This is a genomic window from Ideonella sp. BN130291, from assembly GCF_036231905.1.
Taxonomy (GTDB): Bacteria; Pseudomonadota; Gammaproteobacteria; order Burkholderiales; family Burkholderiaceae_C; genus CAMLIZ01.
The window spans coordinates 1-54,070 of sequence record NZ_JAZARE010000002.1 but is presented as its reverse complement, the minus strand read 5'-3'; the positions used below and the strand labels follow the sequence as shown (position 1 = coordinate 54,070).

Below are 54,070 nucleotides of genomic sequence, written 5' to 3'. Positions count from 1 at the left end.
ACTACTTCGATTCCGCCGCGCTGCTGCACGGCCTGGCCAACGTGCAAGGCTGGCGCGTGGCAGTGCTGGTGGACGAGGCGCACAACCTGGTGGAGCGGGCCCGCGCCATGTACAGCGCACAGCTCGACCCCGGCGGGTTTGCGCTGGCGCGGCGCGGCGCGCCGGCGGCGCTGAAGCGGCCGCTGGGCCGGGTGCAGCGCCAGTGGCGCGAGCTGTCCGCCGGGCTGGAGGGCGACTACGCCGTGCAGCCGCTGCCCACCACGCTGATCGAGGCGCTGCAGCAGGCGCTGGCCGCCATCACCGACCACCTGGCCGAGCACCCGACCGCGGTGGACGCTGCGCTGCAGGCCTTCTACTTCGATGCGCTGCAGTTCACCCGGCTGGCCGAGTCCTTCGACGAGCATTCGCTGTTCGACCTGACCCGCACGCCGCGCGGCGGCTGCGTGCCGTGCCTGCGCAACGTGATCCCCGCGCCGTTCCTGAAGCCGCGCTTCCAGGCGGCCCACACGGTGACGCTGTTCTCCGCCACCTTGCACCCGGCCGGCTACTACCGCGAACTGCTGGGCCTGCCCGAGGACACGGCGGTGGTGGACGTGGCCTCGCCCTTCGCGGCGCACCAGCTGTCGGTGCAGATCGCCGGCGACATCTCCACCCGCTTCCAGCACCGCGGCACGTCTCTGGCGCCGGTCGTGCAGCGCATGGCGGCGCAGTACGCGGTGCAGCCGGGCAACTACCTCGCGTTCTTCAGCAGCTTCGATTACCTGGAGCAGGTGGCCGAGCTGTTCACGGCGTCTCACGCCGACGTGCCGGTGTGGCGCCAGTCGCGCGGCATGACCGAGGAGCAGCAGGCCGCCTTCCTGGCGCGCTTTGCGCCCGGTGGCCGCGGCATCGGCTTCGCGGTGCTGGGCGGCTCGTTCGCCGAGGGCATCGACCTGCCGGGTGACCGGCTGATCGGCGCCTTCATCGCCACCCTGGGCCTGCCGCAGGTGAACCCGGTGAACGAGCAGATCCGGCGCCGCATCGACCAGCTCTGCGGCACCGGCTTCGACTACACCTACCTCTACCCCGGCCTGCAGAAGGTGGTGCAGGCCGCAGGCCGGGTGATCCGCACCCCGCAGGATCGCGGCGTGGTGCACCTGCTGGACGACCGCTTCCTGCGCCCGGCAGTGCAGCGCCTGCTGCCGCGCTGGTGGCAGGCACCGGGCTGCACACAGCGCGGCTAACCAGCCTTCGCGCCGCATCAGAGGCTGCGCGGCCGCCCGCCGACGCTGGGGTCAGCCCTGCTGCACCGCGCGTGATGCCATCGCGGCGCTGGCCGAGGACAGCACCGCATCCAGGCGCGCCCCGTCCGCCGGCTTGGTGAGGTGGTGGTCGAAGCCGGCCTGGATCGCGCGCTGCTTGTCCTCGCGCTGGCCCCAGCCCGTCAAGGCGGCCAGCACCATGCGCTGGCCGTGAGGCTGGGCGCGCAGCCGGCGCGCCACCTCGTAACCGTTCATGCCGGGCATGCCGATGTCCAGCAGCACCAGGTCAGGCAGGAAACGCAGCGCAAGGTCCAGCGCGGTGGGGCCGTCGTGGGCCAGCGCGACCTCGTGGCCGGTGAGCTCCAGGATCATGGCCAGGCTCTCGGCGGCATCCCGGTTGTCGTCGACCACCAGCACCCGCAGCACGGGCGCCTGCCCGCCCGGCCCCGGTGCGATGCTTGCGCCGGGCTCGGCGGCGCCGGCCGGCAGCGGCAGGCGCACCACGAATTCGCTGCCCTGGCCCGCGCCGGCGCTGTGCGCCTCGATGCTCCCGCGGTGCAGCTCCACCAGGCCCCGGGCCAATGCCAGGCCGATGCCCAGCCCACCCTGGGACCGCTCCAGCGCGGGCGCCACCTGCGAGAACATCTCGAACACCGTGGGCAGGTGCTCGGGCGCCAGGCCGATGCCGGTGTCGCGCACGCGCAGCACCGCCTGCGCGTCTTCGCACCCGGCGCTGACACGGATGTGGCCGCCGCGCGGGGTGTACTTCGCGGCGTTGTTCAGCAGGTTCAGCAGCACCTGGGTCAGGCGCGTCGGGTCGGCGTCCAGCCACAGCGTGTCGTGCGGCAGCTGCACCTCCAGCGTGTGGCCGGAGGCATCGATGAAGGGGCGCGCGGCTTCCACTGCACCTTGCACGATGGCCGCCGCGTCCACCCGCTCGATGCGCAGCTCGATGCGCCCGCGCGTGATGCGGGCCACGTCGAGCAGGTCGTCCACCAGCCGGGTCATCTGGCGCACCTGGCGGTCGATCACGTCGCGGGTCCAGCGCACGGCCGGGTCCACCGGGTTCTTCAGGCGCAGCACCTCCAGCGCATTGGTGATGGGCGCCAGCGGATTGCGCAGCTCGTGCGCCAGGGTGGCAAGAAATTCGTCCTTGCGCCGGTCGGCTTCGGCCAGCTCGGCGTTCAGGCGCCGCAGCTCCTCCTCGGTGCCTTTGCGGGCGGTGATGTCGATGCCCAGGCCGTACAGCATGGTGGGCCGGCCATCGGGGCCGTACACCGCGCGGCCGCGGCCTTCCATCCAGCGCCACTGGCCGTCGGCGTGGCGGAAACGGAACTCGACCGCATAGTCCTCGCGGTTTTGCAGCGCTGCGCCGATGGCGGCCTCCATCGCCGGCCGGTCGTCCGGGTGCACCATGCTGCGGAAGGTGCTGGTGGTGCCATGGAAGCCGCCCGGCGGCAGGCCGAAGATCTCCTCCAGCTCCCGGCTCCACCACACCCGCTCGGTCAGCAGGTCGCGCGACCAGGCTCCCATGCGGCCGCCGCGCATGGCCAGCGACAGCACATTGCGGCTCTCGAGCAGCTGGGCCTCGGCGCGTGCCGCCTCCACCGCGAACCAGGTGCGTTCCGCCACCTGCTCCACCAGCGCGATGTCGGCCGGCTCCCAGGGCCGCACGGCTTGGTGCAGCAGCATCAGCGCGGCCACCAGCCGGCCCTCCTTGACCAGCGGCACACAGAGCATGGCCCGGGCCTGCAGGGCTTCGAAGGCCTGGCGCTGCACCGGGCCGCTGGTGCGCGGGTCCTGTGCCAGGTCAGCGATGGCCACGGTGCGGCCGGCCTTCATGTCGGCCAGCAGGCCGGCCGCCAGGTCTGCCAGGCGATGGCTGGCGGGCAGCGGCGCCACACCGTCGCTGTGATCGCGCGCGATGTGCAGCGTCTCCTCGCTGGGATCCACCTCGCCGTAGGTGCAGCGGCTCACTGCGAAATGCCGGCCCACCAGCGACACGATGTCCGATTGCAGCTGCAGCGGGTCGCGCTGGCCGCGGCCGGCGTCCTGCAAGGCGAGCAGCAGGCGTTGCGCCTCTTCGTCACGGCGCAGCGCTTCATGCGCGGCGCGCCGGGCGGACACGTCGTGCACCAGGATTGCAACGCCCTCCACCGCGCCGGTGGGCGCACGGTGCGGGATGTAGCTGATCTCCACCCAACGCGGGCCCACGCCGGGGTAGTGCAGCTGCACCTCGAACAGCTGCGCCTTGCCGGCCAGCGCGGCCTGCATGCGCGGCTGCAGCTGCTCCCAGTTGGCGGGGCCGCACACGTCCTGCACCAGGCGGCCGGTGATCTGCTCGCGCGGCTGGCCGAACCAGGTTTCATAGGCGCGGTTGTTGAGGCGGTAGCGCATCTCCCGGTCGACGTACGAGATCAGCACGGGCAGGTTGTCGGCGATCAGCTGCAGCAGCTCCTCCGCGAGCACGCGCTGCAGTTCCTCGCTGCGGGCCTGCGCCTGCCGGGCCTGCGCCAGGGCGGCCGCCACCCGCCGCTCCAGCATGTCGTTGATCTGCGCGGCCTGCACGCCGGCGCGATGCAGGGCGGCCCCCACGGCGTCGGCTTCCACCAGGCCGGTGGGTTCGAGCGCCGGGGTGCGGTCGCGCGCCAGCTCCTGCGCGGCGCGCTCCAGCGCCTCGATCGGGCGGCGGATGCGGCCTGCGCTCCAGATCGCCAGCCCGGACGCAAAGGCGGCCAGCGCGGCGGCAGCGATGCCGGCCGTCCAGGCCGCCCGCCTGGCGGCCGCCGTCAGGCGCGCCTGCGGCACGCCGATGATCACGGTCCAGCCATGGGCAGGCGAGCGGCTGAAGAAGGCGCGCACCGGAATGCCGTCCAGCGCCATCGACTCGATGAAGCCTTCGGGACGCTCCTGCACCGCGGCCACCAGGTCGGGCTGGGACGGTTTGCCCACCCAGGCCTGCGGGTCGGGTGTGCGGCCCACGACGGTGTATTCGCGGTCCACGATCGCGGCCACCCACCCGGCGGGCAGGCGCTGCTCGGTGAGGATGGCCTGCAGTGCGGCGGGCGTGAATACCACGCCGACCTGGAAGTGCGCCGGCACCACCCGCGGCACCGGCGCGAACACGGTGATCACGCGGGTGCGTGTGGCCGGGTCCAGGCGCAGGCTGGACACGCCGGTGGCCCCTTCGGTCCGGGGGCTGCCCGAGCCGTCCGCACGCGCCGGCAGCCCGCTGCCGAAGGGCACCGAGGTGTCCACCAGCTGGTTCTGGTCGTCCACCAGCACCACCCAGTCGCCGGTGCCCTGGGTGGCCGCCTGCGCCTCGTCGTAGAAACGCCGGTGGTCGCCCTCCTGGATGCCGGAGGTGATGGCCAGGGTGCGGGCCACGGCGCTGCGCTTGTCCAGCTCCCGGTCCACCACCAGGGCCAGCGCATGCACGGTTTCACGCAGGTGCTGGCGTTCGCTGTCGAGCTCGCGCTGGTAGGTGGCGACGACGATCCATGCAAACAGCGCTGCCGTGGGCAGCAGCACGGCGAGCATCAGCAGCAGCAGGCGTCGACTCAGGGTCATGAGCCGCCGATTCTTTCATGCCGGTCGCCCCCGTGGCAGGCGCGCTGTTTGCATCTGCTCATGCATTTGGGAACCCGGTTACAGGCTTGGGCACAGGGGTTGCCGATTCGGTTACGCCGAGACTTTGGCGCGTCTTCCATTTCCGGGGAGCGACTCTGTAGCGAGCATCGAACCCATCCTTCCATCCTTCCGCAACAGGAGTCTTCAAGATGAACCCAATTTCCAAGAAGCTGGCCGTCGCCGCAGCCGCCGCATCACTGGCTGCTGCCGTTGGCGTGGCCTTTGCGCAGTCCGGCAGCACCGGGGGCACCTCGGGCTCCGGCACCTCCGGCTCCACCAGCACCGGCACGTCCACCTCCAGCCCCGGCCCGGGCACCGACACCGCCACCAACCCCAGTGCGACCAGCGCCACGCCGGGCACCGCGAACCCCGCCAACAGCAGCACGTCGGGCAGCGTGGGCACCTCGGGCACCAGCTCCTCGGGCACCAGCACCGACACGTCCAGCACGGCCACCGGCACCTCGGGCACCTCGTCCACCACCAGCGGCACGACGGGGACCACCGGAACTGCCGGCACGACGAGCTCCACGCCCAGCAGCACCAGCTCCACGATGGGCAGCACCACCACCTCCGGCAGCAGCACGGACACGTCCAGCTCGGCCACCGGCTCCAGCACCGACACCTCGTCCACCGCGTCGGGCTCGCGCAGCTCGCGCCGCAGCGCTCGCGCCGACCGCGGCTGATCGCAAAGGGCCCTGGCCCAAAAGAAAACCGGGCCTCGGCCCGGTTTTTTCATTGTTTGCGCGAAGAGGGTGGTGCGGCGCTGGCCAGCCCGGCGCGCGTGCCGGCCACCCGGGTGGCGGCCAGGCCGGGGAAGGTGGCGGTCAGCGAGCGGGTCTCGGGCAGCACGTAGATCAACGGGCGTTCGGTGCTTAGCGTCTTGAGCACCACGTTGGAGAAAAAGGCCTTCGGCACGTTGACGCAACCATAGGAGATGCGGTTGTCGGCCACGCCCGGCGTGGCCAGCCGGTGCAGGCGCCGCTCCTTCGCATTGGTGGTGAGCACGGGGTGCATCGACACGGCGGCGTCGTAGTCGATCCAGAGGATGTCTTCCTTGCGCAGGTTGGTGCCGTGCTCGGCCACGAAGCGGCCGGCGGGCGTGGTGCGCTCGGACGGCTTCACCTGCGACAGCGGTTTCTCGCCGATGCCGGGCACGGTGTCGTCGCCGCGCGCCAGCCCCAGCAGCACCGGTGCGCTGCCGCGCAGGCGGCCGCCGGCGTCGTACACCATCAGGCGGGCGTTGCGCTTGTCGATGATGGCGAAGGGCTGGGCCTGGTTGTCGCGCGAGCTGGTGATCCACTGCACCAGGCGGGCGGCGTCCGGGGTCTGGCGCGGCGCACTGGCCGCGCTCGTTCCAGCACGCGCTGTGGGCGCCGGCAGCGCGGCAGCGGGCAGTGCCAGGGCAGCCATCAGCGCAGCGCCGGCGACTCGGCCCAGGAGCGGGAAAACGGTGTGATCAGGTGACATGGCAAGCCGGGGAGGAAAGGGGCCCAACGCGGTGACTTCGGGTGTGGCCGACCGGCCGCAACAAAAAGTCTCACCTTGGCTCAGGGAGCAATCGGCGCTCCCGTAGTCTCGGCCCGCAGCGGCTTGGTGCTTCGTGCAGAACGCTTTACCGAGGCGTCGGCGGGCGCGGTGGTCCGGATGCCGGCGAGATAGGTGGCCAGCACCTGCTTGCCCACCCGCACGAGGTCGAAGGCCTCGGGGTCCAGCATCCAGTTCTGGATCAGCCCGTCCACCAGCGCGTGCAGCCCCAGGCCGATGGAGCGTGCAGGCACCTTGGTGCCGATGAGCCCGCGCCGCATCGCCGACTTGAGCTCGCGTTCCACCTCGGCCAGGCATTCGTTGCGGCCGGCGAGGTGGCGGTCCCGCACCGCCAGCAGCTCGTCCACGTACTCCACCTTGTGGGTGGCGATCTCGAACACCCGCCGTGTCTGCGGATGGGTGGCGGTCAGGCGCAGCGCCTCCACCAGGCGGCGCTCGATGAAGGCCAGCGGATCGTCGCCGACCGGGCATGCGCCGCACTTGCCGAGCGACTCCTCCATTGGCATGCTGGCGCGTTCCATCATCGCGTTGAAGAGGTCGGCCTTGTCCTTGAAGTGCCAGTAGATGGCACCGCGGGTCACTTCGGCGGCCTGGGCGATGTCGTGCAGCGAGGTCCGGGACACGCCGCAGCGCTGGAACAGCAACTCCGCCGCATCCAGGATGCGGTGGCGGGTGGCGAGGGCGTCTTCCTTGGTGCGGCGAACCATGACTGCTCGGGTGGTGGAGTAATGAATTGTCCGCGTTCGACCCGGAACGCGGCTGGCGGTTCACCCTACTGTCATTCATACATTCACGCATGTATGTAAACTCCGCCGCACAGAACCCATCAAGGAAGAGGATTGCGCATGCACGCGTATCGCCTGGCCGTTGTGGCCGCTCCGCTCGTACTGACCGCCGTGCTGGCCGCCTGCGGCCGGGCCGAAGGATCCAACCCGCCGGGCGCCGGCGGCCCGCCCCCCGCGGCCGTGGCGGTGGAGAAGGTCACCGCGAGCAACCTGCCCGCCGTGTTCGAGTATGTCGGGCAGACGGCCGGCTCGCGTGACGTGGAGGTGCGCGCGCGGGTGTCGGGCATCCTGCTCAAGCGCAATTTCGGCGAAGGCGGCGTGGTGAAGAAGGGCCAGTCCCTCTACAGCCTGGATGCGGCACCGTTCCAGGCCGCGCTCAACCGCGCCGATGCCGATGTGGCCGCCGCCGAGGCTCGCCTGGGCCAGGCCAGCCGGTCGCTGGCGCGCCTGAAGCCGCTGTGGGAAGCCAAGGCCACCAGCCAGCGCGACTATGACGAGGCGGTGTCGGCCGAAGCGGTGGCACGGGCGGAGCTCAAGCGCGCGCAGGCCCAGCGCGCCGAGGCCGCGCTCAACCTCGGCTACACCAAGGTGGAGTCGCCGATCTCAGGCCAGGCCGGGCGCTCCCAGGTGTCCGAAGGCACGCTGGTGTCCGGCCCGCAGGTGCTGCTGACCACCGTGACGCAGACCGACCCGATCAAGGTGCGCTTCGGCATTGCCGACACCGACCAGATGCGCTGGCGCTCCGAGTCCGCGGCCGGGCAGCTGCAGCTGCCGCAGCACGAGGCCTTCGACATCGAGGTGAAGCTGGCCGACGGCAGCACCTATCCGCGCAAGGGCAAGCTGCTGTTCTCCGACACGCGGGTGTCCGGCACCACCGGCACCGTGGAAGCCGAAGCGGAGATCCCCAACCCCGATGGCGCCTTGAAGCCGGGCCAGTTCGTGCGTGTGCGCCTGCTGGGCGCGCAGCGGCCGAATGCGGTGCGTGTGCCCACGCGCGCCGTGCTCGAAGGCCCGCAGGGCAAGTTCGTCTACGTGGTGGCCGACGGCAAGGCGCTGCCCAAGCCCGTGACGGTGGGTGACCAGCTCGCCGACGGCTGGATCATCAGCAAGGGCCTGGCTGCTGGAGACCCGGTGATCGTGGACGGCATGGCGCGCATCTTCTTCCCCGGCGCGCCGGTGCAGGTGGGCGCGGCTGCGGCCTCGGCCCCGGCTGCCCCCGCGTCCAAGTAAGGAGCGCCGCATGTTCTCCCGCTTCTTCATCGACCGGCCGATCTTTGCGGCCGTGTTGTCCATCTTCATCGTGATCGCCGGCCTGGCCGCGTCGCGCGCCCTGCCGATCGCGCAATACCCCGAGATCGCGCCGCCGGTGGTGAGCGTGACCGCGGTGTACCCGGGTGCCAGCGCAGAGGTCATCGAGCAGACCGTGGCCGCGCCGCTGGAAAACGCGATCAACGGCGTGGAGCACATGATCTACATGGGCTCCACCTCCACGTCCAATGGCGTGGTCACCATCCAGGTGACCTTCGACATCGGCACCAACGTCGACCAGGCGGCGCAGATCGTCAACAACCGCGTCAAGCAGGCCGAAGCCAAGCTGCCGCAGGAAGTGCGGCGCCAGGGCGTGACGGTGGAGAAGGGCAGCTCCGCATTCCTGCAGGTGCTGGCCTTCTTTTCCGACGACGGCAGCCGCGACGACCTGGCGATCAGCAACTACGTGACGCTGAACGTGCTGGACGCGCTCAAGCGCGTGCCCGGCACCACCAACGTGCAGATCTTCGGCGCCAAGGACTACGCCATGCGCATCTGGCTGCGGCCGGACCGGCTGGCGCAGCTCAAGCTCACCACCGCCGACGTGGCACGCGCCATCAACGAGCAGAACGCGCAGTTCGCGGCCGGCAAGGTGGGCCAGTCGCCCACCGGCGGCCCGCAGGAGATGGTCTACACCATCACCACGCAGGGCCGGCTGTCCGACCCCAAGCAGTTCGAAGAGATCATCGTGCGCGCCGATGGCGACGGCAGCTCGGTGCGCCTGAAGGACGTGGCCCGGGTGGAGCTGGGCTCCAAGGACTACGACTTCATCGGCCGCATCAACGGCAAGCCGGCCACCCTGGTGGGCGTGTTCCTGCAGCCGGGCGCCAATGCGCTGGACGTGGCCAAGGAAGTCGAGGGCACCGTGGCCACGCTGGCCAAGCGCTTCCCCAAGGGCATCACCTACTCGGTGCCCTACGACACCACGCGCTTCGTGAAGGTGTCCATCGAGGAGGTGGTGAAGACGCTGCTCGAGGCCATGGTGCTGGTGATCGCGGTGGTGTTCCTGTTTCTGCAGAACTGGCGTGCCACCCTCATCCCGGTGGTGGCGGTGCCGGTGTCGCTGATCGGCACCTTTGCTGGTCTGCTGATGCTGGGCTACTCGATCAACACGCTCACGCTGTTCGGCATGGTGCTGGCCATCGGCATCGTGGTGGACGACGCGATCGTGGTGCTGGAGAACGTCGAACGCATCATGCATGAGGAGCACCTGGGCGCGCGCGAGGCGGCGATCAAGGCGATGCGCGAGGTGTCCGGCCCGGTGATCGCGATCGTGCTGGTGCTGTGCGCGGTGTTCGTGCCGATCGCCTTCCTGGGCGGCCTCACCGGCGAGCTGTATCGCCAGTTCGCCGTGACCATCGCGATCGCGGTGGTGATCTCGGGCATCGTGGCGCTGACGCTCACCCCCAGCCTGTGCGTGATGATCCTCAAGAAGGAGCACCGGTCGCCCGGCCGCTTCTTCACGGCCTTCAACAACTTCTTCCACAAGATCACCGGCCGCTACGTGGCGGGCGTGGGCTTCCTGGTGCGGCGCGCGGGCATCGGCCTGCTGCTGTTCGCCGGCATGGTGGCGCTGGCCGTGGGCCTGTGGCGCATCACGCCGGGATCGCTGGTGCCGGAAGAAGACCAGGGCTTCTACATCTCGGCGGTGATCCTGCCGGACGGCGCTTCGCTGGAGCGCACCGACAAGGTGGTCAACGAGGTGATCGGCATCATGAAGTCCAACCCGTTCAACCAGGACGTGGTGGCCTTCACCGGCTTCGACTTCCTGGGTGGCGGCTACCGCAACAACGCGGCCACCATCTTCGTGACGCAGAAGCCCTGGGACGAACGGCCGGTGCCCGTGCAGGCGCTGGTGGGTGAGCTGTTCATGAAGACCGGCCACATCAAGGAGGCGCTGGTGCTGGCCTTCAACCCGCCGCCGATCTTCGGCCTGGGCACGGCCGGTGGCTTCGAGTTCTACATCCAGAACCGCGGGGAGGGCGGGGCCAAGCGCCTGGCCGAGGTGATGCAGCAGTTCCAGGGCGCGGTGTCGCAGAGCAAGCTGCTGGCCGGCGTGCAGAGCCTGTGGCGCGCCACCTCGCCGCAGCTGTACGTGGACGTGGACCGCGAGCGTGCCAAGTCGCTGGGCGTGCCGGTGGACGAGGTGTTCAACACCTTGTCATCCACGCTCGGCAGCTACTACGTCAACGACTTCAACAAGTACGGCCGCACCTGGCAGGTGTTGATGTCGGCCGAGCCCTCGTTCCGCAAGCGGCCGGATGACATCGGCCGCATGTGGGTGCGCTCGAATACCGGGCAGATGGTGCCGGTGTCCGCGTTGGCGACGGTGAAGTTCTCGTCCGGCCCGGAGACGCTGGACCGCTTCAACAACCTGCCGGCCGTCAAGCTCTTCGGCCAGGGGGCACCGGGCGTGAGCTCGGGCCAGGCGATCGCCGAAGTGGAGCGCATCGCACGCGAGACCTTGCCGCCCGATTTCAGCTTCGACTGGGGTGGTGCGTCCTACCAGGAGAAGCGTTCGTCGGGCACCTCCGGCATCGCCCTGCTGCTGGGCGCGCTGATGGTGTTCCTCATCCTGTCGGCGCAGTACGAACGCTGGTCGCTGCCGCTGTCGGTGCTGTTCGCGCTGCCCTTCGGCACCTTCGGTGCGCTGGCGGCGGTGTGGCTGCGCGGCATGACCAACGACGTGTATTTCCAGATCGGCCTGGTCACGCTACTCGGCCTGGCGGCCAAGAACGCAATCCTGATCGTGGAGTACGCCTCGCTGAAGCACCACGAGGGCATGAGCGCATCGGCCGCCGCGCTGGAGGCGGCGCGGCTGCGCTTCCGGCCCATCATCATGACCTCGCTGGCCTTCATCCTCGGCGTGCTGCCGCTGGCCTTGTCGTCCGGCGCCGGCGCGGCAGCGCGCCGCTCCGTGGGCACTGGCGTGATGGGCGGCATGCTGGCCGCCACCTTCCTGGCCATCTTCTTTGTTCCCATGTTCTTCAAGATCATCACCGCCCGCAAACTGCGCGAGGCGCGCAGCACGGCCGAGATCCAGGCCGAAGCCGAACGCGCGCGCCGCACCGGCCATGGCACGGCGCTGCAGCATCCCAGCCATCACGGCACAGGCCCGGTGGCCGGCGCACAAGGAGAGCCGGCATGAGGGCGCTGCTGTTGACCGCGGTCGCCGCGGCGGTGCTGAGTGCCTGCGCCGTGCCCGGTGGCACTGTGCATGAAACGCCCGCGCTGGAGCTGCCCCAGGCCACCGCCACCGTGCCCCCGGTGGCGCCCGACTGGTGGAAGCAGTTCGGCGATGCGCAGCTGGATGTGCTGGTGGACGAGGCGCTGAAGAACAACCGCGACCTGGCGCGCGCGATGGCGCGCATCGACGAATCGCGTGCCGCGCTGCGCTCCGCGCGTGCGGGGCAGTTGCCGAGCGTGAATGCCAACCTGACCGGCGCCCGCGCACGCGCCAGCCAGAACGGCGCTGTGCCGCTGGGTGACGCTTCCCCGGTGGGCAACAGCTACCAGGCCACGCTGGGCATCGCCTATGAGCTGGACCTGTGGGCCAAGGCGGCCAATGCGACATCCGCCGCGCGCGAAGAGCTGCTGGCCAGTGAGTACGGGCGCGAGACCCTGCGCACCGCACTGGTGGCGCAGGTGGTGCAGTCGTATGCGGCGCTGCAGTCGCTGGACGCGCAACGTTCGCTGTTCGGCCAGGCAGTGGACGCGCAGCGCGACAGCCTGCGGCTGCAGCAGCTGCGCTTCAAGGGTGGCGACATCGGCGAGCTGGACATCCGCCAGCTCGAAGCCGAACTGCTGGCCAACGAAGCGCTGCTGCCCAAGCTGGACCGCGCCCGCGGCGAGGCGGAGCGTGCCCTGTCGCTGGTGCTGGGCCGTTCACCGCGCGCGCTCATCGAAGGGGCCGTGGCACGCAGCACCACCCGGCCGGTGGTCATCGCCAGCCCCTTGCCCGCGGGCCTGCCGTCCGATCTGCTGTTGCGGCGCCCCGATGTGCAGGCGGCCGAAGCGCGGCTGCGTGCCGCCGGTGCACGGGTGGACGCGGCGCGTGCGGCCTACTTCCCCAGCATCGCGCTCACGGCCGACGTGGGGCGCGAAAGCGTGGCCTTGTCGCGCCTGACCGATGGCCCGTCGCTGATCTGGAGCGTGGTGGCCTCGCTCACCCAGCCGATCTGGAACGGCGGGCGCATCGATGCCCTGAACGAGGCCGCCCGCGCGCGGCGCATGCAGGCGGAGCTGGACTACCGCGACAGCGTGGCCAATGCCTTCAAGGAGGCGCGCGATGCGCTCGCTGCGCACGAGGAGGCCCGCGCCAGCCTGCAGACCGGGCAGCAACGGGCCCAGGCGCTGGTGCGTGCGGCCGACCTCACGCGGCTGCGCTACCAGGGTGGCGAGGCGAGCCGGCTGAATGTGATCGAAGCCGAACGCGCGGCCCTCACCGCACAGGCGCAGAACGCCGACACGCAGCGTGCGCTGGCCGCGGCGCAAGCGGATGTGTTCCGTGCGCTGGGCGGGGGCTGGGCAACGACGGAACAGCGCGGTGCCGCGGGGCAGTGAGGCGTCAGCGGCCGCAGCGGGGCGGCCACGCCTCGCGGGCCGCAGGCACCAGGTCGACCAGGAACATCTCGCCCGAGCGTTCGCCATCCTGTTGTGCAAACAGCAGGCGCTCGCCATCAGGCGACAACAACGGGCCGACCTGGAACACGTCTGCGCGGGCCGGGATACGGCCTTGCTCGCGCCAGCGGCCGTCCGTGTCGCGGGCATAGCGATAGAGGTGCGAGCGGTCACCCCGGTCGGCCACCACCACCATGGTGCGGCCGTCACGCGACAGCTCGGCTTCGTACTCGTTGTCAGAGGTGCTGATGGGCGGGCCCGCGTTGTCCACCCGCCAGCTGCCGTCGGCCTGGGGCGTGGCGATGTAGATGTCGCCCTGACCGAAACCGCCCGGCCGGCTGGAGCCGAAGAGGATGCGGCCGGCGGAGTCCACGCGCGGCAGCAGCTCGGACGCGCTGGAGTTCACCGGCTCGGGCAGGCGGCGCGGCGCGCCCCAGCGGCCATCGGCGCCGCGGTCCACCACCCAAATGTCCAGGTCGTCGCCTCCGTTGATGGCATGCGCGTGGCGCGACGATACGTAGTAGAGCTGCCGGCCGTCCGGAGTGACGAAGGGGTCGGCCTCGAGCACCGGTGCCGGGGCCGCAAATGGCGGCGCCTGCGGCGCACTCCAGCGCCCGTTCTCACAGCGCGACCACAGCAGGCGATAGCTTTGGAACTTCCGGTCAGCCCGCATGAAGAACAGCTCCCGACCGTCTGGCGTGAAGCTGGGCGAGGATTCGTACTGATCGGTGGACAAGGGCGCCGGCGTCCAGCGCTGCGGTGTCCCAGTCTCTGCGGCCGAGGCGCCATCGGCGGCCAGGCAGGCAAGCGCCACCGCGGCCAGGCGCAGGCGCAGAGGCTTCATGCGGCGGCCACAGCCTCGATCTCGAGCAACCAGGCTTCGTCGTAGATCCCCGTGATCACGATGGTGAGCGCTGGCGAGCGCGGCCCCAGCACTTCGGTGCGCACTTGGTAGTTCTCTTGCCGATGGCGCCGGTCGGACAGGAACACGGTCACCTTCACCAGATCGTCCAGCGCCATGCCGGCCGCCTCCAGCTGCGCCTGCACATTGCGCCATGCCAGGCGGCACTGGCTGCGGAAGTCGGGCGGCACGCGGTCGTCGGCGTCGGCGGGCACCTGGCCGCTCACGAACAGCAGGCGCGAGAAGCCGCTCACCTCGTGGGCCTGGCAGTACGACACGCCGGTCGGGTTGATCGCGCGGTGCCGGGCGCTGCGTTGGGATGGCGCCTCGCTGTGAGAAGGGGTGGATGCGGCAACAATCAGTCCCATGGTGGCGGCCCTGCGGTACATGGCCCCACTCTCTCATGCCAGGTGGTGCCGACGCACCGCCGCTTTGACGGATCGGCCGTCGTTTTGACGGCCGGCGCACCACAGTGACGCCCAGCCATGGACGACAAGGACCTTCAGATCCTCCGCTTGCTGCAGCAGGACGCTCGGCTGCCATTGAAGACCATCGCAGGGAAGGTAGGGCTGGCGCGCAGCTCCGTGCGCGAGCGCATCGCCAAGCTGGAGCAGGCGCGGGTGATTCGCGGCTACCGTGCGGAGCTGGCGCAGGACGTGGCCGGTGCCGGCGTGCGGGCCTTCGTGCTGCTACGCCTGCGCCGCACGCCGCTGCCGGACACCATCCGCAGCATCAATGCGATGCCGGGCGCACGGCGCTGCTATTCGGTGAGCGGTGACATCGACCTGGTGGTCGAGCTGGCGGTGGGCTCGATGCAGGAGCTCAACGACCACCGCGACCACATCGCCCGCCTGGAGGGCGTGGCCGACGTGACCACCATGCCCATCCTGCGGGTGGAGCAGGAGTGATCAGCCTGCGGCAGCCAGCTGCCGCAGCGCGCGCTCGAACACGTCCACCGGCTGGCCGCCCTGGATGAGGTGACGGTCGTTGATGATCACGGCCGGCACGGCGTGGATGCCGTGCTCCTGGAAGAAGCGCTCACGCTCGCGCACCTCGTCGGCATAGGCGCCGCAGGCCAGCACCTCGCGGGCCTTCTCCGCATCCAGCCCGACCGCCGCCGCGCGCCGCACCAGCACCTCATGGTCGCTCGGGTTCTCCCCGTCGGTGAAGTAGGCCTCGAAGAGGGCGTGCTTGAGCTCGCGCTGGCGCCCTTCGAGTTGCGCCCAGTGCAGCAGCCGGTGCGCGTCGAAGGTGTTGTAGATGCGCTGGCGCTTGTCCATGTTGAAGGTGAAGCCCACCGACTCGCCGCGCTGGCGGATCGCCTCGCGGTTGGCCACCGCCTGCTGCGGCGTGGTGCCGTACTTGCGGCTCAGGTGCTCGGTGACGTCCTCACCCTCCCTGGGCATCTGCGGGTTGAGCTCGAACGGCTGGAAGTGCAACTCCGCCTGCACCTTGTTGCCTACGCGGGCCAGTGCGCTTTCCAGCGCATTCAGGCCGATGGCGCACCAGGGGCACGACACATCGGAGACGAAATCGATCTTCATGAGACTCCCTTTTTGGTGGCGATGCCACTTCTCGCGTCAAGTGCATCGGTTCACGGTGTACTATGCGCGCCGTAGGTATGCACAAGACCCCGTCTCTTTGAAGGTCTCCTCTGTTTTCCGTCAGCGCTCGCTGGCGGGTCCGGTCGAATCTCGTATTGATGATTTTCTTGGCGTCTCTGCACTGCGTCGGCATGTGCCGGCGCATCACTTGAAAGGAATCGATATGACGACTCAAACCGGCACCGTGAAATGGTTCGACGAAGGCAAGGGCTTCGGCTTCATCACCCCTGATGGTGGTGGCAAGGACCTCTTCGCCCATTTCAGCCAGATCCAAGGCGGCGGCTTCAAGAGCCTGTCCGAAAGCCAGCGCGTGGAATTCGAAGTGACGCAGGGCCAGAAGGGCCCCCAGGCTTCGAACATCCGTCCGGCAGCCTGATTGGCCACCGCGGCCCGTTCACGCGGGCCACATGAAAACCGCGGCCTTCAGCCGCGGTTTTTTCTTTTTGGGGACAGCGATGAAGAACCTGCAAGACGCAACCGAACGGATCTGCGAACTGAAGGGCAGCCTCGTTGCCCTCGATGCCCTGGTCACCGCCTTGCTCAGCCAGCTGCCGCCTGAGATGCGTGCAGGCCTGCTGGGGACCTTCGAACACAACGCCGAGGTGGCCCGGACGGTGCTGCTGCACACGCCGATCTCGGAGCACACCATCGCCGCCTTCGAGCGCGACGTGCGGCGCACGGCCGCACTGATCGCCGAGTGAGCGGCTCAGCCCAGGCGGGAGGTCAGCTGCTTGCAGACGTTGTCGCCGGTGGTGGTCAGCCGCAGGCCGCCACCGTTCCATTCCAGCCAGTTCAGCGCCACGTAGGCGTCGATGTCGTCCTCGGCGATGTCGCTGGCGCGGCGGCGTTTCAGCAGGTCGACCGTGGCGAGCAGCGTGTTACGCAGGGCTTCTTTGCGGGCAGCGGCCGGCGCGTCGGTCGTAGTGGTCATGCATGTCCTTGTAAAGCACCGACCATAGCATTGGCAGACCCGGTGTACCTCTGTCGATGCAAGGGAGAAACCCCATGCCCGTGATCGAACCCCTGTTGCTCACTGCCGCGCGCATCGGCACCTTCGACGGCCCGCGTGCGCTCACCAATGCCAGCGGCTTCTTCTTCCAGCGCGACAGCCGGCTCTTCCTGGTGACCAGCCGCCATGTGCTGATCGACGAGCCGAGCAAGCATTTCCCCGACCGGGTGGAGATCGAGGTCCATACCGACGCCCGCAACCTCACGCGGTCCACCGGCTTCTCGGTGCTGCTGTACCGCGACGGCAAGAGCATCTGGCGCCAGGGCACCGACGCGGCCGGCGAGATCGACGTGGCGGTGATCGAGCTGGATCGGGCGGCCTTTCCCCGGCCCAGCGCCGTCCAGGTGTTCACACCGGCCCACCTGCAACGCTCGTTCGACGAGATCGAGGTGGGCTCGCCGCTGCTGATCGTCGGCTTCCCGCTCGGCTTCCACGACACGCTGCATCACCTGCCGGTGGTGCGGCAGGCGGTGATCGCGTCCTCCTTCGGCCTGCGCTTCCAGGGCCAGGGCTACTTCCTCACTGACGCCCGCACCCACCGGGGCACCAGCGGAGCGCCGGTGGTCATGCGCCAGCAGGGCGCCGTCACGGCGGCCAATCCGCTGCCCTGGAAGCTGCTGGGCGTGCACTCGGCACGGCTGGACATGGGCAACCGCGAGGCGCAGGACGAGTCGCTCGGACTCAACTGCGCCTGGTACGCGGACATCCTGCTCACACTGACCGAACCGGCAGGTGGTAAAATCCGCCATTCGCCATGATGGCGTGCTGCCTGTACCTCCGGGAACGCGGCATTCCGAACGCCATCGGCGTCTTCAGTACCAGCGCCTTCTTTCCCGATCAGGGCCGCCGATTGCTTCGGTAGTGTCAACAGGCCCGATCGGCCATGTCCTCGCAGCGAACAGCCCTGCAAGGCAGCACCCAAGAAGGCCTGGTGTCCTCGGCCTGCCATTGGGCAAGCCTGTTTTTCGCAAGATCCCCGCAGTGGCCGACGAGCCGCGCCGCGGGCCGCTGAAAGTACCGCATCAAGACATCGATCGAAGTAGGCAAGTACCTTGTCTCACCGCTGACCAAACGACTGGACGACGGCCGCTACGCCGCCTCTGTGTCCATCCGAACCGGCCGCGGCAGCGCCACGCATGACCGTGTGCTGCGCCTCGTGCCCTTGTTCGACACCCCCCAAGCCGCGATCCGCTACGCCACCGACCAGGGCCTCACCTGGGTCGGCGGCCCCGCCGTCGCCGCCAACGAACCCGCATCCCTGCAACCTTAGGAGAACCGCCCCATGGCCAAGGAAGAACTGATTGAAATGAACGGCGTGGTCAATGAGATCCTGCCGGACTCGCGCTACCGCGTCACGCTGGAAAACGGCCACAAGCTGGTGGCCTACACCTCCGGCAAGATGCGCAAGCACCACATCCGCATCCTCGCGGGCGACAACGTGTCGCTGGAGCTGTCGCCCTATGACCTGAGCAAGGGCCGCATCACCTTCCGCCACCTCGAGCGCCGCGGACCGCCGCCGGTGCAGCAGCGCCGTCCCAACTAAGGCACGCATCGTGGGCGCTCTCGGCGCGGCGTTTGCGCCCGCCCCGGCAGTCCGCCCACCGCGCTGCATCCCGCGCCGGCACCTGCCGGGCGCGACTTGGCCGCACCGCTGTGGCGTGCGACGCCCGTAAAGCCTATTCCTTGGCGAGTTGCATGCCGTTGGTCTCCCATTCGGGCATGCCGCCACGGAACCAGTAGACCTGCTTGAAGCCCTTGGCCAGGGCCGCGCGGCTGGCCTTGTAGGACTTCCAGCACTCGGGCCCGTTGCAGTGGAAGATGGTCGGCTTGGATGGGTCCAGCTTGTCCAGCCCGGAGAAGTCGTCCAGCGCGGGGTCGTAGGCCACGTCCTTGAGGCTCTTCTCGTGGTAGGGCACGAAGAGCGCGTTCGGAATGTGCTTGGCCTTGTATTCCTTGTCGTTGCGGGTGTCCACCACCACGGCGCCCTGGGCCATCATCTGCATCACCTCGCCGGCGCTCACCACGGTGGCCCCTGGCAAGGATTTGGGCGTGAAGGTGCCGAGCTGGGCCACCGCCTTGTATTCGGTGAGTTCCGCGCGCGAGGCCACCGGCTTCATGCCGCAGGCCGGCGCCGACGTGGCGAACCACTTGGCGATCTTGGTGCGCACGTCGGGCGGCAGATCCTTCTTGACCGCCACCGAGAACCCGCCGGGCACCGCTCCCGAGGTGGCCAGCACCTTGCCGGCGCCTGGGTTCTCCTTCACCCAGGCGTCATAGTCGCCACGGCGGATCACGGTGGCGTCCGACAGCCCCAGCATCAGCGCCGTCAGGCCCGCCTGCGGGTAGCGCGCGAACTCCACGGTGCGCAGGTCCTTGAACGACAGGCCGCTCTGGTTGAGCATGCCGCGCGCCATGTAGGTGTAGATCGAATCCTGCTGCGGCAGGTAGATGCGGCCCTTGCGCATGTCGCCGGTGGAGGCGATCTGCGGCTTGCCGACCATGACGTACTGCTCGGACGGCTCGGTGGAGCCGATCAGCTCGTAGCCGTGGGCCAGGGCTGACGCCGCCACCTGGGCCGGCGCGATGAACAGGTCATAACCGCCGCTGCGCGTGGCGCGCATCGCGTCGGTGAGGTCTTCCGTCGTGGTGACGTTCACCGTCTGGCCGGTGAGCTTGCCGAGCTGCGCTTCCAGGGCGGGGCGCGACAGCATCAGGCCGTCCTTGCGCGAGGTGGGCTCGATGGCCACCACGGCCGAGAGGTCGGCCCATGCGGGGCTGGCAGCCAACCCGGCCAACGCCCACAGCAGCAACTGCCGGGGCTTGAATGTGCGTGTCATGGCGGAACTCCTTGCTTGATTCGAGTTGTAGAAGGACGACGCACGACGCTGCACTCGAGGTGCAGCGCCGGTGTCCGTTTCTTGTTGTGAGGGATCCCGCTCGGCGCGGCAGACGATAGCGTCAGCCGATCGATGCGCCAATGACACAAAGGTGATCAAGCGTGACTTACGGCCCTGCTGAAACAATCAGTGACGTAAGCGGAGTTAACAGGCCTGCGGCGGCTCGCGGTTGAAGGCCGGCTGTGGGACTGAGCCCTGCTCAGAGCTTGGGGATGTGCAGCGTCTTGCTAATCATCGCGGTGCCCGACAGCGCATACAGCAGCGCCAGCGGATGCAACTGCCACGGGCCCAGCTGCCACCAGCCGCCGTAGAGCTGCTCGCCCACATGGCCCTGCCAGGCCGCAAAAGCGAGCACGGCCGTGATCAGCACGCTGGTGGGGATGGGTGTGCCTTCGAAGTAGGCCACCTTGTCGGCACCGGCCGAGAGGCTTTCGGCGGTCACGTTGTAGCGCGCCAGCCGGCTGACGCCGCAGCACACGAAGTACACCAGCGCCACAACGTCCCAGCCGCCTTGCAGCCCCACCGCGAAGCCCAGCGCGGCGGGCGCCACGCCGAAGGAGATCACGTCGGCCAGCGAATCGAGCTCCCGGCCCAGCGCGGAATGCTGCTGGCGCCAGCGCGCCACCCGCCCGTCCAGCACGTCGAAGGCCAGCGCCGCGGGTGCCATCGCCGCTGCCCACAACAGGTGCGCCAGGCTGGGGCGTGCCATGTAGAGCATCGCCAGGAAGACCGCCCCCGCGCCACACGCGGCATTGCCCAGGGTGAGGAAGTCGGCGAGGTGGAACCCCCGGATCATCGAGAAATGCCGGGGGCGCTGCGGGCTGTCGGTCATCGTGGATTCGGCCATGAAACAAACCAGCAGTTTGCATGCCGAAAGGCCCCTGGTCAGGGGGTGACCGCTCATCCAGGGCATACGGCTTGCCCAGCTGTAACAGTTAAGCTGCCCATGACTTGAGCCACAGGTGCCCCATGAAGCCGTCGGTTGTTGAACTGTTCGCCCATGCTGCGGACAGAGCCAGGGATGTTGCCACCATGATGGAGGCGGCACGCGCACTCACCGTGCTGGGGCGCGCGCGCCTGGCTGGCGACGCCGAGGCGGACACCAGCCCCGGCAGCGCGCTGCAGGTGATGGCGCTGTACCAGACGGCCGAACGCCTGGGCCAGCATGTGCGCCAGATGTCCAGCGAAGCGCGCAGCCTGCTGATCACCGCCAAGCAGATGCTGGACGCCGACCCGCAGGTGCAGTGCCAGGTGCCGCCGGACTTCGACGAGGTCTGCAAGATGATGGACGAGGCGATGGACCGTGCGGTGGAGGCCATCGAACGGCTGGACGCGATGCGCTTGGCCGCGGCGCCCGCGTCGGGTGGCCGCAACGAGCCGCTGGACGCACCGCCCGAGGTCCTCATCGCAGCGGACGACCTGTTCCAGCGGCTGCGCCAGGCGGGCTCGCGCTCCTAGCGCTGGCGACGCCTGCCGCAGCGGGGCAAGCACATCCTCTGCATCGGCATGTCCATGCTCGGTGGTTGAGCAAGGGGCGGTGGCAACATCGCCTCTTTCCTCCACTCATGAACACACCGATGAAGACCTCCCTGTCGTCGTTTCTTCGTGCTGCCGGCGTGGCGCTTGCGCTCTGCGCCGGGGTGGCAGCCCATGCCGCCGACCTGCTGGACGAGGTGAAGCAGCGGGGCAGCCTGCGCATCGCGCTCGAAGGCACCTATCCGCCCTTCAACTACCGTGACGAACAAGGCAAGCTGACCGGCTTCGACGTGGAAATCGCCCAGGCGATCGCCGGCAAGCTGGGTGTGAAGCCCGAGTTCACCACCACGGAGTGGAGCGGCATCCTGGCCGGCCTGCAGGCGGGCAAGTACGACGTCATCGTCAACCAGGTGGCCGCCACCGACAAGCGACGCGAGACCTTCGACTTCAGCGCACCCTACGTGGTGTCTGCCGCGCAGCTGATCGTTCGGGCCAACGAGACGCGCCCCATGGCCACCAAGGCCGACCTCAAGGGCAAGAAGATCGGCGTGGGGCAGGGCAGCAACTATGCCGAGCTGGCCCGCGGCATCGAAGGCGCCGAGGTGAAGGTGTACCCCGGCGCGCCGGAGTACCTGCAGGACCTGGCCACCGGCCGGATCGACGCTGCCATCAACGACAGCCTGCTCATCCCCTACCTCGCGCAGAAGACCAAGCTGCCGGTCAAGGCCGGTGCGCCGTTGGGCGCGGTGGAGAGCAACGCGATCCCCTTCCGCAAGGGCAGCCCCAAGTTCAAGCAGGCGATCGACAAGGCGCTGGATGAGCTGAAGGCCGATGGCAGCTTCGCGAAGATTTCCATCAAGTGGTTCGCGCGCGACGTGAGCAAGCCGCCCGTGGCGCCCTGAACCGATGGAACTCTCGGCGCTGTTCCAGCTGGCTGCGCCGGTGATGCTGCGCGCCACCGGCTACACCTTGCTGTTCGCGGTATCCGCCATGGTGCTGGGCATGTCGCTGGCGCTGGTGATCGCGCTGGTGCGGGTGCTGGCGGTGCCGGTGCTGGACGTGCTGGCGCGGCTGTACGTGAGCGCTTTTCGCGGCACGCCGCTGCTGGTGCAGGTGTTCATCGTGTACTACGGCCTGCCCAGCATCGGCATCGAGTTCTCGCCACTGACCGCCGGCATCCTTGCGCTCACGCTCAACGTGGCGGCCTACCTGTCGGAGAGCCTGCGCGGCGCGGTGGCCGCGGTGGGGCGCGGGCAGTGGCAGGCCGGCACCAGCCTGGGGCTCACGCACCTGCAGACCCTGCGCCACATCGTGGCGCCGCAGGCCTTGCGGGTGGCTGCGCCCAGCCTGTCCAACAGCCTGATCAGCCTGATCAAGGACACCTCGCTGGTGTCGGTGATCGCAGTAACCGAGCTGATGCTGGCCACCAAGGAGCTGATCTCCACCACCTTCCAGCCGTTTCCGCTCTACATCGCGGCGGCGGGTGTGTACTGGGTGCTCAGCCTGGCCTTCGAACAACTGCAGCGCTTGCTGGAAAAGCGCCTCGCGTTCCCCCACTGAACCGCCAGGTCAGCGCGGCGCCGGCCCTGGCCCCGGCCGCGCGCCCGCGCGGCCGAACAGGTAAGCGCCCGCGGCCATCGCACCCGAGGCCATCACGATCGCGCTTTCGGGGAAGGAGCGCAGGGTGTTGGATGCGATCTCCCCGGCGTGCGAGCCCAGCAGTTGCAGGCGCCGGCGCGTCATCTCCGCGCCCAGGTCGCCTAGCCGCTCGCACAGCAGGCGTTCGGCCGCCGGCAGCAAGGTGGTTTCCTCGTCGGCCACGTGGTGCATCACGTCGCGCATCAGCTCCATGAAGGCGTTGTCGTATTCGGGGTCGGTGGGCACCATGCCGCGCAGCCGGGTGATCAGGCGCCGCATCTCGCTGTGCTCAGGAAAGCTCTTTTCGACGATGGTGGTGTCCGAGGCAAGCTCTCGCAGCGCGGGGTAGAAGATCTCCTCTTCGAGCTGCGCATGGATCTCCAGCGCCAGGCAGGCGCTTTCCACCAGCGCCTGCTTCTTGCGCACGCCGGTGCCGGCATGGAACTGCTGGAACGTGGCCAGCACATGCGCATGGTCCATGCGGATCAGGTTGGTGACACTGGGCGACAACTTGCCGATCAGGGTGCTCATGGGGACATCCTCCGTGCTGGGCACTGCGCAGATCGCCTCGGCAGGGCAGGGTGGCCCCCGCGGGCTCCGGGACGTGCATCAGGGCAAGCGGCAAACCGTATTCCCTCAGTCCTCCGACTCTGCGAGCGTCACCGCCACCTTGCGGGACTTGCCGGCGCGTGACACCGTCAGCGTGGCCTTGTCGCCGGGCTGCAGGCGCTCCAGTGCGTTGAGCATGTCATCGAGGGTGTCGATGGTCTCCTCGTTCACGGCGGTGATCACGTCGCCCTGCACGATGCCCTGGTTGCCGCGGGTGAAGGGCTGCAGCCCCGCCCGCTGCGCCGGCCCGCCGGGCTGCACGCGCACCAGCGCCACGCCCGCGGGCAGGCCGAGCGCGCGGTTCAGGCTGGGCGGCGCGGCGGTCACGCCGAGGGTGGGACGCACCATGCGGCCGTCGCGGATCAGCCGCGGCACGATGCGGTTGACCTCGTCCACCGGGATGGCGAAGCCGATGCCGGCGCTGGCGCCTGACGGGCTGTAGATCGCGGTGTTCACGCCGATCAGCCGGCCGGCCGAATCGAGCAGCGGGCCACCGGAGTTGCCGGGGTTGATGGCCGCGTCGGTCTGGATCGCGCCACGGATGGTGCGCCGGGTCACCGATTCGATCTCGCGGTTGAGCGCGCTCACGATGCCGGTGGTCAGCGTCTGGTCCAGCCCGAACGGGTTGCCGATCGCGTAGACCTTCTGACCGACCTGCAGGTCCCGGCTCACCCCCACCGGAATTGGCGGCAACTTGGCCATGGGCGCATCGATCTTCAGCACTGCCAGGTCGCGGTCGGGGAACACGCCGACCAGCTGCGCGCGATAACTGGTCTGGTCGGCGAGGGTCACGCGCGCGGCATTCGCTTCCTGGATCACATGGAAGTTGGTGACGATGTGGCCCTTGTCGTCCCAGACAAAGCCGGTGCCCGTGCCGCGCGGCACCTGCTGCACGTTGGTGGAGAAGAAGTCGCGTTCGTAGCCCAGCGCGGTGATGTTCACCACCGAGTGCGAGGCGGCCTTGAAGACGGCGATGTTGTTGAGCTCGTCCGCCGCGAGTGGCCCGCGCGGGGCGACTGCGCGGGGTGCGGCCGGTGGGGCCGCAGCTTCAGCGGGCAGGGAGGTGCTGAGGGCGGCGCTGAACAGCAGCAGCCAGCGTGCGGTGCGAAGCGTCAGTTGCATCGGCAGACGGTGTAGCAGCGGACGGATCGGGATCATAGGGGCAGGGCCGGGGTGCCTGCATGCCACGACCGAGCGAGCCAAGCCATCGGACGGGCAGCCGCCGGCGCTTCATCTGCCGGCGCTCGCTGCGCGAGGGTGCCCTCCGATCAGCCAGGAGCCGCGGGGTGCAGCACCCGCTGCAGCAACGGCCCAAGCTCTTCGGCGATGTCCTGCTTTTGCAGTAGCGCCGGCACGCCGGCCAGGGCGGCTTCTCGCTCGAGCTGCGCGGTGATGTGGCCCGAGGTGATGACGACCGGCAGGCCGGGGCGGATGCGGCCCAGCGCGCGCGCCACCTCGAGCCCCGAGCTGCCGGGCATGTTGAAGTCGGTCACCACCGCGTCGATCGCGGCGGGATCGCTGCCCACCAGCTCCAGCGCCTGCTGCGCGTCGTTGCAGGTGCACACGCGGTAGCCGAGCCGGCGCAGCATCGCCTCGACCATCATCACGATCACGTCGTCGTCGTCCACGTACAAGATGCGTTCGCCTTGCCCGCGTGCGGCTTTGCGCGACGCGGTCGGTTCGCCGGCGGCGGGCCTCTCGCACGCGGGAAGATACACATGGAACGTGCTGCCCGCGCCGGGGCTGCTGTCGACGAGGATGCAGCCCCCGTGCTCGGCGACGATGCCACGCGTCACCGACAGGCCCAGCCCGGTACCGCCCCCAGTGACCTTGGTGGTGAAGAAGGGCTCGAAGATGCGCGCGCGGGTCGCTTCGTCCATCCCCATGCCGTCGTCGCGCACCCAGAGATGAGCGTGTCGTTCCGACGCATGGCACCCCAGCCGCTGCGCATCCGCCGCGTTGAGCAGCATCGGTTCGATCCCGACCTCGATGCGCCCGGTGCGATCGGGCAAGGCCTGCCAGGCGTTGGTGACGAGGTTCATCACCACCTGGGCCACCTGCGTGGGGTCGACGACGGCGTGCACCGGCTGCGGGTGCAGCACCAGGGCGAGCTGCACGCTGGAGGGCAGGGTCGTGCGCAACATGTCCACCGCATCGCGCGCCAGCGGTCCCAGGGCAGTTTGCACCAGCCGCTTGGGCTGACGCCGCGCGAACGCCAGGATCTGCTGCACCAGCTTGCGACCGCGCAGTCCCGACTTCTCAATCTGTTGCAGGCGGGCAGATGCCGGGTGCGCGGGGTCCAGGTCTTCCAGGGCCAGCGACACATTGCCCAGGATCCCGGCGAGCACGTTGTTGAAGTCGTGCGCGATACCACCGGCCAGCGTGCCGATGGCCTCCATCTTCTGTGATTCGCGCAGCAGATCCTCGGCCTGCTTGCGGCGCGTGATGTCGCGGCTCACGCTGAGCACGCAGGGCCGCCCGCCGTAGTGCACCAGCGTGCCCCAGGCCTCGAGCCAATGCCACCGGCCATCGAGGTGCTGGTAGCGGAAGGTGGTGTAGCGTGGCGTGCCGCGCACCACTTCCTCCCAGGCACGCCGGCCCATCGCCTGGTCCTCCGGGTGGAAGCGCTCAAGCAGCATCTCCATCGACTCCGCGGGCGGGCGGCCCATCAGCCGTGCGAACGACGGGCTGCCGTAGATCGGCGTGCCGTCGATCTCGCGCAGCGTGATCAGGTCATTGGAGTTCTCGGCCAGTAGCCGGTGCAGCTCTTCGCTCGTGCGCAGTGCCTCGACCGTGCATCGCGCCTCGGTAACGTCCTGCACCACTCCCAGCAGCGCCAGCAGCCGGCCCCCGGCGTCGCGCATCGGCGCAGCGTGCAGCTCCAGCCAGCGTCCGGGGCCGCCGGGCGCGCCGAGTTCGAACTGCAGCGCGCCTGTGTCGCCGTTGAACACGCGGTGGATCAGATCCCGCAGCGCATCTCGATGCGGCTGCGCCAGGCCGGGAAGCAGGTTGTGGCCCACGCCGGTGGGGGCCTGCAATGCACACGCCAGCACCGCCAGCGCTGCGCGGTTGAGCGTGAGCACCGCCCCCTCGCGATCGAGCAGCACCACCCCGTGCGGCAGGTTGTCGTAGATGAACCGGTAAGCCTGGTTCGGGTCCATGGTGCACGACCGATCGCGGCGTCCAGTCCACCTCGCGCAGGCTGGCGCCGCTGTAGGGGTTCGAGAAGGCGTGCAACCGGCATGCCCATTCCGGGCCTGGCCAGGAGGCGACTTCCGCCTGCGCACCGCCCGGGCGCGCGCATGCGCCGGTGATCAAGCGGCCTCGATCGCCTCCTTGACGAAGTCGGCGTACCTGCGCAGCGGGTGCCCCAGGATCTCCTCCAGCCGGTCCACCGTTGCTTCGGCTCCGTGCATGCCGATCGTCTGGATGCCCGACATCATCAGGCGCATGTCATAGGCAAACCACGACGGGCTGAACTGCGCCATCTGGCCTTCGAAGGCCACGACGTCGTTGCCGCCGTAGCCGATCTCACGCTCCAGCGCCGCACTCCAGGCCTTGGCCGCGGAGTGACCGGTCAGCACTTCCGGACCGGTGAGGTCGAGCGTCATGCGTGGCAGTGCGTCGGCGGCCTTGTCGCGTCGCAGCAGTTCGGAGACGGCGATGTCGGCGATGTCTCGCGCGTCGACCATCGCGACACCTGCCGACCCGATCGGCATCGGATAGACGCCATAGCTCCGGATCACTTGCTGGACTGTCAGGTCGTTCTGCATGAAGTACGCCGGACGCAGGATGGTCGCGGGAATGTCCATGCTCTCGATCATTCGCTCCACGGTGTGCTTGCCGGTGAAGTGCGGCACGTTGGTGTACGGCTCGGCGTGGATCACTGACAGGTAGACGATGCGCTCGATGCCCGCCTCGCGTGCCAGGTTGAGTGCAACGAGCGCCTGCGTGACTTCGTCGGCCGTCACCGCATTGAGCAGGAACAAGGTGCGCACCGACGCGAACGCTGCTCGCAGCGAGGGCACATCGGTCAGGTCACCGACCACTTCGGTGACACCTTCAGGAAAGCGCTTCCTGCCTGCTGTGCGGACGAGGGCCCGGACGTCGGCGCCTGCAGCGGCCAAGCCTTGAACGACGAGGGAACCAATGGTGCCGGTGGCACCGATGACGAGGACGCTCATTCGAATCTCCTGGGAAGGGTTGGTGTGTGAGATCAAACGATATGTCGTTCCGGGATCGGAACGAAGACGGCAGAATCGAGACACCTCGTTTCACTATTGGAACATCATGGATCTCAATGCGCTGGCCGACTTCGCTCTGGTGGCTTCGAGCGGCGGTCTCGGCAAGGCCAGCCGCGCCAGCGGCCGGTCCAAGGCCACCTTGTCGCGCCGCATCGCCGGCCTCGAGGAGGCACTGGGGGTGCGGCTCGTGGAGCGCAGCGCTCGCGGCATCCAGCTGACCGAGGCCGGCGAGCTGCTGGCGGCGCGCACCGAAGGGCCGATGCACGAGATGGTGGACGCGGTGACGGCCGCACGAGAGGGGCAGGCCACGCCGCGCGGCCGCCTGCGTGTCGCGGCGCCGGTGCTGTTCTCCCAGCTCGCGATGGGATGCATCTGCGCCGAGTTCTGCGCGGCCTACCCCGAGGTCACTTTCGAGGTGGTGTCGGACGACCGCATCGTCGACCTGGTGGAAGAGCAGTTCGACGTCTCGGTCCGGGTCAACCCCTCGCCGGACAGCAGCCTGGTGGGTCGCTGCTTCGCCAAGGACCGGCTGGTGGTCGTGGCGGCGCCTTCGGTGCCGATGCCCGAACCCGGCGCCGTCCTGCCGGTACCGGCTGTCGTGTCTGCTAACTTCCAGCCGACGCACTGGCGCTTGGACGGAGGGCGCCTGGTGATCGAGCCGCTGCCGAAGCTGCGGCTTTCATCGTTTCTCATGATCCGCGACGCAGCGGTGGCCGGCGCGGGCGCGGCGCTGATGCCGCAGTCGATCGCGTGGGACCAGCTCAGCCGCGGAGAACTGGTTCAGTGGGGCGCCGTCTCGGACGTGGAGGTCGCGCTGTGGGTCTTGCACACGTCTCGTCGCCTGCCCTCGCCGAAGGTGCGCGCGTTCGTGGAATTCATGTGCGCGCGATACCCGGAAGGGTCGCTGGTTCTGAAAGGCTAGCAACTGCGCCGCGAGGGCCAGCGGATGAGGCGCACGCGGCCGCCCGTCCGGGGCTTTGCTTCGAACGTTCGTGGCAGGAGACCATCGACCACCCGCTCAAGCAGCGAACAGCCGCGCATCCTAGGGGGAAGGCGAGCATGCACCGCCCGCACGGCTGCCACGACAATCGCGCCCGCCCTTCAACCCCAGCACCCCCGATGACCCGCCCGCAACGCCGCCCGCGCTTCCTGCGCACCGCCGTGCTCACCGCCTGCCTGGCCGCCGCGGGCGCCTTCACCTTGGCCCGCGCGGCCGACAGTCCAGCCGAGCAGCCCATCCAGGCCGTGCGCCTGCAGCCCGACGAGCACATCGTGCTGGACGGCACGCTGGCGCATCCGGCCTGGCAGCGCGCTCCGGTGTTCGAGCGCACCTATGTGATCCAGCCGGTGCGCGGCGTGGCGCCCACTCACAACACCCAGGTGCAGGTGCTGTACGACGACAAGGCGCTATACGTGGGCGTGACGGCGCTAGACCCGGAACCCCAGCGCATCCGCGCGCCGCTGGTGCGCCATGACCAGGTGAACCGCACGCAGGATTTCGTGGTGCTCTACGTCGACCCGATCGGCGCACGCAAGGCGGCCCAGTTCTTCCGCGTCAGCGCCTCGGGCTCCACCGGCGACGGCCTGCACACGGCTGCCAACGACAGCGAGGACTTCTCACCCGACTTCGACTTCGACAGCGCGGTGTCGCGGCACGACAAGGGCTACACCGTGGTGTTCCGTGTGCCGTACTCGTCCTTGCGCTACACGGCGCGCAGCGGCAGCTGGCGCCTGATGGTGGGCCGGCGCATCCCGCGCGAGAACGTCACGCTGACGCTCACGGTGCCCTTGCCGCAGGAGGCGTTGTCCTTCATCGACATGCTGCAGCCGCTGCAGGGCTTCGAGCCGCCGGTGGACAGCAACTTCCTGCAGGTGCGTCCCACGCTCACGCTGCGCCGCACCGACGACCGGCCCCACGATGCGCCTCGCGACACTGCCAGCGAAGCCAAGGCCTCGCTCGACCTGAAGTGGCGTCCCCGCCCGGAGCTGGTGCTGGACGCGACCATCAACCCCGATTTTTCCCAGGTGGCGCTGGACGAGCCGCAGCTGTCGCGCAACACCCGCTTCGCGCTCTTCCTCACCGAGAAGCGGCCGTTCTTCCTGGAGTCCAGCGACCTGCTGGTGTCGCCCACCGACGCGCTGTACATGCGCAGCATCAACGACCCGCGCTGGGGCGTGCGCGGCACCTGGCGCGGCGAAGGGCTCACCGCGGCCGCGCTCGCCCTGCGCGACAAGGGCGGCGGCCTCACGCCGATCCCCGGCGCCTATGGCACCGGCTTCGCCCTGCAACCCGCCAATGACGCGGTGATGTCGCGCGGGCTGTGGCACCTGGGCAGCGTGTCGCTGGGCGGCATCGTCGCCGGGCGGCGCTATGACGATGCCGCGGGTGGCAGCGCGGGCGACAACATGGTGGCGGGGGCCGACGGCCAGTGGCTGATCACCGACAGCTGGCGCCTGAAGGCGCAGGCGATGGGCTCGCGCACCACCGCCTTCGCCGACCCGGAGGGCGTGCTGCGCCAGGGTGCGGCGCGCAGGGGCGGGCTGGCCTACCTCGACCTCTACGGCCGCACCGACAACAGCGAAACAGATGTGAGCTACCAGGAGATCAGCGAGGGCTTCCGCAACGACGCCGGTTTCGTGGCCCAGGCGGGCATCCGCAAGCTCGTCGCAAACCACGGCCACCAGTGGTTCAGCCTCGGGCCCTTCAACCAGGTGAACCTGTACCTCAACACCCAGCGCACCGAGGAGCGCAGCACCGGCCAGGCGGTGCTGCAGCGCTGGGTGCCGGGCCTGTGGGTGGCGGGCGCGCACAACAGCGAGGCCATGATCGAGCTGGTGCCCGATGAAAAGCTGCGGGTGCGCGCCGGGGCTCCCTTGCAGCAGGCGCGCTACGTGCACCTCTGGGGGGAGACGACGCCGGCCGAATGGGTGCCGCTGGCCGAAGCATGGTTCGACACCGGCCGCATGGTGGATGTGTCCGCCAATGCCGACGGCCGCGTGGTCAGCGGACGCAAGTTCGGCGTCGACATCCAGACCCGGCCTCTGCGGTGGCTGGAACTGCATCCGCGCCTGGAGGCGCTGGTGCTCGACAACCCGGTGGAAGGGCGCTACGAGGAAACCGCGGTGCAGCTGCTGGGCGTCTGGCATGTGGCTGCGCGGCAATCGGTGCGGCTCATCCTGCAGCGGCGCAGCTTCGAGCGTGCCGGCAGCGGCAAGGATGCGGAAACCGCGCAGTCGCTCACCTATGCCTGGCGGCGCTCTGCTGGCACGGTGCTCTACGTGGGTGCCACACGCGGGGCCACCGGCCTGCCGGCTGCACCCAGCCGCAGCACCGAGGTGTTTGCCAAGCTGCAGTTCGACCTCGGCGAACTGCACTGGTGAGCGGCGCCGCCGGCGCGCACCATCACGCCCGGGCTTCCACGAACAGGCTTTCGCGCTCCCGGTTGTCCAGCGCCACGATGTCGGGCCACTCGCTCGTGGTCTCGCCAAAGGCGCAGCGGCGGATGTTGGAATAACCGGCGTTTTCCAGCAGTTCCTCCGCGAAGCCGTAGGTGAACGGCGTGAACACCGAGCCGTACCAGATGATCTGCGTCACCAGCTTGGCGCCGATGCTGCGGGCGTGTTCGTCTGGCACGTAGAAGTAGGCGGCGTCGCCGCGGCGGTAGGCGTCGATGGCCCGGTCCAGGTCCGGCAGGGCCAGGCGCAACACCGCGCCGGGCTTGAGCACCCGCCGGATCTCGCTCAGTGCGTTCGGGATGTCGGGCCAATGCAGGTCCTGCAGGAAGTGGATGGCCACCGCGTAGTCGATGCTCGCGTCGGCCAGCGCCAGGCCGTCGCGGATGTCACCCACCAGCTGCACGCCCTCGGCCGCCCTGCTGTCCGCATTGATCCAGCCGGCCGGCGGGTGCGGCCCGCAGCCGAGGTTCAGGCGCTGCACGTTCATGAGACCCCCTTGGCGCTGCGCGCCGTCCCCCCAAGGAGGAGCGAGCACCTTCGGAGCGGCCGTGCGGTGCTCATTGGGCCCCCTTGGCGCTGCGCGCCGTCCCCCCAAGGGGGAGCGAGCACCTTCGGAGCGGCCGTGCGGTGCTCATTGGGCCCCCTTGGCGCTGTGCGCCGTCCCCCCAAGGGGGAGCGAGCACCTTCGGAGCGGCCGTGCGGTGCTCACTGGACGGTTTTCACCAGTTGCCCCGGCGCTGGCTCGCCGCCGCCATAAAAGCCGTTGAGCAGGCGCAGGTGGCGCTCGGCATGGGGCAGCGGCGACTGGCGCGCCAGCTCCGCGAAGCCGCCGCGCGGGTAGGGCACGGTGCGCACGGTCCACGGCCGCGCGGCGTTGCGGTCGGCCGCGCTCAGCGGGCGGAAGGAGGCTTCGGCTTCGCGCATCTGGCCGTGGGCGCGTTGCAGGCTGGCCGCGTCCGCGCCGCTGTAGGCCAGCAGGTAGTTGCGCCCTGAGGGGCCGCTCACCACGGTGGCTTCCACCGGCTCGGCGCGGCCTTGTTCGTTGCGCCGGGTGCCGGCAAAGTGGGTGGCCGGCATGCCGTTGATCGAATAGCGCTCGGTGCGGCCCTGCTCCGGTTTGATGACGTTGCGCAGGATGTCCTCGGCGCTGCTGCCGGCCTTCTCCGGCACCATCTGCAGCACCAGGCCGGCGGTGCTGTCCGGGTTGACCAGCGCCACCGCGTTCGGCTCGTTCTGGATCTTCCAGCCGGCCGGCGCGGTGATCGCAAAGCCCAGCGGCTCGTGATAGAAGTTGCGGCCGCGCGTGACACCCTGCTCGCGTGTTTCGCCGAAGGCCATGCCGTTGATCAGCTGCTGGTAGCGGGCGCGACCGTCGTCGCCGTAGCTGCCGCGGTAGTTGGCCGCAATGGAGGTGATGTCGTGCAGGCGCTGCTCGTTGCTCGGGTGGGATGCCAGCCAACTGGGCCCTTGCTGCGCCGTGCGGCCCTCGCTGCGCGCCACCTCGGCAGCAAACTGGTCCTGGTAGCGCAGCAGCTGGATCACGTCCACCATGTTGCGCGGGTTGTAGCCCGCGCGTGACAGGTATTCGGCCCCCAGCCGGTCGGCCTGCAGCTCCTGGTCGCGGCTGTAGTGGGCGATGTAGCCGGCCGCGGCGGTCTGCGAGATCTGCGAGGCCACCTGGCCGGCACCGCTCACGCCGCGCCCTTCCAGGATGGCGCCCAGCACCGTGGCGGCCAGCACGCCCAGGCCGGCGGTCTGCTGCTTGGTGGCGCGCTGGGCGCCATGGCGGGCGGTCACGTGGCCGATCTCATGGCCCATCACGCCGGCCAGGTCCGCCTCGCTGTCCATGTAGGCCATGATGCCGCGCGTCACGTACACATAACCGCCGGGCAGGGCGAAGGCGTTCACCTCCGGGCTGTCCAGCACGGTGAAGTGCCAGTCCAGCTGGGCGCGTTCGGACTGGCGCGCCAGGCGGCGGCCGAGCTCCGTGACATAGGCCTGCACCCGCGGGTCCTGCACCGTGCCGTATTCGGCCAGCACCGCCTGGTGCTCCTTGGCGCCTTCCTGCACCTCGCTGCGTTCGTCCATGACCGTGCGTTCGGGCTGGCCGGTCACCGGGTTCTGCACGGTTGTCGTGCAGCCGCAGGCCAGGGCGATCACGAGCGGTACGAGGGCGTGGCGCATGACGGTCTCCCGCGCTGCACCTGCAGCGCTGCTGCCACTTCGGCAGCTACTGTGCCCACTTCGAGGGCGCGGCGCTTGCTGGAGACCTGAACCCCCCGAACAGAGGAGCCCTGCCTTGAAAAAACCCGGACACCTGGTGATCGTTGGTGGCGCCGAAGAGCGCGAGGGCGACATGCCCGTGCTGCAGCGCTTCGTGGAACTGCTGCCGCAGGGGCAGGGCCCGGTGCTGGTGCTCACGGCCGCCACCGAGGAGCCGGAGGAAATGTGGAAGATCTACCGGCGCGGCTTTCACGAGATCGGCGTGAAGCGGGTAGAAGCCCTGCACGTGGACCAGCGCGACCAGGCCAACGACGCCGAGCTCTATGAAAAAGTGCGTCAGGCGCGCGGCGTCTTCATGACCGGTGGCGACCAGAAGAAGCTGCTCGCGCTGGTGAGCGGCACCCGCCTGTGCGAGGCGATGCGCGAGTCGTACATCGAGCGCGGCATCTGCATCGGCGGCACCAGTGCGGGCGCGTCGGCCATGTCCGAGCACATGCTGGGCCACATGGCCAGCGGCGAAAGCCCGATCACCACCGACGTGAGCCTGGTGGTGGGCCTGGGCTTCGTGCTGAACGCGGTGATCGACCAGCACTTCTCCGAGCGCGGCCGCCTGAGCCGGCTGCTGGCGGTGGTGGCCCACAACCCCAAGCTCATCGGCGTGGGCATCGACGAGAACACCGCGCTGGTGGTGTCGCGCGGGCGCGGCATCGAGGTGATCGGCGCCGGCGCGGTGACGCTGGTGGATGGCCGCGAGATGCGCACCCGCATCGTGGGCGAGGACGACAAGCAGGTCTTCCAGGCCACCGATGTGCGCGTGCACCTGCTGCCGGCCGGTGGCGGCTTCATCGCCGCGCATCCGAACACCAAGGCCGAACTGGTCAACGGCGACGTCTCGCCCCACGTGCAGGCCCTGGTGCAGCTGCTGGCCGGCAAGGACGCGGTGGACACCCAGTTCCGCACCGACGACTGAAGTCCCGCGCCGGGCGCCTGACTTTGCGGGCCAGGCTCGCTGCCCGGCGAGCCAGCGGCCGGAGGCCGCCCTTGGCGCGCCGCCGGGGCAGCGCCATACTCCGCCGATGAGTGCGAGGCGCCAATGGCGGTGGGGAGCTCTGGCGGGTGCCGTGGGGCTGGTGGCGCTCGCGGCCGCCACCTGGTGGCCGCAGCCGGCGCCCGCCACCCGGTGGCCCGCCGCCTCTCCAGTGGACGCGGCGCAACGCCAACCCGCCCGGGCTGTCACGCCCGCCCAAGCGGCCACCTTGCCCGCAGGCCCTGTCGCCAGCGATGCTGCAAACGGCGCCCCGCCCGGCGTGACCGCCGCCCAGTGGGCGCGGCTGCGCGCAGAGCTCGCCGGGCGCAGCGACGGCCCCGCCGAGCTGCAGCGCCTGGCCGACTACTTCCGCTTTGCCGACGCTGCCCAGCGCTTCCGGCGCCTGCGCACGGAGCAACCAGGCTCCGCGCAGCTGGTGCCGCTGGCGCGCGAGCTCGATGCAGGCTTGGCGGCGCGGCTGCAGCGGCGCGAGGTGTCCGGTGGGGAGGCGCGCCTGCTCAAGCTGGCCCTGCTGGAGGTGCTGCAGAGCGACCCGGTGCAGCGTGAGCGTGAGCTGGCGGCGTGGCAGGCCACCGTGCAGCCGCCCGCCGCAGCCACGGGCGCCGCGGCCGCTACCGCCGCCCGCGATGCGGAGTTCCTGCGCCGGCAGTCCGAGCTGGTCGCCGCCTGGCAGGCCCGCCCGCCGGCGCAGCGCAACCCGCGCGAGCTGGAACAGCAGATCGAGGCACTGCGCCGCAGCAGCTACCCCACCACCGGCCGATGACGGCCGATATCCATCAGGAGGACGACATGACGCTTTGCAAACGCAGCTTGCTGCGCACCCTCGGCAGCCTCACCCTCGCCCTGGCCGCGCCGCTGGCCAGCGCGGGCCTGCAGCAATGGGACATGGTGGAGCTGCCGGTGGACAGCGGCGCCGCCTGCGGCAACGGCACGCCCTACCGTTTCTTCGTCAACCGGGCGGCAGCCTCGAACAACACGGTGATCGTGTACGAAGGCGGCGGCGCCTGCTGGGACCAGAAGGCCTGCATGGGCCAGGGGCCGCTGAGCGCGGCCAACCCGGACGGCATACCGCCGGACTACATGCAGCACCTCACCAACATGGCGGCCAACGGGCTGGTGACGCCTTTCAGTGCACGCACCGACCCCTTCCAGGCGGTACAGACCCAGTCCTGGAACATCGTGTACCTGCCGTACTGCACCGGCGACGTGCACAGCGGCAACAAGATCACGGTGTACAGCGACGCCGACCCGGCGCATCCCCGGGTGGAATACCACCGCGGCCAAGTCAACGTGCGCGGCGCGGCGCAGTGGCTGCGCCAGAACCTGGGCCAGCCGGAGAAGCTGCTGCTCACCGGCTTTTCCGCCGGCGGCGTGGGCTCGACCGTCACCTATGCGCTGATGCGCGACACCCTGCAGCCCACCGGCAAGGTGTCCCTGCTGGCCGACTCCGGCCCGCTGATGCCGGCACCGCGCAGCGGCACGCCGGAGCAATACCCTTCCTTGCCCCTGCACGAGAAGATCCGTTCCGCCTGGGGCCTGGATGAACCCGAAGGCCTGGTCACGCAGTTTGGCGGCATGCCGGGCTTCGATGTGAACAACCTGGGCTCGGTGAGCGGCGCGCTGGCCCAACGCTATCCGCAGGACCGCTTCGGCTACATGGTGTTCCAGGCCGACGGCAACTTCTCGGCCTTCAGCTACGCGAAGTTCTATGACGACATCGCCAACGCGCCGGACGCCCGCGCCTACCGGCAGGCGCTGTACGGCCGCTGGACACCGGACATCAACCGCTGGATGGCCGAGCTGCAGCAGTACGGCAACGTGTCGTACCACGTGCCGTTCTTCCGCAACTTCAACCAGTCGCACTGCCTGACCATCATCGACTTCTCCGGCACCGGCATCGAGGACGCGGGTGTGGAGAGCCTCGCGCCCTTCGTGGACAACACGCTGGACCGCGGCCCGGTGATGCGCCATGCCGAGGCCGACCATGTGAGCGACTTCTTCCAGCCCTTGAGCACGGCGATCCGCCTGTTCAAGCTGCTCACCCGCATCCTGGGTTGAGTCGCTGCGTGTTCAGCGCGTGGTGCCGGGCGGCACCACGCCGCGGCGCACGATCGGCGTGGAGAACACGATCGAAGTGCGCGTCTCGCCGTAGCCGTTGATCGACGCGAGAAAACGCTCCAGGTCAGGCAGGTCGCGTGCGATCACCGTCATCACATAGGAGTCGGCGCCGGCCACGTGGTGGCATTCCAGCACCTCGGCCGCGCGCTTGAGCTTGTCGATGAAGGCCTTCTTGCCCGGCTGCAGCACGGTGATGCCCACGATGGCGCGCACGCCGTAACCGGCACGGGCCGGGTCCACCTCGGCGCCGATGGCACGCACCACGCCGGCCTCCTGCAGGCGCTTCAGGCGCTCCACCGTGGCGGGGATGGAGAGCCCTGCCGCGGCGGCCAGGGCCTTGAGCGGGCTGCGGCCGTCCTGCTGCAGGGCCAGCAGCAGCTTCCAGGCCTTGTCGTCCAGTTGCAGCGTTTCGGTCATCGATGGATTTCACCTGAAATTCGCGTGGCATGGGCGGCAGCGGCCTGAAATTCACGCTGTGCCGGCCGGCGGCCGCTGAGCAGAATCATGGCGATGGACTCGACCGCCACCCTCTTTGCGCAGTCGCTGCTGATCGGCCTGTCGATCGCCGCGCCGGTAGGCCAGATCGGCGTGCTGGCGATCCAGCGCACGGTGGAGCATGGCCGCGCGGCCGGCCTGGCCACGGGCCTGGGCGCGGCCTTCGCCGACGCGGTCTACGGCGCGATCGGCGCCTTCGGCGTCACCACGCTGATCGCCTGGCTCGTCGGCATGAAGACCTGGTTCAGCCTGTTCGGTGCGGCCTTCCTGCTCTGGCTGGCGTGGCGCATCGTGCGCCAGCCGTTGCGGCCGCGCGGTGCCGCCCACACGCCGCCGGACGCGCTGCTGCGCTACCTGGCCAGCACCTTCGTGCTGACCTTGTCCAACCCCACCACCATCCTGTCGTTCCTGGCGATCTTCGGTGCGCTGGCCGGCCGCGCCGCGGTGGCGTCGCCCTGGGCCATGGTGGCCGGCGTGCTGGTGGGCTCGGCGCTGTGGTGGCTGGTGCTGGCCACGCTGGTCGGCCTGGTGCGCGAGCGCTTCGACGAACGCTGGCAGCGCGCCATCAACCACTGCTCGGCCTTGCTGCTCGCCGGTTTTGCGCTGTGGCAGCTGTCCCAACTCTTCTGATCACAACATCGCCATGCCGCTGCACACCGACGCCAGCCACACCATCACCATCGAGGCGCCGATCGAGCGCTGCTTCATGTTCTTCACACCCGCCGGCGAGGAGCTGTGGGTGGACGGCTGGCAGCCGCAGTACCTGTGGCCGTCGGACGGTCGCACCGAAGCGGGCATGGTGTTCACCACCGGCCAGGGCGAGGAGCACACGATCTGGATGCTGGTGGACTTCGACCGCAGGGCCCACCGGTCGCGCTACGCGCGGGTGACGCCGGGCTCGCGCACCGGGCTGGTGGAAGTGCGCTGCCGCGCGCTGGACGCCGAGCGCACCGAGGTCAGCGTGAGCTACATGCTCACCGCCTTGAGCGCGGCCGGGGCCACGGCGCTGCAGGCGTTCGAGGGCGAGGCGTTCGCCCGCATGATCGACGGCTGGGCGGTGCAGATCGCGGCCCGTCGCGACGCGCTGCTGGCGGCGCACATCCGCTGAATCGGCTCGCGCTGCTGCGCCGCCGCATGACGCGAGCGGCGCCCGACGTACCATGCCTGCTGCCCGCCTCCTTGCCGCAGCATGCTCACCCCCGGTTCGCGTCCATCGCAGATCCTCCAGCACCCGGGCGCCTTCGTCTGGCGCACGCTGAAGGCGTTTCGCGCCAACCAGGGCTTCCTGCTCGCCGGCGCGGTGGCCTACTACGCGCTGCTGTCGCTGGTGCCGCTGCTCATCCTGGTGGGCATCGTGCTGTCGCACGTGATCGATCAGGGCGATCTGCTGGCCGCGCTGCAGCGCTACCTGGAGTGGCTGGTGCCGGGGCAGTCCAAGGCGCTGGTGGCGGAGCTCGCCACCTTCCTGGCGCACCGCGACGTCATCGGCTGGCTGCTGCTGGTCACCATGCTGTTCTTCAGCTCGCTGGCGTTCACGGTGCTGGAGAACGCGATGTCGGTGATCTTCCATCACCGGGTGGCCATCCGGCGGCGGCACTTCATGGTGTCGGCGGTGATGCCGTACCTGTGCATCCTGTCGCTGGGCATCGGCCTGCTGCTGGTGACCTTCGTCGCAGGCAGCCTGCAGGCGATGGGGCAGGAGCGCATCGACTTCCTGGGCATCGACCGGTCGCTGCGCGGCGTGTCGGGCGTGCTGCTGTACCTGCTCGGGCTGGCGGGCGAGATCGCGGTGCTGACCTCCATCTACATGGTGATGCCGGTGGGCCGGCTGTGCCTGCGCCATGCACTGGTGGGTGGGGTGACCGCGGCGCTGCTGTGGGAGCTGACCCGCCATCTGCTGGTGTGGTACTTGGGCACGCTGTCGCAGGTGAGCGTGGTCTATGGATCGCTGACCACCGCCATCGTGGTGCTGCTCAGCCTGGAGATCGGCGCGACCTTGCTGCTGCTGGGTGCGCAGGTCATCTCCGAGTTCGAGCGCCTGGGCAAGCCCGGCGCCGATGCGCCGCCCGTCGGCTTGCGTACCACAGACCCGGACGACCCCCCGCCGCCGCCCGCCCGGTAAACTCCGCGCCTTTGTGCGGTAGCTCCCAAGTCCGATGGCTGTTCCCCCGACAGGAAGCGCTCCTGCCGTATTCGACCTGAAGAACACCAGCCTGCCGCTGGTGTCGGTGGCGCTGCGCAGCGCTGACCTCGATGTACTGCGCGAGGCGCTGGACCAGCGGCTGCGTGACACGCCCAACTTCTTCAACCACGACCCGGTGGTGCTGGACATCGCGGCCTTGCGCAGCGAGCCGGCGGTGATCGACTTCGCGGCCCTGGTGCAGCTGCTGCGCCAGCACAAGATGCAGCCGATCGCGGTGGCCGGCGCCAGCGCGGAGCAATTGGAGGCGGCGCTCGCTGCGGGCCTGTCGGAAGCGCCCGCTGCGGCGCCCGCGCCGCAGCCGCGGGTGGAGACGGTGGTGCGCGAAGTGATCAAGGAAGTGGTGCGCGAGGTGCCGGGCGTGGCACCGCCCACGCTGGTGATCGACAAGCCGCTGCGCTCGGGCCAGCAGGTGTATGCCAAGGGCGGCGACCTGATCGTGCTGGCGGCCGTGAACTTCGGCGCCGAGGTCATCGCCGACGGCAATGTGCATGTGTACGCGCCGCTGCGCGGCAAGGCGATCGCCGGCGCCCGCGGCAACACCGAGGCGCGCATCTTCACCACCTGCCTGGAGCCGGAGCTGATCGCCATCGCAGGCGTGTACCGCACCACCGAAACCGCGATTCCCGCCGAGGTGGCCGGCAAGGCCGCGCAGATACGGCTGGTGGGCGACAAGCTGGTGATGGAACTGCTCGAAAGCTAATTCAAGGAAACAAGGACCCTATCCGATGGCAAAAATCGTTGTCGTGACCTCCGGCAAGGGAGGGGTGGGCAAGACCACCACCAGCGCCAGCTTCTCGTCCGGCCTCGCCCTGCGCGGCCACAAGACGGCGGTGATCGACTTCGACGTCGGCCTGCGCAACCTCGACCTCATCATGGGCTGCGAACGCCGCGTGGTGTACGACCTGATCAACGTGATCAACAACGAGGCCAACCTCAACCAGGCGCTGATCAAGGACAAGCAGTGCGACAACCTGTTCGTGCTGCCCGCCTCGCAAACGCGCGACAAGGACGCCCTCACGAAGGAGGGCGTGGAGCGCGTGCTGAAGGACCTGGCCGAGATGGGCTTCGAGTACATCGTGTGCGACTCGCCCGCCGGCATCGAGACGGGCGCGCTGCTGGCGATGCACTTTGCCGACGAGGCGCTGGTGGTCACCAACCCCGAGGTCTCCTCGGTGCGCGACTCCGACCGCATCCTCGGCATGCTGAGCAGCAAGACCAAGCATGCGATCGACGGCACCGGCCCGATCAAGGAGCACCTGGTCATCACCCGCTACAACCCCAACCGGGTGCAGGAAGGGCAGATGCTGTCGCTGCAGGACATCCAGGAGATCCTGCGCATTCCGCTGCTGGGCGTGGTGCCTGAATCGGAGACGGTGCTGCAGGCTTCCAACCAGGGCGTGCCGGCCATCCACCTGAAGGAAAGCGACGTGTCCGAGGCCTACACGGACCTGGTGGCGCGCTTCCTCGGCGAAGACAAGCCGATGCGCTTCGTGGAGGCGGTGAAGCCCGGCTTCTTCAAGCGCCTGTTCGCGGGGAGGTGAGTGATGTCCTTTCTCTCCTTCCTGCTCGGAGAAAAGAAGAAGACGGCCACCGTCGCCAAGGAGCGGCTGCAGATCATCCTGGCGCATGAGCGTTCCGGCCGTTCCGGTGCCGACTACCTGCCGGCGCTGCAGCGCGAGCTGGTGGCGGTGATCTCCAAGTACGTGTCCATCAACCCGAACGACATCAAGGTGCACCTGGAGCGCCAGGACAACCTCGAGGTGCTCGAGGTCAAGATCGAACTGCCGGAAGCCTCGCGCTGACGCTGGGCTGGGCACGGCGTGTGCTGCGCAAGCAGCCATGCCGACCCTGCGCACCCTGGGCCGTGTGGCCCTGATTTCGCCCCACCTGGACGACGCGGTGTTCTCCTGCGGCCAGCTGCTGGCCGCGCACCCGGACAGCACGGTGGTGACGGTGTTCGCCGGTGAGCCGCCAGCCGACACACCGCTCACCGAGTGGGACGAACGCTGCGGCTTCACCAGCGCGGCGCAGGCGGTGGCCCTGCGGCGCGAGGAGGACCGCATCGGCCTGTCGCTGCTGGAGGCGCGCCCGGTGTGGCTGGACTTTGCCGACAGCCAGTACGGTAGCTCGCCGCGGCCACAGGAGGTGGGTGCAGCCTTGCAGCAAGTCCTGCTCGAGCTGGCGCCCGACAGCGTGGTGTTTCCGCTCGGGCTGTTCCACTCCGACCATGCCCTGGTGCATGAGGCGGTGGTGCACATCGTGCCCACGCTGCCGGATATGCGCTGGCTGGTGTACGAGGACGCCCTGTACCGCGGCCTTCGTGGCCTGGTGCAGCTGCGCCTGATGGCGCTGGCGCAGGCGGGGGTGTGCGCCACCCCGCTGCGCCTGGCTGACGAAGGCTCCGCGCTGCTGAAGGCCCGCGCGGTGCAGGCCTATGCCAGCCAGCTGCGCGGTTTTGGCGAAGGCGGCTACGACGACCTGGCCGCGCCGGAGCGCTGCTGGCTCTACGAGCCGGCCGGGCAGGGGTGAGGCGCATGGCCGCCGACCCCCGCACCACGGTGGTGGTGCTCACCCACAACCGGGCTGCCGAGCTGCTGCACACGCTGTGGCGGCTGACGCAATTGCCCGAGCAGCCGCCGGTGGTGGTGGTGGACAACGGCTCCACCGATGGCACCGCCGAGCGGGTGCGCGAGGCGTATGCAAAGGCCTGGCTGGTGCGCTCGGAGCGCAACCTGGGTGCCGCCGGCCGCAACCTGGGTGTGGACCAGGTGCACACGCCTTACGTGGCCTTCTGCGACGACGACACCTGGTGGGCACCGGGCGCGCTCCGGCGCGCCGCCGATGTGCTGGACGCCCACCCGACCGTCGGTGCGCTGGCCGCGCGGGTGCTCGTCGGGCCACAACAGCGCGAGGACCCGACCTGCAGTGCCATGGTCCACAGCCCCTTGGACGCCACCGGCCTGCCCGGCCCGGGGCTGATCGGCTTCATGGCCGGCGCGGTGGTGATGCGCACGCAGGCCTACCGGGCCGTGGGTGGTTACGAGCCGCGGCTGTTCATCGGCGGCGAGGAGCGCCTGTTCGGGCTGGACCTGGCGGCACGCGGCTGGCGCATGTGCTATGTGCCCGAGGTGGTGACGCACCACCATCCCTCGCAGCAGCGCGACGCCGGCGGCCGGCGGGTGCTGGTGGCGCGCAATGAACTCTGGATCGCCTGGATGCGGCTGCCCTGGCGGGCGGCCTGGCAGCACACGCGGCAGGTAGTGAAACAAGCGGCGGCGCAGGGGCTGGCGGTCGAGGTGCTGCTGGCCGCGCTGCCCGGCCTGCCCTGGGCCTTGGGGCACCGCCGCGTGGTGCCGCCCGCCGTCGAACGAATGCGCCAGCAGGTGCTGGGCCAGCCGGCGCAGTCCCGTAGCGAACCTCGAACTGCCGAGGCCTGAGCCAGTGATGCGGGGCCTGCGCTGGCTGGGCCTGGGCCTGCCGCTGGCGGTGCCCTTCGCTGCACTCTGGGCCCGGCAGCGCGAGGCCCGCATCCTGCGCACCGGGCGGGCCCTCACCGAAGACGAACAAGCCATCGCCCGGGCGATGGGCGTGGCGCAGCCCGAGCGGGTGCGGCTGCTGCAGCTGTCGCGCTGGCCGTTGCCGATGCGCTGGTTCAGCCGCCATGTCACCGCGATGGCACTGGGCCACTCGATCTGCTGCGTGGGCGACGAGGTCACGCCTCGCCTGCTGGCCCATGAACTGCGCCATGTGCAGCAGGTGGAGGCAGCCGGTTCGCTGCGCAACTTCCTGACGGTGTACCTGGCCGAGGTCGCCCGCCACGGCTACTGGCATGCGCCGCTGGAGGTGGACGCGCGCCGGGCGGCGCAGGCCTATTCGGACGTGGCCGGCCGGCCTTCCTGAGCGAGGTATTGCTCCACGTCGCTGGCGCGGTCGCCGGCCACTTCCACCACCTTGGCCAGCACCTCGGCCGAGACGCCGAGCTTGCGGGTCCAGTGCTCCACGTCCGCACCATCGCGCAGGTTGATGCGCGCGTCGCCGGAGCGCTCGGGTGCTTTGGGGTCGTCTGCCATGGGGTGCTCCTGATGGGGAATCAGGGCAGCGCGGCAAGCCGCGTGCGCGGCCCTCAAGGCGTGTGGCGTCGCTCGTTCAGCAGCAGCACTGCGTCCATGGCCGCGCGGCTCAGTTCGTCGCGCTGCTCGGGGTCGGCCAGGCGCTCGCGGTCCGCGGGCGACAGCTCGGATTCATCGCCGCCCAGCAACGCCACCGGCACCAGCGCGGCGCCCAGTTGCGGATCGTCGAACAGCGGCTCCCATCGGTCAGGCGCGAGCGCCACCGCCTGCAGGAAACCCACGCACCAGTCCTCCGCGTCCACCACCTCGCGCTCCTTGGTTTCGGCCACGCTGAACACCGGCTGCCAGTGGTCGGGGTGGTCGCGCAGCTGGCAGTGGATGCTCTGCAGGTGGCGCAGCACCAGCACGGTGGCGCGCTTGCGCTGCTTGCCGCTGGCAAAGGGCGCGTTGCCTTCGCCGTCGCCGCCCCACACGGCGGGCAGCCAGTCGGCGGTGCGCAGGGTGGTGAGCAGCGGCGGGCCCACCAGCAGGGCGGTGAGGTAGCCGTCCAGGCCTTCGACATTCATCGCGTTGTCGCCGGGCACGGCCTGCAGCAGCTCATCGAGCGCCTGCAGTTCCTCGTCGGTGAGCGGCTGGTCGGCGATCTGCGGGTTGTATTGGGGGTACTCCATGGGCCGGATTGTGGCGCGCCGCCGCGCCGGCCCGTTCATGCGTTCACTGCGCCGTCCAGCCGCCGTCCATGGTCCAGGCCACGCCGCGCACCTGTGCGGCCGCCTCGCTGCAGAGGAAGGTGGCCATGGCGGCCAGCTGCTCGGGCGTGACGAAGGCCTGCGAGGGCTGCTTCTCGGCCAGCAGCTGGCGCTCGGCCTCGCGTTGCGGCAGCCCGCGTTCGGCCGCGCGGGCGTCCACCTGTTTCTGCACCAGCGGCGTGAGCACCCAGCCGGGGCAGATTGCGTTGCAGGTGATGCCGGTGGTGGCGGTTTCCAATGCCACCGTCTTGGTGAAGCCCACCAGCCCGTGCTTGGCCGCCACGTAGGCCGATTTGCCGGAGCTGGCCACCAGCCCGTGCACCGAGGCCACGTTGAGGATGCGGCCCCAGTTGCGCTTGCGCATGCCGGGCAGGGCCAGGCGCGTGGTGTGGAAGGCGGAAGTGAGGTTGATCGCGATGATGCGGTCCCACTGCACCACGTCGAAGTCCTCCACCGGCGCCACATGCTGGATGCCGGCGTTGTTGACCAGCACATCCACGCCGCCCACGTGGCGTTCGGTAAAGGCCATCAGCGCCTGGATCGCCGCCGGGTCGCTCATGTCCGCCGGATGGTGCTCCACCAGGGTGTCACCGCTGCGCGCGGCCTGCACCGCCTGCACGGCCTGCGCAGCGTCGCCAAAGCCGTTGAGCACCACATGGGCGCCCTGCTGGGCCAGGGCCTGCGCGATGGCGAGGCCGATGCCGCTGGTGGAGCCGGTCACCAGGGCGGTCTTTCCGTTCAACATGGACAAGGTCTCCTACGAGGTCGGGGGATCGGATGGATGGGCGCTTGCACGGGCGCGGTGGCCCAGGCCCAGCTGGGCCATCTTTCGGTACAGGGTGGCGCGGCCGATGCCCAGGCGCTTGGCCGCCGCCGCCACGCTGCGGCTTTCGGCCAGGGCGCGTTCGATCAGCTGGCGCTCGTACTGGCTCATGGCCTGGGCATGCGGCTCCGCAGGCGCCGTAGGGGCGGGCGGAAACGCGGGCGCCGGCTCGGCTGGCGCGGGTGCACTGCCGGCGCCGGAGGCGTTCAGCGCTGCCTGCACTTCGGCCGCGCCCAGCAGCGGTGAATCGGACAGCACGATGCTGCGCTCCAGCACGTTGCGCAGCTCGCGGATGTTGCCGGGCCAGCGCTGGCGCGCCAGCAGCGCCAATGCGTCGGGCTGCAGCTCCCAGGCCTGGCCGGGCCGCAGGTCGGCAAAACCCTCCAGCACCGCTTCGCAGATCAGCTCCAGGTCCTCGATGCGGTCGCGCAGCGGCGGCACCCGGATGGACAGCACGTCCAGCCGGTAGTACAGGTCGGCCCGGAACTCGCCCGTCTTCACCAGCTCCTGCAGGCGGCGCGAGGTGGCCGCGATGATGCGCACGTCGGCGCGCACCACGTCGTTCGACCCGATCGCCTCGAACTCCTTTTCCTGCAGCACGCGCAGCAGTTTGGCTTGCACGGCCAGCGGCATGTCGCCGATCTCGTCGAGGAACAAGGTGCCGCCCTGCGCGATGTGCAGCTTGCCCTGGCGCTCGCGCCGGTCCGCGCCGGTGTAGGCGCCCGGTGCCACGCCGAAGAGTTCGGCTTCGAGCAGCGCGTCCGGGATGGCCGCCATGCTGATCGACACGAAGGGCTTGTGCGCGCGCGGCGAGGCGCCGTGGATGGCATGCGCCAGCAGCTCCTTGCCGGTGCCTGTTTCGCCCAGCAGCAGCACCGGCGACTGCGTGGCCGCGGCGCGGCGGGCGGTGCGCTTGAGCTCCAGCGTCACCGGCGACACACCGACGAAGCTGGAGAAGTTGTACTTGGCCTGGCGTGCCGGCGCACGGGCCTTGCGCGCGGCGGCCAGTTCGTCCTGCATGTTCAGGAAGCGCGAGACCAGCGGCGACAGCGAGGCCCATTCGTCGAAGAGGGCGAAGCCCACCGCGCCGATCACCTCGCCGTCCTCCTTCAGCGGCAGGCGGATCACCACCAGCGGCTTCTTGGGCGCTTCCAGGATGTCCAGCAGGATCGGCTGGCCGGTGGTGACCACCTCGCGCATGCGGCTGTTGGGGATCACGTCCTCCACGCGCCGGCCCAGCACCGCACGCGGGTCGTCGAAGCCGAAGCGCAGTGCATGGCGTTCGCTGATCCACACGATGCGGCATTCGCGGTCCACGATCAGCGTGCCTTCGCTGGCGCGCTCGAACGCGCGGAACAGCGTCTGCATGGCCGAGGCGCGCAGCGACGCGAAGTCATCCAGGCGCCTGCCGTCGGCCGCGGCCCACAGGTCGAAGGTGTCGTCGGCCACGGCGCGCCCGGCCAGCATCAGGCCGGCTTCTTGTTCGGCAGCCGGTGCAGCAGCTCGCCGACGATGCCGCGGCGGAAGGCGATCACGCACACCACGAAAGTGACACCGATGATGACCGTGACCCAGGAGCCCACCCGATCAGCCAGGAAGTCCTGCAGGCCGACGATGGTGAAGGCGCCCACCACCGGGCCGGCGAAGGTGCCCATGCCGCCGAGCAGTGTCATCAGCACCACTTCGCCCGACAGCGACCAGTGCACGTCCGACAAGGTGGCAAAACCGAGGATCAGCGTCTTCAGCGCACCGGCCAGGCCGGCGATGGCGGTGGACAGCACAAAGGCGAGCAGCTTGTAGCGGTCCACGTCGTAGCCCAGCGAGATGGCACGCGGCTCGTTCTCGCGGATGGCCTTGAGCACCTGGCCGTAGGGCGAGTGCACGATGCGCATGATGAAGAGGAACACCGCGACAAAGACCACCAGCACGAAGAAGTACATCGCCAGGTCGTTGCCCAGCGGCAGCAGGCCGAACAGCTGACCGCGCGGCACGCCCTGCAGGCCGTCCTCGCCGCCGGTGAAGGGCACCTGCAGGCAGACGAAGTACACCATCTGCGCCATGGCCAGTGTGATCATCGCGAAGTAGATGCCCTGGCGCCGGATGGCGATCAGCCCCACCACCAGGCCCAGCAGCGCGGCCAGCCCCACACCGGCCAGGATGCCCAGCTCGGGCGAGAAACCCGCGCTGCGCACCAGCCAGCCGGTGGCATACGCCGCCGAGCCCATGAAGGCCGCATGCCCGAAGGACAGCAGGCCGGTGTAGCCCAGCAGCAGGTTGAAGGCGCAGGCAAAGATCGCAAACGCCAGCCCCTTCATCATGAACACGGGATAGATGCCGATGAAGGGAGCGGCGATCAGGAAGGCCAGCACGGCCAGCCAGGTGGCTTGATGGCGGTTCATTCAGCGCTCCTGGCCGAACAGGCCGGCGGGACGGATCATCAGCACGATGGCCATGATGACGAATACCACGATGTTGGATGCCTCGGGATAGAACACCTTGGTCAACCCTTCGATCACACCCAGCCCCAGGCCGGTGAGGATGGCGCCGAGGATGGAGCCCATGCCGCCGATGACCACCACCGCGAACACCACGATGATGAGGTTGCTGCCCATGAGCGGCGTGATCTGGATCACCGGCGCGGCCAGCACGCCGGCCAGCGCGGCCAGCGCGGCGCCGCCGGCATAGGTGAACATCACCATCACTGGCACGTTGATGCCGAAGGCCTGCACCAGCGCCGGGTTCTCGGTGCCCGCGCGCAAGGTGGCGCCCAGCGGCGTCTTCTCGATCAGGAACCAGGTGCCCAGGCAGATCACCAGCGAGGCGGCCACCACCCAGGCGCGGTAGTTGGGCAGCACCATGAAGCCCAGGTTGGTGGCACCTTGCAGCAGCTCGGGCACCGGGTACTGCTGGCCCGACACGCCGAACTGCTCGCGGAACAGGCCCTCGGCGATGAGCGCCAGGCCGAAGGTGAGCAGCAGGCCGTACAGCGGATCGAGCTTGTACAAGTGCTTGAGCAGGGTGCGCTCGATCACCACGCCCAGGGCGCCCACCACCAGCGGTGCGAGCACCAGCGCGGCCCAGTAGTTGAGGCCGAACTTCTCCAGGCTGACCCAGGCCACGTAGGCGCCGATCATGTAGAGCGCGCCGTGCGCGAAGTTCACGATGCCCAGCAGGCCGAAGATCACCGCCAGGCCGAGGCTCAGCATCGCGTAGAACGAGCCGTTGACCAGCCCCAGCAGGAGCTGGCCCAGGAAGGCCTGGATGGGGATGCCGAAGATCTCAGTCATGTGGAACCGATGGTGGTTGTAGACGGGGCGGGCCCGAACGCCGGGCCGCCCCAAGCCGCGCCCGACCCCCCGCGGGGGGTCAGACGCGGTACCCCGCGGCTGGGGGGCTCACTGCTTCCAGGCGGCGCATTTGGACTCCGCCTTCGTGGTGAAGGCCGCATCGCCCTTGATGGTCTCGGCCACCTTGTAGTAGTCCCACGGCTCGGTGGACTCGGCCGGCGTCTTCACCTGCATGAGGTACATGTCGTGCACCATGCGGCCGTCGGGGCGGATGGTGCCGTTCTTGGCAAACACGTCGTTGACCTTGCTCTTGCGCAGGTGATCCAGCACCTTGTCGCCGTCGTCCGAGCCGGTGGCCTTCACGGCGTTGAGGTAGTTCAGCGCCACCGAGTAGTCGGCCGCCTGCAGCGACGACGGCATGCGCTTGATCTTCTCGAAGAACTTGCGGCTCCAGGCACGGGTTTCCGCGTCCTTGTTCCAGTACCAGCTGTCGGTGAGGTACATGCCCTGCGTGGTCTTCAGGCCGAGGGAGTGGATGTCGTTGATGAAGACCAGCAGCCCCGCCAGCTTCATGCCCTTGGTGACGCCGAATTCATTGGCCGCCTTGATGGCGTTGATGGTGTCGCCGCCGGCGTTGGCCAGGCCGAGGATCTGCGCCTTGCTGCTTTGCGCCTGCAGCAGGAAGGAGGAGAAGTCGCTCGCGGCCAGGGGGTGGCGCACGGCACCGACAACGCTGCCGCCCGCGGCCTTGACCACGTTGGAGGTGTCGTTCTGCAGCGCCTGGCCAAAAGCATAGTCGGCGGTCAGGAAGAACCAGCTCTTGCCGCCGGCGCGCACCACCGCACCGCCCGTGCCCTTGGCCAGCGCCATGGTGTCGTACGCCCAGTGGATGGTGTAGGGCGAACACTGTTCGTTGGTGAGCGCGGAGGTGCCTGCGCCCACGGCGATGAAGGGCTTCTTCTTCTCGGCCGCTACCTTGGCCATTGCCAGGCTGGTGCCGGAGTTGGTGCCGCCGATCAGCAGGTCCACACCCTGGGTGTCGAACCACTCGCGCGCCTTGGCGCCGGCCACGTCGGCCTTGTTCTGGTGGTCGGCCACGATCAGCTCCACCTTCTTGCCGTTGACGGCACCGCCCATGTCGGCAATCGCCATGCGGATCGCTTCGGCGCCGGCCGGGCCGTCGATGTCGGAATACAGGCCCGACATGTCGGTGATGAAGCCGATGCGGATCACGTCGCCCGACACCTGGGCCTGGGCGCTGGACAGGGCCGCCAGGCCAAGGGCGGAGGCGGCGGCAATGGTCTTGAGTTTCATCATGTCTCCTATGGGAACGTAAGAAAGAGGGGTTCAGACCCCGAGTGTTTTCTGCAGCTGTTCCAGGCGCTCGGGCAGTTGCGCCTGGGTGAACTCCTGGGTGATGACGCCGTGCTCCATCACGAGGAAGCGGTCGGCCAGCGGGGCGGCGAAGCGGAAGTTCTGCTCCACCATCACCACGGTGTAGCCCTGCTGGCGCAAGGTCTTCACCATCTCGGCGAGCTTCTGCACGATCACCGGCGCCAGGCCCTCGGAGATCTCGTCCAGCAGCAGCAGCTTGGCGCCGGTGCGCAGGATGCGCGCCACCGCCAGCATCTGCTGCTCGCCGCCGGACAGGCGCGTGCCCTGGCTGCTGGCGCGCTCGCGCAGGTTGGGGAACATCGCGTGGATCTGTTCCAGCGGCATGCCGCCGGGTTTCAGCGTGGGCGGCAGCAGCAGGTTCTCGTGGGCCGACAGGCTGGAGAAGATGCCACGCTCCTCGGGGCAATAACCCAGGCCCAGGCGTGCGATGCGGTGGGTGGGCAGGCCGATGGTTTCGGTGCCCATCACGCGGATGGAGCCCTTGCGCGAGCCGGTCAGGCCCATGATCGCGCGCAGGGTGCTGGTGCGGCCGGCGCCATTGCGGCCGAGCAGGGTGACCACTTCGCCTTCGTTGACGCTGAAGTTCACGCCATGCAGCACATGTGACTCACCGTACCAGGCGTGCAGGTCACGCACTTCGAGGAATGCCGCCATCTCAATGCGCTCCCACGAGTTCGGTGCTGGCGCTGCCCATATAGGCCTCGATCACCGCGGGATTTTTTGACACCTCGGCATACGGGCCTTCGGCGAGCTTGGCGCCGCGCGCCAGCACGGTGATGGTGTCGGCGATGCTGGAGACCACGCTCATGTTGTGCTCCACCATCAGCACGGTGCAGCGTGCGGACACCTTCTTGATCAGCTGGCGGATGCGGTCCACGTCCTCCATGCCCATGCCTTGCGTGGGCTCGTCCAGCAGCATGAGCTCGGGCTGCATGGCCAGCGTGGTGGCAATCTCCAGCGCGCGCTTGCGGCCATAGGCCAGGTTCACGGTCAGCGTGTCCGCATAGCTGGCCAGGTCCACCTCCTGCAGCAGCGCGTGGGCGCGCTCGTTCAGCGTGTGCAGCGTGCGTTCGCTGCGCCAGAAGTGGAAGGAGGTGCCCAGCTGGCGCTGCAGGCCGATGCGCACGTTCTCCAGCACCGTGAGGTGGGGGAACACGGCCGAGATCTGGAACGAGCGGATGATGCCGCGGCGCGCAATCTGCGCCGGCGCTTCGCGCGTGATGTCCTCACCCTTGAACTGGATGGTGCCCGAGGTGGGCGTGAGGAACTTGGTGAGCAGGTTGAAGCAGGTGGTCTTGCCCGCGCCATTCGGCCCGATGAGGGCATGGATGGTGCCGGGCAGCACGTCCAGGTCCACCGCGTTCACCGCGGTGAAGCCCTTGAATTCCTTGGTGAGGCCGCGTGCGGCCAGCAGGGGTGCGGTCACTTCAGCAACTTTCCGGATGAGTTGATGACGGTCACCTCGACGAAGCGAGAGCCGATGCGGTTGTCGGGCGAGAAGCTCACGGTCAGGCCGCCCAGGTCGTAGGCGCGCAACGATTCCAGTGCCTTGATCACGGCTGCGCGTGTGGGCTTGGGGCCGGCGCGGCGCAGGGCCTCCACCAGCACCTTGGCGCCGAGGAATTCCTCGAAGTTGGTGTAGTTGATCGCCGCGCCGGGTGCGAACTGCTTCATCAGCTGGTGGAACTCGCGCACCGCCGGCAGCAGCGGCTGGTAGGGGTAGGGCACCACCTGGCTGATGCCCAGCCCGCGCACGGCGTCGATGCCGCCCAGGCGCACGAGTTCCGCCGGGTCCACCACCGAGATGCTGAAGATCTGGCCGCCGCCCCCGTTGCGGTAGCGCTTGACAAAGGCCGCCGCAGGTTTGTTCACGGCGACCATGATCACCGCCTGGGCGTCGGCCTTCTGGATGCTGTCCACCGCGGCTGCCACCTCGTCGGTGTTGCGCTCGTACGAGGCGGCAGCCGCCACCTTGAGCTGGCGCCGGGCCAGGGCCGCCTGCACGCCGGCCAGGCCGGCCTGGCCGAAGGCGTCGTTCTGGTAGAGCACTGCCACGCGGCGTATGCCTTGCGCCGTGAGCTGCTTGACCATGTGTTCGGCCTCGTCGGCATAACCGGCGCGCACATGGAAGATCCAGGGGTTGAAGGGCGTGCGCAGCGGTTCGCCGCCGGTGTAGGGGGCCACCAGCGCAATACCGGCCTGCTCCAGCACCTTCTCCTGCAGCAGCTTGCCGACGTTGGCGGTGCCGGCAAATCCGAACAGCGCCAGCACCTGCGGGTCGGCCACCATCTCCCGCGTGAGGCGCAATGTCTCGTCGACCTTGTAGCCATCGTCAGCCACCACGGTGCGGATCTTCTGGCCGTGCACGCCGCCCTGGGCATTGACCGCGTCGAACAGCACCTTGCCGCCCAGCACCATCTGCTTGCCGGTGCTGGCCAGCACCCCTGACAGCGGCGCCACCTGGCCCACGAGCACATCGGCGCGGGCGCATGCGCTGGCCAGCAGCCAGGGCACGACGGCGATCCAGAGCTTGTGCACCTTGTCTCCTTTGTGGGTGTCTCGCCGGCCATCGGGCTGCGACGAGACAAACGCTAGCGCAAGGGGCGTGCCACATCTTGGTGCGGTGCCCAAGTGCTTGTGGCACAAAGGAAAAGCGGCAGTTTGCCGGGTTTCTACCAGCTGTCTCGCTTTCTGGAATTTGTCCGTCTCACGCTCAGGGTTGTCCCTGAAGTGTCTCGCTAGCGGACACTTCGCTCAGGGCGAGGAAGCCGCCTGGCGCAGCCGGCGCACCATGCGGCGCGCGGCGATCTGGCCGCCGTAGTAGCCGGGCACCTGGCCGGTCTCGGTGAACGCCATGCGGCGGTAGAACGCCAGTGCCGCATCGTTGTCGGCACGCAGCTCCAGGTGCACGGATTCGATGCCCGCCACGTCGGCCGACTGCAGCAGCCAGTGCAGCAGGCGCCGGCCAACGCCAGCCCGGCGCAGGCCCGGCTGCACGCACAGCAGCACCAGGTGCGCCCGCTGGTCACCGAACTGCATGACGGCAAAACCCTGCACCGCGGCCGTGTCGCAGGCCACCAGCACCACGGTGTCGCGGTCGGCCATGAGGCGGTGCATGCGCTGGGGCGAATAGCGCCAGCCCAGGCCGGCCTCGATCAGGTCGCGCGACATCGCGGCCAGAGCCTGCACGTCGTCGGCACGGGCCAGGCGCAAGGTGACGGCATGGGCGACCATGCCGTCATTGTGCAGCGGCGGCCTCAGCAGCCGAGCTTCTGCGGCTCCTTGCGGATGATTTCCTGCGCCTGCTTCACCGCATAGGACAGGGCCTCGAAGGGCGAATTCCAGCGGTGGCCACCGGACATCGCGGTATCGCGGAAGGCCTCGCGGGGGGCGTTCTGCACGCCGCGCAGCCGGCTCACCACCACCGCCGCCACATAGCCGCCCTTGGCTTCCAGCGCGCCGGCGTAGATGCGGTAGTCCCCTTCGTTGCGTTCGTCGAAGTGCATCTCGGTCTCCTTGTTCAGGCCTCGAGCGAGAACTCGGGCATGTACACGTTCCCGGCCAGCATCTGCTTGAAGGCCTGGCGCAGGGTGTCGGTGTCGGCGGTCTTGAGCACGTAGCCGCTCACGCCGAGGTCCACCGAGCGGACGATGGTGGAGTCGCATTCGCTGGAAGCCAGCAGGGCCATCGGGATGTGCGGCCACATCTCGCGCAGCAGCGCGGTGGTGCTCACCGCCCGCACGCCGTGGGTGTCCAGGTCCAGCACCAGCAGGCCGAAGCTGTGCTTGCCGTTGAGCAGGGTCATGGCTTCGGCCATGTGCGTGGCGTCCACCACGTTGGCCACGGGCTGGTGCCGGCTGAGCACGGCCCGCAGGGCGAGCACGGTCAGGGGCTGATCGGAGATCAGAAGGATGTCCACTCGTCGGTCCTCTCGAAAGTCGTTTATTGGTATGGAGGGAATGCTAGGCAGCCACGCTCCGCCTCGAAACCCCATGAGGGGTGTGCGAGGGGCCCACTGATGGGGGAGGCGGGGGCACCCCCAAAGGGGTGGGCGCAGTAAGCTGCGGCGTCTTGACTGCGGGAGATGGCGATGGTCGAACCAACGATCTCGGAGCCGGTGCACGAGGGCCGCTGCACCTGCGGCACGGTGCGCTACCGCATGACCAGCGCCCCGTTGTTCGTGCACTGCTGCCATTGCCGCTGGTGCCAGCGCGAGACCGGCACGGCGTTCGCGTTGAACGCCCTGATCGAGAGCGACCGCGTGCTGCTGTTGGCGGGCGAGCCGGAAGCGGTGGACACGCCCTCGGAAAGCGGCAAGGGCCAGCGCATCGCGCGCTGCCCGTGCTGCCGCATTGCGCTGTGGAGCAACTACGGCGGTGGCGGCGACAAGGTGCGCTTCGTGCGTGTAGGCACCCTGGAGCAGCCCGATCGCCTGCCGCCGGACATCCACATCTACACGATGAGCAAGCAGCCTTGGGTGGTGCTGCCCCCAGGCACCCCGGCGGTGCCCGAGTACTACGACAGCAAGCTCATGTGGCCGGCTGACAGCCTGGCCCGGCGCCGGGCGCTGTTCGGCGCCAGGCCGGCTTCGTAGGAGTCTGGGCGGCAGAGGGAAGGGCCCGCGCCGGGGCGAGTTGGGGTGCCAGGCAAGGCGCCCGCGAGGCCGCGTGGCGGGCCACGCAACGAGCGGGCAACG

Annotated in this window: 58 protein-coding genes (1 of these 58 cut by a window edge); 29 read left to right on the top strand and 29 right to left on the bottom strand. The window is 69.3% G+C overall.

Going from position 1 to position 54,070, the window contains the following annotated elements; genetic code table 11:
- On the top strand, window positions 1–1,223 hold the 3' portion of the coding sequence (locus VPH43_RS03440; protein ID WP_328576261.1) for an ATP-dependent DNA helicase. The gene continues 1,045 nt to the left of window position 1, outside the view; 1,223 of the gene's 2,268 nt are visible here — the last part of the coding sequence; its start codon lies beyond the left edge, outside the window; its stop codon occupies window positions 1,221–1,223.
- Window positions 1,224–1,274: 51 nt separating this feature from the next.
- Here the strand turns inward: VPH43_RS03440 and VPH43_RS03435 are convergent, their stop codons facing one another.
- Window positions 1,275–4,811, bottom strand: coding sequence for a PAS domain-containing protein (locus VPH43_RS03435; RefSeq protein WP_328576260.1), 3,537 nt, complete (start codon window positions 4,809–4,811; stop codon window positions 1,275–1,277).
- Window positions 4,812–5,020: 209 nt separating this feature from the next.
- On the opposite strand from VPH43_RS03435, the gene VPH43_RS03430 reads away from it, so the two are divergent.
- Complete coding sequence (locus VPH43_RS03430; RefSeq protein WP_328576259.1) at window positions 5,021–5,554, top strand: hypothetical protein; 534 nt, start codon at window positions 5,021–5,023, stop codon at window positions 5,552–5,554.
- Window positions 5,555–5,603: 49 nt separating this feature from the next.
- Here the strand turns inward: VPH43_RS03430 and VPH43_RS03425 are convergent, their stop codons facing one another.
- Window positions 5,604–6,281 carry a L,D-transpeptidase gene (locus VPH43_RS03425; protein WP_328576258.1) on the bottom strand — a complete coding sequence of 226 codons (678 nt, stop codon included), beginning with the start codon at window positions 6,279–6,281 and terminating at the stop codon, window positions 5,604–5,606.
- A 137-nt stretch (window positions 6,282–6,418) separates the two neighbouring features.
- Window positions 6,419–7,123, bottom strand: a complete 705-nt coding sequence (locus tag VPH43_RS03420) for a TetR family transcriptional regulator (protein WP_328576257.1) — start codon at window positions 7,121–7,123, stop codon at window positions 6,419–6,421.
- Between the two features lie 138 nt (window positions 7,124–7,261).
- Between VPH43_RS03420 and VPH43_RS03415 the strand changes: the two genes are divergently transcribed.
- From VPH43_RS03415 to VPH43_RS03405, 3 genes are read left to right on the top strand one after another with little or no spacing between them, the layout of a single operon-like run.
- On the top strand, window positions 7,262–8,431 hold the full coding sequence (locus VPH43_RS03415; protein ID WP_328576256.1) for an efflux RND transporter periplasmic adaptor subunit: 1,170 nt from the start codon (window positions 7,262–7,264) through the stop codon (window positions 8,429–8,431).
- Window positions 8,432–8,441: 10 nt separating this feature from the next.
- The gene (locus VPH43_RS03410; protein WP_328576255.1) at window positions 8,442–11,657 is read left to right on the top strand and encodes an efflux RND transporter permease subunit; all 3,216 of its coding nucleotides are present in this window, start codon (window positions 8,442–8,444) and stop codon (window positions 11,655–11,657) included.
- On the top strand, window positions 11,654–13,072 hold the full coding sequence (locus tag VPH43_RS03405) for an efflux transporter outer membrane subunit (RefSeq protein ID WP_328576254.1): 1,419 nt from the start codon (window positions 11,654–11,656) through the stop codon (window positions 13,070–13,072). Before VPH43_RS03410 ends, VPH43_RS03405 begins: the two co-directional genes overlap by 4 nt.
- Before the next feature lie 4 nt (window positions 13,073–13,076).
- On the opposite strand, the gene VPH43_RS03400 is transcribed toward VPH43_RS03405, so the two are convergent.
- Window positions 13,077–13,973, bottom strand: a complete 897-nt coding sequence (locus VPH43_RS03400; RefSeq protein ID WP_328576253.1) for a TolB family protein — start codon at window positions 13,971–13,973, stop codon at window positions 13,077–13,079.
- Window positions 13,970–14,398 carry a RidA family protein gene (locus tag VPH43_RS03395; protein WP_328576252.1) on the bottom strand — a complete coding sequence of 143 codons (429 nt, stop codon included), beginning with the start codon at window positions 14,396–14,398 and terminating at the stop codon, window positions 13,970–13,972. Before VPH43_RS03395 ends, VPH43_RS03400 begins: the two co-directional genes overlap by 4 nt.
- A gap of 117 nt (window positions 14,399–14,515) precedes the next feature.
- Here VPH43_RS03395 and VPH43_RS03390 point away from each other — a divergent pair, with 117 nt between their 5' ends.
- Entirely contained in the window at window positions 14,516–14,938 is a 423-nt protein-coding gene (locus tag VPH43_RS03390) for an Lrp/AsnC family transcriptional regulator (RefSeq protein ID WP_328576251.1), read from the top strand.
- Here VPH43_RS03390 and VPH43_RS03385 read toward each other — a convergent pair whose 3' ends face one another.
- On the bottom strand, window positions 14,939–15,574 hold the full coding sequence (locus tag VPH43_RS03385) for a DsbA family oxidoreductase (protein WP_328576250.1): 636 nt from the start codon (window positions 15,572–15,574) through the stop codon (window positions 14,939–14,941).
- 223 nt (window positions 15,575–15,797) lie between these two features.
- Between VPH43_RS03385 and VPH43_RS03380 the strand changes: the two genes are divergently transcribed.
- Both VPH43_RS03380 and VPH43_RS03375 read left to right on the top strand, forming a co-directional pair.
- Complete coding sequence (locus VPH43_RS03380; RefSeq protein ID WP_328576829.1) at window positions 15,798–16,010, top strand: cold-shock protein; 213 nt, start codon at window positions 15,798–15,800, stop codon at window positions 16,008–16,010.
- Window positions 16,011–16,041: 31 nt separating this feature from the next.
- Window positions 16,042–16,335, top strand: a complete 294-nt coding sequence (locus tag VPH43_RS03375; RefSeq protein ID WP_328576249.1) for a hypothetical protein — start codon at window positions 16,042–16,044, stop codon at window positions 16,333–16,335.
- 5 nt (window positions 16,336–16,340) lie between these two features.
- Here the strand turns inward: VPH43_RS03375 and VPH43_RS03370 are convergent, their stop codons facing one another.
- Window positions 16,341–16,565 carry a hypothetical protein gene (locus VPH43_RS03370; RefSeq protein WP_328576248.1) on the bottom strand — a complete coding sequence of 75 codons (225 nt, stop codon included), beginning with the start codon at window positions 16,563–16,565 and terminating at the stop codon, window positions 16,341–16,343.
- Between the two features lie 80 nt (window positions 16,566–16,645).
- Between VPH43_RS03370 and VPH43_RS03365 the strand changes: the two genes are divergently transcribed.
- From VPH43_RS03365 to infA, 3 genes are all read left to right on the top strand, one after another.
- Window positions 16,646–17,401, top strand: coding sequence for a S1 family peptidase (locus VPH43_RS03365; RefSeq protein ID WP_328576828.1), 756 nt, complete (start codon window positions 16,646–16,648; stop codon window positions 17,399–17,401).
- Between the two features lie 344 nt (window positions 17,402–17,745).
- Window positions 17,746–17,913, top strand: coding sequence for a hypothetical protein (locus tag VPH43_RS03360; protein WP_442909196.1), 168 nt, complete (start codon window positions 17,746–17,748; stop codon window positions 17,911–17,913).
- A 12-nt stretch (window positions 17,914–17,925) separates the two neighbouring features.
- Window positions 17,926–18,186 carry a translation initiation factor IF-1 gene (infA, locus tag VPH43_RS03355; protein WP_328576247.1) on the top strand — a complete coding sequence of 87 codons (261 nt, stop codon included), beginning with the start codon at window positions 17,926–17,928 and terminating at the stop codon, window positions 18,184–18,186.
- Between the two features lie 133 nt (window positions 18,187–18,319).
- Here the strand turns inward: infA and VPH43_RS03350 are convergent, their stop codons facing one another.
- Together VPH43_RS03350 and VPH43_RS03345 are read right to left on the bottom strand one after the other, a co-directional pair.
- Window positions 18,320–19,480: a rhodanese-like domain-containing protein gene (locus tag VPH43_RS03350; RefSeq protein ID WP_328576246.1), complete on the bottom strand. Its 1,161-nt coding sequence runs from the start codon at window positions 19,478–19,480 to the stop codon at window positions 18,320–18,322.
- A gap of 259 nt (window positions 19,481–19,739) precedes the next feature.
- A complete protein-coding gene (locus tag VPH43_RS03345) occupies window positions 19,740–20,372 on the bottom strand; it encodes a CDP-alcohol phosphatidyltransferase family protein (RefSeq protein WP_442909221.1) in 633 nt (210 codons plus the stop codon).
- A 200-nt stretch (window positions 20,373–20,572) separates the two neighbouring features.
- Here VPH43_RS03345 and VPH43_RS03340 point away from each other — a divergent pair, with 200 nt between their 5' ends.
- The 3 genes from VPH43_RS03340 (at window position 20,573) to VPH43_RS03330 (ending at window position 22,576) form a co-directional block, all read left to right on the top strand.
- Entirely contained in the window at window positions 20,573–20,998 is a 426-nt protein-coding gene (locus VPH43_RS03340; protein WP_328576244.1) for a hypothetical protein, read from the top strand.
- Between the two features lie 119 nt (window positions 20,999–21,117).
- On the top strand, window positions 21,118–21,918 hold the full coding sequence (locus VPH43_RS03335) for a transporter substrate-binding domain-containing protein (protein WP_442909220.1): 801 nt from the start codon (window positions 21,118–21,120) through the stop codon (window positions 21,916–21,918).
- A gap of 4 nt (window positions 21,919–21,922) precedes the next feature.
- The gene (locus VPH43_RS03330; protein ID WP_328576242.1) at window positions 21,923–22,576 is read left to right on the top strand and encodes an amino acid ABC transporter permease; all 654 of its coding nucleotides are present in this window, start codon (window positions 21,923–21,925) and stop codon (window positions 22,574–22,576) included.
- 9 nt (window positions 22,577–22,585) lie between these two features.
- Here VPH43_RS03330 and VPH43_RS03325 read toward each other — a convergent pair whose 3' ends face one another.
- The 4 genes from VPH43_RS03325 to VPH43_RS03310 all read right to left on the bottom strand — a co-directional run bounded on the left by VPH43_RS03325 (window position 22,586) and on the right by VPH43_RS03310 (window position 27,447).
- Window positions 22,586–23,185 (bottom strand): hemerythrin domain-containing protein, encoded by a 600-nt coding sequence (locus VPH43_RS03325; RefSeq protein ID WP_328576241.1) that lies wholly within the window; start codon window positions 23,183–23,185, stop codon window positions 22,586–22,588.
- Between the two features lie 105 nt (window positions 23,186–23,290).
- Complete coding sequence (locus VPH43_RS03320) at window positions 23,291–24,385, bottom strand: S1C family serine protease (protein WP_328576240.1); 1,095 nt, start codon at window positions 24,383–24,385, stop codon at window positions 23,291–23,293.
- 146 nt (window positions 24,386–24,531) lie between these two features.
- Window positions 24,532–26,424: a hybrid sensor histidine kinase/response regulator gene (locus tag VPH43_RS03315; protein WP_328576239.1), complete on the bottom strand. Its 1,893-nt coding sequence runs from the start codon at window positions 26,422–26,424 to the stop codon at window positions 24,532–24,534.
- A gap of 153 nt (window positions 26,425–26,577) precedes the next feature.
- Window positions 26,578–27,447 (bottom strand): SDR family oxidoreductase, encoded by an 870-nt coding sequence (locus VPH43_RS03310; RefSeq protein ID WP_328576238.1) that lies wholly within the window; start codon window positions 27,445–27,447, stop codon window positions 26,578–26,580.
- Between the two features lie 106 nt (window positions 27,448–27,553).
- Between VPH43_RS03310 and VPH43_RS03305 the strand changes: the two genes are divergently transcribed.
- Window positions 27,554–28,429 (top strand): LysR family transcriptional regulator, encoded by an 876-nt coding sequence (locus VPH43_RS03305; protein WP_328576237.1) that lies wholly within the window; start codon window positions 27,554–27,556, stop codon window positions 28,427–28,429.
- 197 nt (window positions 28,430–28,626) lie between these two features.
- Window positions 28,627–30,888 carry a carbohydrate binding family 9 domain-containing protein gene (locus VPH43_RS03300; protein ID WP_328576236.1) on the top strand — a complete coding sequence of 754 codons (2,262 nt, stop codon included), beginning with the start codon at window positions 28,627–28,629 and terminating at the stop codon, window positions 30,886–30,888.
- Window positions 30,889–30,910: 22 nt separating this feature from the next.
- Here the strand turns inward: VPH43_RS03300 and VPH43_RS03295 are convergent, their stop codons facing one another.
- The gene (locus tag VPH43_RS03295; protein WP_328576235.1) at window positions 30,911–31,450 is read right to left on the bottom strand and encodes a class I SAM-dependent methyltransferase; all 540 of its coding nucleotides are present in this window, start codon (window positions 31,448–31,450) and stop codon (window positions 30,911–30,913) included.
- A 218-nt stretch (window positions 31,451–31,668) separates the two neighbouring features.
- A complete protein-coding gene (locus VPH43_RS03290; RefSeq protein WP_328576234.1) occupies window positions 31,669–33,147 on the bottom strand; it encodes a M48 family metalloprotease in 1,479 nt (492 codons plus the stop codon).
- A gap of 115 nt (window positions 33,148–33,262) precedes the next feature.
- Here VPH43_RS03290 and VPH43_RS03285 point away from each other — a divergent pair, with 115 nt between their 5' ends.
- The 3 genes from VPH43_RS03285 to VPH43_RS03275 all read left to right on the top strand — a co-directional run bounded on the left by VPH43_RS03285 (window position 33,263) and on the right by VPH43_RS03275 (window position 36,292).
- Window positions 33,263–34,156 carry a cyanophycinase gene (locus VPH43_RS03285; RefSeq protein WP_328576233.1) on the top strand — a complete coding sequence of 298 codons (894 nt, stop codon included), beginning with the start codon at window positions 33,263–33,265 and terminating at the stop codon, window positions 34,154–34,156.
- A 106-nt stretch (window positions 34,157–34,262) separates the two neighbouring features.
- Window positions 34,263–34,997 carry a hypothetical protein gene (locus VPH43_RS03280; RefSeq protein ID WP_328576232.1) on the top strand — a complete coding sequence of 245 codons (735 nt, stop codon included), beginning with the start codon at window positions 34,263–34,265 and terminating at the stop codon, window positions 34,995–34,997.
- A 26-nt stretch (window positions 34,998–35,023) separates the two neighbouring features.
- Window positions 35,024–36,292, top strand: coding sequence for a pectin acetylesterase-family hydrolase (locus VPH43_RS03275; RefSeq protein ID WP_328576231.1), 1,269 nt, complete (start codon window positions 35,024–35,026; stop codon window positions 36,290–36,292).
- A gap of 12 nt (window positions 36,293–36,304) precedes the next feature.
- Here VPH43_RS03275 and VPH43_RS03270 read toward each other — a convergent pair whose 3' ends face one another.
- Window positions 36,305–36,769 (bottom strand): Lrp/AsnC family transcriptional regulator, encoded by a 465-nt coding sequence (locus tag VPH43_RS03270; RefSeq protein ID WP_328576230.1) that lies wholly within the window; start codon window positions 36,767–36,769, stop codon window positions 36,305–36,307.
- Window positions 36,770–36,862: 93 nt separating this feature from the next.
- Here VPH43_RS03270 and VPH43_RS03265 point away from each other — a divergent pair, with 93 nt between their 5' ends.
- The 9 genes from VPH43_RS03265 (at window position 36,863) to VPH43_RS03225 (ending at window position 42,950) form a co-directional block, all read left to right on the top strand.
- Window positions 36,863–37,477, top strand: a complete 615-nt coding sequence (locus VPH43_RS03265) for a LysE/ArgO family amino acid transporter (RefSeq protein WP_328576229.1) — start codon at window positions 36,863–36,865, stop codon at window positions 37,475–37,477.
- A gap of 13 nt (window positions 37,478–37,490) precedes the next feature.
- Window positions 37,491–37,955: an SRPBCC family protein gene (locus VPH43_RS03260; RefSeq protein WP_328576228.1), complete on the top strand. Its 465-nt coding sequence runs from the start codon at window positions 37,491–37,493 to the stop codon at window positions 37,953–37,955.
- An 81-nt stretch (window positions 37,956–38,036) separates the two neighbouring features.
- Entirely contained in the window at window positions 38,037–38,969 is a 933-nt protein-coding gene (locus VPH43_RS03255; protein WP_328576227.1) for a YihY/virulence factor BrkB family protein, read from the top strand.
- A gap of 34 nt (window positions 38,970–39,003) precedes the next feature.
- Window positions 39,004–39,750: a septum site-determining protein MinC gene (gene minC / locus VPH43_RS03250; protein ID WP_328576226.1), complete on the top strand. Its 747-nt coding sequence runs from the start codon at window positions 39,004–39,006 to the stop codon at window positions 39,748–39,750.
- A 25-nt stretch (window positions 39,751–39,775) separates the two neighbouring features.
- Entirely contained in the window at window positions 39,776–40,591 is an 816-nt protein-coding gene (gene minD, locus VPH43_RS03245; protein WP_328576225.1) for a septum site-determining protein MinD, read from the top strand.
- Between the two features lie 3 nt (window positions 40,592–40,594).
- Window positions 40,595–40,852 carry a cell division topological specificity factor MinE gene (gene minE, locus VPH43_RS03240; protein WP_328576224.1) on the top strand — a complete coding sequence of 86 codons (258 nt, stop codon included), beginning with the start codon at window positions 40,595–40,597 and terminating at the stop codon, window positions 40,850–40,852.
- A 37-nt stretch (window positions 40,853–40,889) separates the two neighbouring features.
- Complete coding sequence (locus VPH43_RS03235; RefSeq protein ID WP_328576223.1) at window positions 40,890–41,579, top strand: PIG-L family deacetylase; 690 nt, start codon at window positions 40,890–40,892, stop codon at window positions 41,577–41,579.
- A 5-nt stretch (window positions 41,580–41,584) separates the two neighbouring features.
- Entirely contained in the window at window positions 41,585–42,487 is a 903-nt protein-coding gene (locus tag VPH43_RS03230; RefSeq protein ID WP_328576222.1) for a glycosyltransferase family 2 protein, read from the top strand.
- Window positions 42,488–42,494: 7 nt separating this feature from the next.
- Window positions 42,495–42,950 (top strand): hypothetical protein, encoded by a 456-nt coding sequence (locus VPH43_RS03225; protein ID WP_328576221.1) that lies wholly within the window; start codon window positions 42,495–42,497, stop codon window positions 42,948–42,950.
- Here the strand turns inward: VPH43_RS03225 and VPH43_RS03220 are convergent.
- The 13 genes from VPH43_RS03220 to VPH43_RS03160 all read right to left on the bottom strand — a co-directional run bounded on the left by VPH43_RS03220 (window position 42,920) and on the right by VPH43_RS03160 (window position 53,293).
- The gene (locus VPH43_RS03220) at window positions 42,920–43,120 is read right to left on the bottom strand and encodes a DUF3606 domain-containing protein (RefSeq protein ID WP_328576220.1); all 201 of its coding nucleotides are present in this window, start codon (window positions 43,118–43,120) and stop codon (window positions 42,920–42,922) included. The two genes, VPH43_RS03225 and VPH43_RS03220, sit on opposite strands and share 31 nt — an antisense overlap.
- A 53-nt stretch (window positions 43,121–43,173) precedes the next feature.
- Window positions 43,174–43,791, bottom strand: coding sequence for a UPF0149 family protein (locus VPH43_RS03215; protein ID WP_328576219.1), 618 nt, complete (start codon window positions 43,789–43,791; stop codon window positions 43,174–43,176).
- 43 nt (window positions 43,792–43,834) lie between these two features.
- Complete coding sequence (locus tag VPH43_RS03210; protein ID WP_328576218.1) at window positions 43,835–44,614, bottom strand: 3-hydroxybutyrate dehydrogenase; 780 nt, start codon at window positions 44,612–44,614, stop codon at window positions 43,835–43,837.
- A gap of 12 nt (window positions 44,615–44,626) precedes the next feature.
- Window positions 44,627–46,060, bottom strand: coding sequence for a sigma-54 interaction domain-containing protein (locus VPH43_RS03205; protein ID WP_328576826.1), 1,434 nt, complete (start codon window positions 46,058–46,060; stop codon window positions 44,627–44,629).
- Window positions 46,061–46,158: 98 nt separating this feature from the next.
- On the bottom strand, window positions 46,159–47,091 hold the full coding sequence (locus VPH43_RS03200; protein ID WP_328576217.1) for a branched-chain amino acid ABC transporter permease: 933 nt from the start codon (window positions 47,089–47,091) through the stop codon (window positions 46,159–46,161).
- Window positions 47,092–47,979 carry a branched-chain amino acid ABC transporter permease gene (locus VPH43_RS03195; protein ID WP_328576216.1) on the bottom strand — a complete coding sequence of 296 codons (888 nt, stop codon included), beginning with the start codon at window positions 47,977–47,979 and terminating at the stop codon, window positions 47,092–47,094.
- A 108-nt stretch (window positions 47,980–48,087) separates the two neighbouring features.
- Entirely contained in the window at window positions 48,088–49,293 is a 1,206-nt protein-coding gene (locus VPH43_RS03190; protein ID WP_328576215.1) for an ABC transporter substrate-binding protein, read from the bottom strand.
- A 33-nt stretch (window positions 49,294–49,326) separates the two neighbouring features.
- Complete coding sequence (locus VPH43_RS03185) at window positions 49,327–50,028, bottom strand: ABC transporter ATP-binding protein (RefSeq protein ID WP_328576214.1); 702 nt, start codon at window positions 50,026–50,028, stop codon at window positions 49,327–49,329.
- 1 nt (window position 50,029) lies between these two features.
- Complete coding sequence (locus tag VPH43_RS03180) at window positions 50,030–50,800, bottom strand: ABC transporter ATP-binding protein (protein ID WP_328576213.1); 771 nt, start codon at window positions 50,798–50,800, stop codon at window positions 50,030–50,032.
- On the bottom strand, window positions 50,797–51,912 hold the full coding sequence (locus tag VPH43_RS03175) for an ABC transporter substrate-binding protein (RefSeq protein WP_328576212.1): 1,116 nt from the start codon (window positions 51,910–51,912) through the stop codon (window positions 50,797–50,799). The genes VPH43_RS03180 and VPH43_RS03175 overlap by 4 nt, the downstream gene beginning before the upstream one ends.
- A 216-nt stretch (window positions 51,913–52,128) precedes the next feature.
- Window positions 52,129–52,608 (bottom strand): GNAT family N-acetyltransferase, encoded by a 480-nt coding sequence (locus tag VPH43_RS03170; RefSeq protein WP_328576211.1) that lies wholly within the window; start codon window positions 52,606–52,608, stop codon window positions 52,129–52,131.
- A 23-nt stretch (window positions 52,609–52,631) separates the two neighbouring features.
- Window positions 52,632–52,880: a hypothetical protein gene (locus VPH43_RS03165; protein WP_328576210.1), complete on the bottom strand. Its 249-nt coding sequence runs from the start codon at window positions 52,878–52,880 to the stop codon at window positions 52,632–52,634.
- A 14-nt stretch (window positions 52,881–52,894) separates the two neighbouring features.
- A complete protein-coding gene (locus tag VPH43_RS03160) occupies window positions 52,895–53,293 on the bottom strand; it encodes a response regulator (protein ID WP_328576209.1) in 399 nt (132 codons plus the stop codon).
- Window positions 53,294–53,464: 171 nt separating this feature from the next.
- On the opposite strand from VPH43_RS03160, the gene VPH43_RS03155 reads away from it, so the two are divergent.
- Window positions 53,465–53,968, top strand: a complete 504-nt coding sequence (locus VPH43_RS03155) for a GFA family protein (RefSeq protein ID WP_328576208.1) — start codon at window positions 53,465–53,467, stop codon at window positions 53,966–53,968.
- Window positions 53,969–54,070: the final 102 nt, after the last annotated feature.

Coding starts and splice junctions, on each gene's coding strand:
- VPH43_RS03435 (WP_328576260.1), bottom strand. CDS start 4,811: ATGACCCTGAGTCGACGCCTGCTGCTGCTGATGCTCGCCGTGCTGCTG.
- VPH43_RS03430 (WP_328576259.1), top strand. CDS start 5,021: ATGAACCCAATTTCCAAGAAGCTGGCCGTCGCCGCAGCCGCCGCATCA.
- VPH43_RS03425 (WP_328576258.1), bottom strand. CDS start 6,281: ATGGCTGCCCTGGCACTGCCCGCTGCCGCGCTGCCGGCGCCCACAGCG.
- VPH43_RS03420 (WP_328576257.1), bottom strand. CDS start 7,123: ATGGTTCGCCGCACCAAGGAAGACGCCCTCGCCACCCGCCACCGCATC.
- VPH43_RS03415 (WP_328576256.1), top strand. CDS start 7,262: ATGCACGCGTATCGCCTGGCCGTTGTGGCCGCTCCGCTCGTACTGACC.
- VPH43_RS03410 (WP_328576255.1), top strand. CDS start 8,442: ATGTTCTCCCGCTTCTTCATCGACCGGCCGATCTTTGCGGCCGTGTTG.
- VPH43_RS03405 (WP_328576254.1), top strand. CDS start 11,654: ATGAGGGCGCTGCTGTTGACCGCGGTCGCCGCGGCGGTGCTGAGTGCC.
- VPH43_RS03400 (WP_328576253.1), bottom strand. CDS start 13,973: ATGAAGCCTCTGCGCCTGCGCCTGGCCGCGGTGGCGCTTGCCTGCCTG.
- VPH43_RS03395 (WP_328576252.1), bottom strand. CDS start 14,398: ATGGGACTGATTGTTGCCGCATCCACCCCTTCTCACAGCGAGGCGCCA.
- VPH43_RS03390 (WP_328576251.1), top strand. CDS start 14,516: ATGGACGACAAGGACCTTCAGATCCTCCGCTTGCTGCAGCAGGACGCT.
- VPH43_RS03385 (WP_328576250.1), bottom strand. CDS start 15,574: ATGAAGATCGATTTCGTCTCCGATGTGTCGTGCCCCTGGTGCGCCATC.
- VPH43_RS03380 (WP_328576829.1), top strand. CDS start 15,798: ATGACGACTCAAACCGGCACCGTGAAATGGTTCGACGAAGGCAAGGGC.
- VPH43_RS03375 (WP_328576249.1), top strand. CDS start 16,042: ATGAAAACCGCGGCCTTCAGCCGCGGTTTTTTCTTTTTGGGGACAGCG.
- VPH43_RS03370 (WP_328576248.1), bottom strand. CDS start 16,565: ATGACCACTACGACCGACGCGCCGGCCGCTGCCCGCAAAGAAGCCCTG.
- infA (WP_328576247.1), top strand. CDS start 17,926: ATGGCCAAGGAAGAACTGATTGAAATGAACGGCGTGGTCAATGAGATC.
- VPH43_RS03350 (WP_328576246.1), bottom strand. CDS start 19,480: ATGACACGCACATTCAAGCCCCGGCAGTTGCTGCTGTGGGCGTTGGCC.
- VPH43_RS03345 (WP_442909221.1), bottom strand. CDS start 20,372: ATGACCGACAGCCCGCAGCGCCCCCGGCATTTCTCGATGATCCGGGGG.
- VPH43_RS03340 (WP_328576244.1), top strand. CDS start 20,573: ATGATGGAGGCGGCACGCGCACTCACCGTGCTGGGGCGCGCGCGCCTG.
- VPH43_RS03335 (WP_442909220.1), top strand. CDS start 21,118: ATGAAGACCTCCCTGTCGTCGTTTCTTCGTGCTGCCGGCGTGGCGCTT.
- VPH43_RS03330 (WP_328576242.1), top strand. CDS start 21,923: ATGGAACTCTCGGCGCTGTTCCAGCTGGCTGCGCCGGTGATGCTGCGC.
- VPH43_RS03325 (WP_328576241.1), bottom strand. CDS start 23,185: ATGAGCACCCTGATCGGCAAGTTGTCGCCCAGTGTCACCAACCTGATC.
- VPH43_RS03320 (WP_328576240.1), bottom strand. CDS start 24,385: ATGCAACTGACGCTTCGCACCGCACGCTGGCTGCTGCTGTTCAGCGCC.
- VPH43_RS03315 (WP_328576239.1), bottom strand. CDS start 26,424: ATGGACCCGAACCAGGCTTACCGGTTCATCTACGACAACCTGCCGCAC.
- VPH43_RS03310 (WP_328576238.1), bottom strand. CDS start 27,447: ATGAGCGTCCTCGTCATCGGTGCCACCGGCACCATTGGTTCCCTCGTC.
- VPH43_RS03305 (WP_328576237.1), top strand. CDS start 27,554: ATGGATCTCAATGCGCTGGCCGACTTCGCTCTGGTGGCTTCGAGCGGC.
- VPH43_RS03300 (WP_328576236.1), top strand. CDS start 28,627: ATGACCCGCCCGCAACGCCGCCCGCGCTTCCTGCGCACCGCCGTGCTC.
- VPH43_RS03295 (WP_328576235.1), bottom strand. CDS start 31,450: ATGAACGTGCAGCGCCTGAACCTCGGCTGCGGGCCGCACCCGCCGGCC.
- VPH43_RS03290 (WP_328576234.1), bottom strand. CDS start 33,147: ATGCGCCACGCCCTCGTACCGCTCGTGATCGCCCTGGCCTGCGGCTGC.
- VPH43_RS03280 (WP_328576232.1), top strand. CDS start 34,263: ATGAGTGCGAGGCGCCAATGGCGGTGGGGAGCTCTGGCGGGTGCCGTG.
- VPH43_RS03275 (WP_328576231.1), top strand. CDS start 35,024: ATGACGCTTTGCAAACGCAGCTTGCTGCGCACCCTCGGCAGCCTCACC.
- VPH43_RS03270 (WP_328576230.1), bottom strand. CDS start 36,769: ATGACCGAAACGCTGCAACTGGACGACAAGGCCTGGAAGCTGCTGCTG.
- VPH43_RS03265 (WP_328576229.1), top strand. CDS start 36,863: ATGGACTCGACCGCCACCCTCTTTGCGCAGTCGCTGCTGATCGGCCTG.
- VPH43_RS03260 (WP_328576228.1), top strand. CDS start 37,491: ATGCCGCTGCACACCGACGCCAGCCACACCATCACCATCGAGGCGCCG.
- VPH43_RS03255 (WP_328576227.1), top strand. CDS start 38,037: ATGCTCACCCCCGGTTCGCGTCCATCGCAGATCCTCCAGCACCCGGGC.
- minC (WP_328576226.1), top strand. CDS start 39,004: ATGGCTGTTCCCCCGACAGGAAGCGCTCCTGCCGTATTCGACCTGAAG.
- minD (WP_328576225.1), top strand. CDS start 39,776: ATGGCAAAAATCGTTGTCGTGACCTCCGGCAAGGGAGGGGTGGGCAAG.
- minE (WP_328576224.1), top strand. CDS start 40,595: ATGTCCTTTCTCTCCTTCCTGCTCGGAGAAAAGAAGAAGACGGCCACC.
- VPH43_RS03235 (WP_328576223.1), top strand. CDS start 40,890: ATGCCGACCCTGCGCACCCTGGGCCGTGTGGCCCTGATTTCGCCCCAC.
- VPH43_RS03230 (WP_328576222.1), top strand. CDS start 41,585: ATGGCCGCCGACCCCCGCACCACGGTGGTGGTGCTCACCCACAACCGG.
- VPH43_RS03225 (WP_328576221.1), top strand. CDS start 42,495: ATGCGGGGCCTGCGCTGGCTGGGCCTGGGCCTGCCGCTGGCGGTGCCC.
- VPH43_RS03220 (WP_328576220.1), bottom strand. CDS start 43,120: ATGGCAGACGACCCCAAAGCACCCGAGCGCTCCGGCGACGCGCGCATC.
- VPH43_RS03215 (WP_328576219.1), bottom strand. CDS start 43,791: ATGGAGTACCCCCAATACAACCCGCAGATCGCCGACCAGCCGCTCACC.
- VPH43_RS03210 (WP_328576218.1), bottom strand. CDS start 44,614: ATGTTGAACGGAAAGACCGCCCTGGTGACCGGCTCCACCAGCGGCATC.
- VPH43_RS03205 (WP_328576826.1), bottom strand. CDS start 46,060: ATGCAGACGCTGTTCCGCGCGTTCGAGCGCGCCAGCGAAGGCACGCTG.
- VPH43_RS03200 (WP_328576217.1), bottom strand. CDS start 47,091: ATGAACCGCCATCAAGCCACCTGGCTGGCCGTGCTGGCCTTCCTGATC.
- VPH43_RS03195 (WP_328576216.1), bottom strand. CDS start 47,979: ATGACTGAGATCTTCGGCATCCCCATCCAGGCCTTCCTGGGCCAGCTC.
- VPH43_RS03190 (WP_328576215.1), bottom strand. CDS start 49,293: ATGAAACTCAAGACCATTGCCGCCGCCTCCGCCCTTGGCCTGGCGGCC.
- VPH43_RS03185 (WP_328576214.1), bottom strand. CDS start 50,028: ATGGCGGCATTCCTCGAAGTGCGTGACCTGCACGCCTGGTACGGTGAG.
- VPH43_RS03170 (WP_328576211.1), bottom strand. CDS start 52,608: ATGGTCGCCCATGCCGTCACCTTGCGCCTGGCCCGTGCCGACGACGTG.
- VPH43_RS03165 (WP_328576210.1), bottom strand. CDS start 52,880: ATGCACTTCGACGAACGCAACGAAGGGGACTACCGCATCTACGCCGGC.
- VPH43_RS03155 (WP_328576208.1), top strand. CDS start 53,465: ATGGTCGAACCAACGATCTCGGAGCCGGTGCACGAGGGCCGCTGCACC.